General features: G+C 58.5%; 51 protein-coding genes (2 of these 51 cut by a window edge). 29 read left to right on the forward strand and 22 right to left on the reverse strand.

Features of this window, described 5'->3' with window-relative positions:
• The 5 genes from NP603_RS10050 to NP603_RS22015 form a co-directional block, all read left to right on the forward strand.
• Positions 1–157, forward strand: the 3' portion of a protein-coding gene (locus NP603_RS10050; RefSeq protein ID WP_256610736.1) for a cryptochrome/deoxyribodipyrimidine photo-lyase family protein. It extends 1,367 nt beyond the left edge of the window; the window shows 157 of its 1,524 coding nt (coding positions 1,368–1,524); its start codon lies off the left edge, out of view; it ends in the stop codon at positions 155–157.
• The gene (locus NP603_RS22010) at positions 157–306 is read left to right on the forward strand and encodes a DUF2256 domain-containing protein (RefSeq protein ID WP_371928821.1); all 150 of its coding nucleotides are present in this window, start codon (positions 157–159) and stop codon (positions 304–306) included. Before NP603_RS10050 ends, NP603_RS22010 begins: the two co-directional genes overlap by 1 nt.
• Positions 303–1,832, forward strand: a complete 1,530-nt coding sequence (locus NP603_RS10055) for a cryptochrome/photolyase family protein (protein WP_256610737.1) — start codon at positions 303–305, stop codon at positions 1,830–1,832. The genes NP603_RS22010 and NP603_RS10055 overlap by 4 nt, the downstream gene beginning before the upstream one ends.
• An 81-nt stretch (positions 1,833–1,913) precedes the next feature.
• The gene (locus NP603_RS10060; RefSeq protein WP_256610738.1) at positions 1,914–2,486 is read left to right on the forward strand and encodes a DUF2452 domain-containing protein; all 573 of its coding nucleotides are present in this window, start codon (positions 1,914–1,916) and stop codon (positions 2,484–2,486) included.
• 183 nt (positions 2,487–2,669) lie between these two features.
• The gene (locus NP603_RS22015; RefSeq protein ID WP_371928822.1) at positions 2,670–2,984 is read left to right on the forward strand and encodes a hypothetical protein; all 315 of its coding nucleotides are present in this window, start codon (positions 2,670–2,672) and stop codon (positions 2,982–2,984) included.
• 38 nt (positions 2,985–3,022) lie between these two features.
• Here NP603_RS22015 and NP603_RS10070 read toward each other — a convergent pair whose 3' ends face one another.
• Positions 3,023–4,018 (reverse strand): AraC-like ligand-binding domain-containing protein, encoded by a 996-nt coding sequence (locus NP603_RS10070; RefSeq protein WP_256610739.1) that lies wholly within the window; start codon positions 4,016–4,018, stop codon positions 3,023–3,025.
• Between the two features lie 113 nt (positions 4,019–4,131).
• Here NP603_RS10070 and NP603_RS10075 point away from each other — a divergent pair, with 113 nt between their 5' ends.
• Entirely contained in the window at positions 4,132–4,587 is a 456-nt protein-coding gene (locus tag NP603_RS10075) for a hypothetical protein (RefSeq protein ID WP_256610740.1), read from the forward strand.
• On the opposite strand, the gene NP603_RS10080 is transcribed toward NP603_RS10075, so the two are convergent.
• The 6 genes from NP603_RS10080 to NP603_RS10105 form a co-directional block, all read right to left on the reverse strand.
• Positions 4,584–5,834: an amidohydrolase family protein gene (locus tag NP603_RS10080; RefSeq protein WP_256610741.1), complete on the reverse strand. Its 1,251-nt coding sequence runs from the start codon at positions 5,832–5,834 to the stop codon at positions 4,584–4,586. The two genes, NP603_RS10075 and NP603_RS10080, sit on opposite strands and share 4 nt — an antisense overlap.
• A 133-nt stretch (positions 5,835–5,967) precedes the next feature.
• Positions 5,968–6,468: a hydrogenase maturation protease gene (locus NP603_RS10085; protein WP_256610742.1), complete on the reverse strand. Its 501-nt coding sequence runs from the start codon at positions 6,466–6,468 to the stop codon at positions 5,968–5,970.
• Complete coding sequence (locus tag NP603_RS10090) at positions 6,468–7,973, reverse strand: Ni/Fe hydrogenase subunit alpha (RefSeq protein ID WP_256610743.1); 1,506 nt, start codon at positions 7,971–7,973, stop codon at positions 6,468–6,470. The genes NP603_RS10085 and NP603_RS10090 overlap by 1 nt, the downstream gene beginning before the upstream one ends.
• A 12-nt stretch (positions 7,974–7,985) precedes the next feature.
• Complete coding sequence (locus tag NP603_RS10095; RefSeq protein ID WP_256610744.1) at positions 7,986–8,525, reverse strand: NADH-quinone oxidoreductase subunit B family protein; 540 nt, start codon at positions 8,523–8,525, stop codon at positions 7,986–7,988.
• Positions 8,515–9,231 carry a 2Fe-2S iron-sulfur cluster-binding protein gene (locus NP603_RS10100; protein WP_256610745.1) on the reverse strand — a complete coding sequence of 239 codons (717 nt, stop codon included), beginning with the start codon at positions 9,229–9,231 and terminating at the stop codon, positions 8,515–8,517. Before NP603_RS10100 ends, NP603_RS10095 begins: the two co-directional genes overlap by 11 nt.
• A 1-nt stretch (position 9,232) precedes the next feature.
• Positions 9,233–11,014, reverse strand: a complete 1,782-nt coding sequence (locus tag NP603_RS10105) for an NAD(P)H-dependent oxidoreductase subunit E (protein ID WP_256610746.1) — start codon at positions 11,012–11,014, stop codon at positions 9,233–9,235.
• A 296-nt stretch (positions 11,015–11,310) separates the two neighbouring features.
• Here NP603_RS10105 and NP603_RS10110 point away from each other — a divergent pair, with 296 nt between their 5' ends.
• The gene (locus NP603_RS10110) at positions 11,311–11,643 is read left to right on the forward strand and encodes an SMR family transporter (RefSeq protein WP_256610747.1); all 333 of its coding nucleotides are present in this window, start codon (positions 11,311–11,313) and stop codon (positions 11,641–11,643) included.
• Positions 11,644–11,669: 26 nt separating this feature from the next.
• On the opposite strand, the gene NP603_RS10115 is transcribed toward NP603_RS10110, so the two are convergent.
• The 7 genes from NP603_RS10115 to NP603_RS10145 all read right to left on the reverse strand — a co-directional run bounded on the left by NP603_RS10115 (position 11,670) and on the right by NP603_RS10145 (position 23,101).
• Positions 11,670–12,293: an inorganic pyrophosphatase gene (locus NP603_RS10115; RefSeq protein WP_256610748.1), complete on the reverse strand. Its 624-nt coding sequence runs from the start codon at positions 12,291–12,293 to the stop codon at positions 11,670–11,672.
• 115 nt (positions 12,294–12,408) lie between these two features.
• The gene (locus tag NP603_RS10120) at positions 12,409–13,461 is read right to left on the reverse strand and encodes a hypothetical protein (RefSeq protein WP_256610749.1); all 1,053 of its coding nucleotides are present in this window, start codon (positions 13,459–13,461) and stop codon (positions 12,409–12,411) included.
• 81 nt (positions 13,462–13,542) lie between these two features.
• On the reverse strand, positions 13,543–17,667 hold the full coding sequence (locus NP603_RS10125; RefSeq protein WP_256610750.1) for an EAL domain-containing protein: 4,125 nt from the start codon (positions 17,665–17,667) through the stop codon (positions 13,543–13,545).
• 245 nt (positions 17,668–17,912) lie between these two features.
• Positions 17,913–18,794: a transglutaminase family protein gene (locus NP603_RS10130; protein WP_256610751.1), complete on the reverse strand. Its 882-nt coding sequence runs from the start codon at positions 18,792–18,794 to the stop codon at positions 17,913–17,915.
• Between the two features lie 9 nt (positions 18,795–18,803).
• Positions 18,804–21,335 carry a circularly permuted type 2 ATP-grasp protein gene (locus NP603_RS10135; protein WP_256610753.1) on the reverse strand — a complete coding sequence of 844 codons (2,532 nt, stop codon included), beginning with the start codon at positions 21,333–21,335 and terminating at the stop codon, positions 18,804–18,806.
• Positions 21,336–21,720: 385 nt separating this feature from the next.
• Positions 21,721–22,059: a hypothetical protein gene (locus NP603_RS10140; RefSeq protein WP_256610754.1), complete on the reverse strand. Its 339-nt coding sequence runs from the start codon at positions 22,057–22,059 to the stop codon at positions 21,721–21,723.
• 289 nt (positions 22,060–22,348) lie between these two features.
• Complete coding sequence (locus tag NP603_RS10145) at positions 22,349–23,101, reverse strand: proteasome-type protease (protein ID WP_256610755.1); 753 nt, start codon at positions 23,099–23,101, stop codon at positions 22,349–22,351.
• A gap of 246 nt (positions 23,102–23,347) precedes the next feature.
• Here NP603_RS10145 and NP603_RS10150 point away from each other — a divergent pair, with 246 nt between their 5' ends.
• Together NP603_RS10150 and NP603_RS10155 are read left to right on the forward strand one after the other, a co-directional pair.
• Complete coding sequence (locus NP603_RS10150; RefSeq protein ID WP_256610756.1) at positions 23,348–23,980, forward strand: DUF502 domain-containing protein; 633 nt, start codon at positions 23,348–23,350, stop codon at positions 23,978–23,980.
• Positions 23,981–24,084: 104 nt separating this feature from the next.
• The gene (locus tag NP603_RS10155; RefSeq protein ID WP_256610757.1) at positions 24,085–24,720 is read left to right on the forward strand and encodes a DUF2459 domain-containing protein; all 636 of its coding nucleotides are present in this window, start codon (positions 24,085–24,087) and stop codon (positions 24,718–24,720) included.
• Between the two features lie 39 nt (positions 24,721–24,759).
• On the opposite strand, the gene NP603_RS10160 is transcribed toward NP603_RS10155, so the two are convergent.
• Complete coding sequence (locus NP603_RS10160; protein WP_256610758.1) at positions 24,760–25,980, reverse strand: toxic anion resistance protein; 1,221 nt, start codon at positions 25,978–25,980, stop codon at positions 24,760–24,762.
• Between the two features lie 225 nt (positions 25,981–26,205).
• On the opposite strand from NP603_RS10160, the gene NP603_RS10165 reads away from it, so the two are divergent.
• Both NP603_RS10165 and NP603_RS10170 read left to right on the forward strand, forming a co-directional pair.
• A complete protein-coding gene (locus NP603_RS10165; protein ID WP_256610759.1) occupies positions 26,206–27,258 on the forward strand; it encodes a PspC domain-containing protein in 1,053 nt (350 codons plus the stop codon).
• A 61-nt stretch (positions 27,259–27,319) separates the two neighbouring features.
• Positions 27,320–27,706, forward strand: a complete 387-nt coding sequence (locus tag NP603_RS10170) for a diacylglycerol kinase (RefSeq protein WP_256610760.1) — start codon at positions 27,320–27,322, stop codon at positions 27,704–27,706.
• A 679-nt stretch (positions 27,707–28,385) separates the two neighbouring features.
• Here the strand turns inward: NP603_RS10170 and NP603_RS10175 are convergent.
• Complete coding sequence (locus NP603_RS10175; RefSeq protein WP_256610761.1) at positions 28,386–30,242, reverse strand: ATP-binding response regulator; 1,857 nt, start codon at positions 30,240–30,242, stop codon at positions 28,386–28,388.
• The gene (locus tag NP603_RS10180; protein WP_256610762.1) at positions 30,239–30,883 is read right to left on the reverse strand and encodes a LuxR C-terminal-related transcriptional regulator; all 645 of its coding nucleotides are present in this window, start codon (positions 30,881–30,883) and stop codon (positions 30,239–30,241) included. Before NP603_RS10180 ends, NP603_RS10175 begins: the two co-directional genes overlap by 4 nt.
• 186 nt (positions 30,884–31,069) lie before the next feature.
• Between NP603_RS10180 and NP603_RS10185 the strand changes: the two genes are divergently transcribed.
• Genes NP603_RS10185 through NP603_RS10195 form a run of 3 tightly spaced genes read left to right on the forward strand, consistent with a single transcriptional unit; the run spans position 31,070 to position 32,892 of the window.
• The gene (locus tag NP603_RS10185) at positions 31,070–31,837 is read left to right on the forward strand and encodes an Lcl domain-containing protein (RefSeq protein WP_256610763.1); all 768 of its coding nucleotides are present in this window, start codon (positions 31,070–31,072) and stop codon (positions 31,835–31,837) included.
• Positions 31,834–32,553, forward strand: a complete 720-nt coding sequence (locus NP603_RS10190) for an Lcl domain-containing protein (RefSeq protein ID WP_256610764.1) — start codon at positions 31,834–31,836, stop codon at positions 32,551–32,553. Before NP603_RS10185 ends, NP603_RS10190 begins: the two co-directional genes overlap by 4 nt.
• 30 nt (positions 32,554–32,583) lie before the next feature.
• A complete protein-coding gene (locus NP603_RS10195) occupies positions 32,584–32,892 on the forward strand; it encodes a hypothetical protein (protein ID WP_256610765.1) in 309 nt (102 codons plus the stop codon).
• A gap of 272 nt (positions 32,893–33,164) precedes the next feature.
• Here the strand turns inward: NP603_RS10195 and pgi are convergent, their stop codons facing one another.
• Positions 33,165–34,802, reverse strand: coding sequence for a glucose-6-phosphate isomerase (gene pgi / locus NP603_RS10200; protein ID WP_256610766.1), 1,638 nt, complete (start codon positions 34,800–34,802; stop codon positions 33,165–33,167).
• Between the two features lie 311 nt (positions 34,803–35,113).
• On the opposite strand from pgi, the gene NP603_RS10205 reads away from it, so the two are divergent.
• The 4 genes from NP603_RS10205 to NP603_RS10220 all read left to right on the forward strand — a co-directional run bounded on the left by NP603_RS10205 (position 35,114) and on the right by NP603_RS10220 (position 37,992).
• Positions 35,114–35,707 carry a hypothetical protein gene (locus NP603_RS10205; RefSeq protein WP_256610767.1) on the forward strand — a complete coding sequence of 198 codons (594 nt, stop codon included), beginning with the start codon at positions 35,114–35,116 and terminating at the stop codon, positions 35,705–35,707.
• 117 nt (positions 35,708–35,824) lie between these two features.
• On the forward strand, positions 35,825–36,724 hold the full coding sequence (locus tag NP603_RS10210) for a cupredoxin domain-containing protein (RefSeq protein ID WP_256610768.1): 900 nt from the start codon (positions 35,825–35,827) through the stop codon (positions 36,722–36,724).
• A gap of 60 nt (positions 36,725–36,784) precedes the next feature.
• Positions 36,785–37,210 carry a YqaA family protein gene (locus tag NP603_RS10215; protein ID WP_256610769.1) on the forward strand — a complete coding sequence of 142 codons (426 nt, stop codon included), beginning with the start codon at positions 36,785–36,787 and terminating at the stop codon, positions 37,208–37,210.
• A 20-nt stretch (positions 37,211–37,230) separates the two neighbouring features.
• Positions 37,231–37,992 (forward strand): hypothetical protein, encoded by a 762-nt coding sequence (locus tag NP603_RS10220; RefSeq protein ID WP_256610770.1) that lies wholly within the window; start codon positions 37,231–37,233, stop codon positions 37,990–37,992.
• Here NP603_RS10220 and NP603_RS10225 read toward each other — a convergent pair whose 3' ends face one another.
• Both NP603_RS10225 and NP603_RS10230 read right to left on the reverse strand, forming a co-directional pair.
• On the reverse strand, positions 37,993–38,544 hold the full coding sequence (locus tag NP603_RS10225; protein WP_256610771.1) for an MOSC domain-containing protein: 552 nt from the start codon (positions 38,542–38,544) through the stop codon (positions 37,993–37,995). It abuts the gene before it with no gap.
• A 54-nt stretch (positions 38,545–38,598) separates the two neighbouring features.
• Positions 38,599–38,952: a hypothetical protein gene (locus NP603_RS10230; RefSeq protein ID WP_256610772.1), complete on the reverse strand. Its 354-nt coding sequence runs from the start codon at positions 38,950–38,952 to the stop codon at positions 38,599–38,601.
• Between the two features lie 501 nt (positions 38,953–39,453).
• Here NP603_RS10230 and NP603_RS10235 point away from each other — a divergent pair.
• From NP603_RS10235 to NP603_RS10260, 6 genes are all read left to right on the forward strand, one after another.
• Complete coding sequence (locus tag NP603_RS10235) at positions 39,454–39,882, forward strand: host attachment protein (RefSeq protein WP_256610773.1); 429 nt, start codon at positions 39,454–39,456, stop codon at positions 39,880–39,882.
• Between the two features lie 234 nt (positions 39,883–40,116).
• Positions 40,117–42,924 (forward strand): valine--tRNA ligase, encoded by a 2,808-nt coding sequence (locus tag NP603_RS10240; protein ID WP_256610774.1) that lies wholly within the window; start codon positions 40,117–40,119, stop codon positions 42,922–42,924.
• A 4-nt stretch (positions 42,925–42,928) separates the two neighbouring features.
• Positions 42,929–44,356 carry an HDOD domain-containing protein gene (locus NP603_RS10245; protein ID WP_256610775.1) on the forward strand — a complete coding sequence of 476 codons (1,428 nt, stop codon included), beginning with the start codon at positions 42,929–42,931 and terminating at the stop codon, positions 44,354–44,356.
• Positions 44,357–44,359: 3 nt separating this feature from the next.
• Positions 44,360–45,154, forward strand: coding sequence for a response regulator (locus tag NP603_RS10250; RefSeq protein ID WP_256610776.1), 795 nt, complete (start codon positions 44,360–44,362; stop codon positions 45,152–45,154).
• A 138-nt stretch (positions 45,155–45,292) separates the two neighbouring features.
• Positions 45,293–45,832, forward strand: a complete 540-nt coding sequence (locus NP603_RS10255; protein WP_256610777.1) for a PAS domain-containing protein — start codon at positions 45,293–45,295, stop codon at positions 45,830–45,832.
• 3 nt (positions 45,833–45,835) lie between these two features.
• Positions 45,836–47,305, forward strand: a complete 1,470-nt coding sequence (locus NP603_RS10260) for a methyl-accepting chemotaxis protein (protein WP_256610778.1) — start codon at positions 45,836–45,838, stop codon at positions 47,303–47,305.
• Positions 47,306–47,329: 24 nt separating this feature from the next.
• On the opposite strand, the gene NP603_RS10265 is transcribed toward NP603_RS10260, so the two are convergent.
• Positions 47,330–51,331 carry a hypothetical protein gene (locus NP603_RS10265; RefSeq protein ID WP_256610779.1) on the reverse strand — a complete coding sequence of 1,334 codons (4,002 nt, stop codon included), beginning with the start codon at positions 51,329–51,331 and terminating at the stop codon, positions 47,330–47,332.
• Positions 51,332–51,494: 163 nt separating this feature from the next.
• Here NP603_RS10265 and gltA point away from each other — a divergent pair, with 163 nt between their 5' ends.
• From gltA to yccX, 3 genes are all read left to right on the forward strand, one after another.
• Entirely contained in the window at positions 51,495–52,790 is a 1,296-nt protein-coding gene (gltA, locus tag NP603_RS10270) for a citrate synthase (protein WP_256610780.1), read from the forward strand.
• A gap of 115 nt (positions 52,791–52,905) precedes the next feature.
• Entirely contained in the window at positions 52,906–55,149 is a 2,244-nt protein-coding gene (rlmKL, locus tag NP603_RS10275; RefSeq protein WP_256610781.1) for a bifunctional 23S rRNA (guanine(2069)-N(7))-methyltransferase RlmK/23S rRNA (guanine(2445)-N(2))-methyltransferase RlmL, read from the forward strand.
• Positions 55,146–55,418 (forward strand): acylphosphatase, encoded by a 273-nt coding sequence (gene yccX, locus NP603_RS10280; RefSeq protein WP_256610782.1) that lies wholly within the window; start codon positions 55,146–55,148, stop codon positions 55,416–55,418. The genes rlmKL and yccX overlap by 4 nt, the downstream gene beginning before the upstream one ends.
• Before the next feature lie 40 nt (positions 55,419–55,458).
• Here yccX and NP603_RS10285 read toward each other — a convergent pair whose 3' ends face one another.
• A complete protein-coding gene (locus tag NP603_RS10285) occupies positions 55,459–55,728 on the reverse strand; it encodes a hypothetical protein (protein ID WP_256610783.1) in 270 nt (89 codons plus the stop codon).
• A gap of 214 nt (positions 55,729–55,942) precedes the next feature.
• Between NP603_RS10285 and hemC the strand changes: the two genes are divergently transcribed.
• Complete coding sequence (hemC, locus tag NP603_RS10290) at positions 55,943–56,869, forward strand: hydroxymethylbilane synthase (protein WP_256610784.1); 927 nt, start codon at positions 55,943–55,945, stop codon at positions 56,867–56,869.
• Positions 56,870–56,877: 8 nt separating this feature from the next.
• On the forward strand, positions 56,878–56,944 hold the 5' end (the start) of the coding sequence (locus NP603_RS10295) for a uroporphyrinogen-III synthase (protein ID WP_256610785.1). Its footprint extends 704 nt past the window's final position; the window shows 67 of its 771 coding nt (coding positions 1–67); it begins with the start codon at positions 56,878–56,880; its stop codon lies beyond the right edge, outside the window.

A 56,944-nucleotide genomic window follows, 5' to 3' on the forward strand; every position in this document is an offset into this window, starting at 1 on the left:
GCAAGCCAAAGCCAGACTTTATGCCGTGCGTGGCAAGGCCGAAGTCAAAGCCGCCAAGGCCGCCATCGTCGCCAAACACGGTTCGCGCCAGCGGCCGGCGCCGCGTCGAAAAGCTCGATCCGCCAGCGGCTGGATTCAAACCGAATTGGAGTTTTGATGCATCGCAAGGCTTCGCTGCCGTCGAAAGTCTGCCCGGTCTGTAACCGGCCGTTTGCCTGGCGCAAGAAATGGGCAAAAGACTGGGATGCCGTGAAATATTGCTCGGAACGCTGCCGCCGGCAACGGCCTGCGGTAACCGCGACATGACTACATTGCGCCTGATCCTCGGCGACCAGCTCAATCCGTTACACAGCTGGTTCGCCACGAGCGACCCTGACGTGATCTACACGCTGATGGAAATCCGTCAGGAAACCGATTACGTGCTGCACCATGCCCAAAAAATCATCGGTATTTTTGCGGCGATGCGCGACTTTGCCGGGCAATTGGCCGCTCGAGGCCATCGCGTGCACTACCTGAAAATCGACGATGCCGGCAACCGGCAAGCGCTGACCGCCAATCTGGATTGTTTGATCGACCGCTTTCAAGCGCAGCGTTTCGAATACCAGTTACCCGACGAATGGCGGCTGGATCGGCAGTTACGGGAGTACTGCCAAAACCTGGCTATCGCCAGCCGGGCCTGCGACAGCGAACATTTCTACACCGAGCGCGACGAAGCCGCCCAATGGTTCGGCGAACAGCCGCATTGGTTGCTGGAAAAATTCTACCGGCGGATGCGGGTCAAACACGGCGTATTGCTCGACGACAGGCAACGGCCGCTGGGCGGACAATGGAATTTCGACCATGACAACCGCAAGGCCTGGCCCGGCGCGTCGGCGCTGCCTTACGACAACCGGCCGCGCCATGACCATAGCGCGCTGTGGCAAAGTATCCTCGCCGGCGGCGTTAACAGTTTCGGTGCGGCTGAGGCCGAAGACTTTCGCTGGCCGCTGAATCGAGCGGAAGCGTTACAGCAACTCGACGCGTTCATCAGCGATGGCTTGGCGCAGTTCGGCGATTTTCAGGATGCGATGAGCCGGCGCAGCTGGCGGCTGTTTCATTCGCTATTGTCGTTTGCGTTGAATACTAAAATGCTCAACCCGCGCGAAGTGGTCGAGCGAGCCGAAGCAGCCTATCGCCAGGGCCAAGCGCCGCTGGCGGCCGTCGAAGGTTTCATTCGGCAAATCATCGGCTGGCGCGAATACGTGCGCGGCGTGTACTGGGCCAAGATGCCGGATTATGCGCAACTCAATCATTTCGGCCACACCCGGCTGCTGCCGTCCTGGTTTTGGAGCGGCGAAACCCAGATGAATTGCCTGACGGCCTGCATCGGCCAGTCGCTGCAATACGCTTATGCCCACCACATCCAACGGCTGATGGTGATCGGCAATTTCGCATTGCTGGCCGGCTTGGCGCCCGAGGCGGTGCATCGCTGGTATCTGGGTGTGTATATCGACGCCTTCGAATGGGTGGAATTGCCCAACACGCTGGGCATGAGCCAATTCGCCGACGGCGGCTTGCTGGCCACCAAGCCTTACGTCTCCAGCGCGGCCTACATCGACCGGATGAGTGACTATTGCAAGGGTTGTCATTACGATAAAAAAGCCCGCAGCGGCGAGCGCGCCTGCCCATTCAACACACTTTACTGGTATTTTTTCATCCGGCACCGCGACCAGTTGCACGGCAATCCGCGGGTGACTATGGTCTACCGCAATCTGGAGCGGTTTGCGCTGGCCGAACGCGATGCTATCGTTAGCCGAGCCGAAACCGTTTTAGCGGATTTGGAGCGACTCTGAAGAAATTTGCTATAGCCGATCTTCACCCCTCAGAGCGTTCTGCCGGAAGCGGATTTTGCCAACTTAGCGGATACTTGGACTATGAATTTAACGATTAAACCCGCCAATCCGCAGGGCAAGGGCGCGGTTGCGATACTGGACAGTTTGCAGGAAGCCAAGAGGCAACTGGTCGCACCCGCCAAAAACGTTCAGCAGATCGGTAGCGATTTGTTTACTTCGCTGTTTATTTTGAACAGTCAAATTCGCTTCAAACCGACTGCCGGGCAAACCTACTGGCTGTATTGCAAAGACGCTCAGTACCGGCTGTCGTTGATCGCGCCGGAACAATGGTCGCCTGCCCAATCGGGACGCTATATCGGCGCTTGCCAATTACAATCCGATTTAACCTGGACCTTGGCGTTATCCGCCGATTGCGCCGCTGACCGAACGTTCCTCCAGGAAATCGCCGACCGCCGCCGCCAACTCGAGCAGAAACTGCAACAGGCCGAAACCCTCGACGACGCCCTGCCGGTCTACCTGGAAACCCTGCCTTACTACTCCCGCGTCCTCGCTTCGGCATTGGCTTATTCGCTGAAACAATCGATGCAAAAATCGGGAATTTCCGGCTTGAGTTACCGGCAGGCGCAACAGCGATTGCTCGAAGCAAACGATTGAGCGACATGTCTCAGTGGCGGATCGCCGGGATGGGTGTAAAGAGTTAAATGCTGCCCACGACCGAGGCTGTGAAAAAACGCAAAAATAATATTCAACAATTAAATTTTCTCTCGCTTCTGGAAGCCTCTAAAACTACGTCGCTGGCTGAGACAAACCCAACCGATCGCCAACACAGGCAAAACCATGTCCGGCAACGAAGCGGAGCGCATCAAAGCATTGGAGCGCGAAGTCCGCGAGTTACGCCAGAACAGTTGCGGAAAAAACCGCGAAGCCGTCGAATTCGCCGCCTTGACCCTGGGCGATTGGTTCAATCATCGCCGGCTGTTGGGATCGAATAACGGCCGAAACCGAAGCAAAGTACCATCGACACTTTTCCGAGTCGGCCCTGGTGGCGCGACTCAACCGATAGCCTTCCAATTTCCGAGCATTGCAACGGAATTTAAATCGATTTCAATAAAGCTTAATTTGAACGGATATGGCCGCTTCATCGAGTCTTGAGGTCATTTCCAACCGAAGAATGCGCATGGCCGAAAAAACTAACGCGGCATGTGCCGGTAGTCGCTGGGCGTACAGCCGTAGTGGCGTTTGAAGGCACGGCTGAAGTGGGACATGTCGTTAAATCCCCAGCGCAGGGCAATTTCGGTCAAACTGCGGCCGGCATGTTGTTCGGCCCGCAGTTCTTCGGCGCAATGTTGCAGACGGCGCAGCCAGACGTAGCGCATCAGCGAGGTGTTTTCGCCGTTGAACAGCGCGTTGAGGTAGCGCGGCGACAGGTGCGCAGCGCGGGCTATTGTTGCGCTGTCCAGCTCAGGGTCGGCCAGGCGGGATTCGATCAGACGTTTGCTGCGGTTCAGTGCCAGGGTGCGCTGGTCGGCCAATTCGAATCGGCCGGGCCGTAGCGTGTTCAATGTCAACGCCAGCAAATCCATAGCCTGGCCGGCCAGCGGCGCAAACCGGGCGGTGTCGATGCAATCGGCTTGGCGTGCAGTGCTGCGCAGGAAATCGGCGGTTACCGCGCCGAGGCCGTCGCCGCCGGGAATCCGCAACGCCGAACAGTGCTCGACGCCTGGCAAGCGTTGTTTCAACAGTTGGCGCGGAATCGATACCAAGAGTTTGGCAAACGGCTCCGGGCAGTCGATCCGGTGCGGCCGGGTGGCGTCGTATAGCGCGATATCTCCGGCCTGCAGTTCCGCCTCGCGGCCGTCCTGCTGCAACCGGTAGCGGCCGCTGAGCAAGACCACCGCGAAATAAGCATCCTGGCTGGCGGTTTCAGGCTCGCTCGGCGGGCAGTGCAAGCCGATGCTGTTGGAGCGGATCGCCGACAGCCGCAGTTCCCGCCACGGGTAAATCGTCATCTCGTTGAACAGCTCGGCTTGCTTCGGCGGCGTGATCCGGACCTTGGCGTACTCGCGGCCGATCACCTCGTGTAACCAGTCCCGCCGCTGTGCCGGCGGCAGGTCGGCGGTCGATAGGCGTAACGCCGGATTGGCGGATGGATTCACGGTATAGCTCCATAAATTCGATGTGCCCATGATAGCCGCGCCGGCACCGTTGCAGTCAAGCGATAGCGCCGTCCCGGTCAAGCCGGCCGCGCGCCTGGCGGCTAGGATAACCGCATCGATTGATAGAACCGATGGAGGAGAAGATGGCTACGAACAAGTCGGCATCCACCGACATATTGTTGTTGAGAGGCGCGGCGTTATGGCTGTTGGCGGCGTTGCTGCTGGCCTGGTGTCTGGTTGGCTTGAACCTGGAACTGGCACCGCTGCAGGCGTTGTTCCCCGGCAAGCCTGCACGCTTGTTGCAGGCGCATTTGGACTATTTGCTGATGAGCGCGTTGCTGTTCGGCTTCGCGGCGGCCGGCATCGGCTTGCCCCGGTTGGTGGCGTGGGCGATGGTGGTCGGTGCCTGCACCAATTCCAGCCTGTTCTTGTTGATGGCGCTGTTTCCGCACCTGGACGGCCCACAGCCGCAAGCGGACGGCTGGTTGCTGCTATTCAAATTCTATACCTTTGCCAGCATTGTCACGACCAGTTACGGCTTCGGCCGCGCCGCCTGCTGCTTGCTGGCCTGGACCCGGCAGCGGCCGGGCGCGGCTTAAGCGGCGCTTGGTCGGCCGGCAGCGAAAAACGGCCGAGTCGCGAAGATACGGTCGGCAAAGCGTTTGCCTTGCCAGGATAACGTACGTTTCAACACGAAATCGAAGCGAAACGGATGGTAGTCCTGCAGTGTTTCCAGCGGTGCTATCGCCGTTTCCGGCAACAGGCCGGCCTCGGCTAAGGCCGGCACCGAAATCAACGGCAAGATGCCGGTGAGCGGGTAATCGGAGCCGAACAGTAGCCGGTCATGCCAGCCGGATTCGCTGAGCAGGGTTTTGATGACCTCCGGGTCGCGGTTGCGCAGCACGATTGCGGAAATGTCGCCGAGCAGTTGGCCCTGCCATTGGCGCTCGCTCATCAGCTGAGCGAACAAATCGAAACTTCTGACTTCACGGCCGTCCGCATCGACATCCTGGCCGATTGTGGCGCAATGGGCGATCACGACTCGTACTCCGGCGTCCAACGCCCGCCGCAAACGCAACGGATTGCCGAATAGCGGTTGGTCGGCGCCGTGCAAGGCCTTCTCTTCGCCGCCGTGGGTGATGATCGGCAGGTTCAATGCCGCCGCAGCTTTATAAAACCGGTCGCACAGCGGCGAGGCCGGATCGATGCCCATCACCGGCGGTAGCCATTTCACCGCTCGCGCACCGTTGGCGGCGGCTTGCTGCAGGGCTTCGACGCAATCGGCGCGGTAGGGATGGATGCTGGCGACCCACTCGAAGCGATCCGGACAGGCCTTGGCCAGGCGTTGCGCGTATTCGTTCGGCACGAAAAACGCCGTATTGGCGTGGTCCGGGTCGCCGGTGGCGCCGTGGGCGCGGTCGAAGGCGTATAACATGGCCTTGGCGCCTTTGGGCATTGTGTCCATCAGGGCTCGCAGCCGATCGACGAAGGCCTGGTCTTGATTGGTGTCCGGAATGCAGGCGGCATTGGCGTAAGCCCAATGCTGCAGGGTTTGAATCGGATGTCGCAGCGGCGCATGCATGTCCGGCGTTTGGGTAATGCCGCTGCCGCCGTCGCCGGAGCCGACGATATGGGTATGGCAATCCCACCAATCGGCCGGATCGATACCTTGCCAGGCGGTTTTTTCCAACTCCAGCATCGGCGTTTCACTCGGATTCAGACAAGAGTTATTTAGACGGAACAGAGCATTTGCCGCCGGGCTCAGCGCCGCCAGACCGGTCGCGGCGATTTGCAGGAAACGGCGCCGGCTTGGGTGGTGTAGGACGAAAAGCGAATCGATAGTCATGTCGGATGTTGACGGTTGCAAGGCTGACGGTGAATGAACGCAACGGTTAGGGGCCGCACACGGCAAATATAGTCCGGCTTACAAATTCCGTTGCGTTTACGCAAGCTGATTTGCTGTCGAAGGATTTTCCGCGCTATCCGTTGACGCTTGGCGTAACGGCAAGCTTTGCGGCGCAAGCGGCCATCTCAGTCGGCGAGCCCTGCAGCAGGTCCAGTGCAAAGCGGGTGGCCTGGGCCAGATTGGCCTGAGCGGCCGGGCTCAAGGCTTCGCCCAGTTCGAAACTATGGCCGCCGATGCTGAGCAGGTAAGCTGGCGGCGGTAGGCCGTGGAGCGAGCGGTAAACGCCGAGCAATGCCGCCGGACTCAGCGCGTGGGTGGTATGGCTCAGGGCCGGTGCCGGCGTCAGCATGGTGAATTCGAAACTCGGCTCCCGAACCGACGCGTCGATGAAAATCACCAGCTGCCGGTCCTGCAAGTCCAGCGAGTGTTCGATCTGCAGTTGAAAATCCGTGACCGATTCGACCAGGTCCGGATCGACATGCTCAGCCAGCGCGTCGAGCAATAGCGGCCCCAAGGCGTCGTCGCCCCGGCTCGGATTGCCGCAGGCCAGCAGCAAAACCGGTTTGGCCGCCATCAAACCGCGTCGCCGCGGGCGAATTCGCCGTTGCTGTGTCGAATCAAGCGATCGATGACTTGGCCGTCGGCATCGACCAATTCCACTTGCAGCGGCATCTTGCCGACCGCGTGCGTCGCGCAGGATAGGCAGGGGTCGTAAGCGCGAATCGCCACTTCCAACTGGTTCAGCAGCGGTTCGGTCAACTCGCGGCCGGATAGATATTCGGCGGCGACCTGGCGTACCGATTCGTTCATGCCGGTGTTGTTGCTGGTGGTGGAGACGATCAGATTGGCCTTGGTGACGATGTCGTTGTCGTCGACTTGATAATGGTGGAACAAGGTGCCGCGCGGCGCTTCGATCACGCCGATGCCTTCGTAACGCTTACTGCCTTGGGCGACCAGATCGCTGCTCAGCAAATCCGGATCGGCCAGCAGTTGCTCGATGCGTTCGGCGCAGTGCAGCAGCTCGATCATCCGCGCCCAGTGGAATGCCAGCGTGCTATGCACCAAGGCCGGATCTGCCAGGTGTTGCTTGAATTCGACTCGGGCCGCCTCGGCCAACGGCGTGTCGATGAAGTCGCAGTTGTTGACTCGGGCCAGCGGCCCGACCCGGTACCAACCTTCGGCTTTGCCCAGTGCGCTCAGGTAGGGGAATTTCATATAAGTCCACGACCGCACTTCCTCGCGAATCAAATCCTGGTAGTCGCAGTAATCGTAATGGTCGAACAGCGTCGCGCCGTCGGCGTTTTTGGCGCGAATGCCGCCGTGGTAAAGCTCCAGTGCGCCGTCGGCGTTGACCAGGCTCAGGTAATTGCTGCGGATCGTCGCGAATTGGTCGTTAAACGGCCGATTGGCGCCATGCAAATGCTTGACCAATGCCACTGCCGCCTGCGCCCAATCCATAATCTGGCCGATGTCCTGCAACAAATAATCGCGCTCCTCGCAGCTCAGCGGCTTGTTCATGCCGCCCGGAATCGCGCCGGTGCCGTGCACGCGTTTGCCGGACACCATGCGGATCACTTCCTGGCCGTATTTGCGCAACTTGACGCCCTGCAAGCCGATGTCGGGATGGTCGGCCAGCACCGCGACGACGCTGCGCTGGCCGATCTCGCTGTCGAAGCCGAACAGCAAGTCCGGACTGGACAGGTAAAAAAAATGCAGCGCATGCGATTGCAGCACTTGGCCGAAATGCAGCAGCCGGCGTAGTTTGTCGGCGGCCGGCGGCAGATCGGCCGGATCGACGCCGACCAGTTGGTCGATGGCTTTGGCCGCCGCCAAGTGGTGGCTGACCGGGCAAATGCCGCACAGCCGTTGTACCAGTACCGGCAGTTCCCAATAGGGCCGGCCCTGAATGAATTTCTCGAAGCCGCGAAACTCGACGATATGCAGCCGGGCCTGTTGCACCCGGTTCTGGTCATCCAGCAACAAGGTGACTTTGCCGTGGCCCTCGACCCGGGAGACCGGATCGACCGCGACCCGCTTTAGGCCGGCGGGATTGGCGGCAGTTTCCAAATGTTCGTACATAACGGTTCCTTATCAGTCGTAATGGACTAATTCATAAGGCAAGCTCGGTTCGCGGCCTTCGATCAGCGCGCTCAGGAAAGTCCAGAACACGTCGGCGGACGGCGGGCAGCCGGGCATGAAGTAATCGACCTTGACGATCTCGTGGATCGGATGCACCTTGTCCAGCAACAACGGCAACTCCGGATCGTTGGGGATTTGCGGGTTGTCCACGCCGATGCCGTCGCGGTAGGCTTCCAGCAAACAGGCCTCGACCGAAACGAAATTTCTTAACGCGGGCAGACCGCCGTTGATCGCGCAGGCGCCGACCGCGACCAACACCTTGCAATTCTTGCGGAATTCGCGCAGCACGTGCACGTTCTCCGAATTACAGACGCCGCCTTCGATCAGGCCGATGTCGCACGGCCCGCAGTGTTCGATGTCGGTCAGCGGCGAGCGGTCGAATTCGACCACTTCCGCCAACGCGGTAATCCGCTCGTCGATATCCAGAAACGACATGTGGCAGCCGAAGCAGCCAGCCAGCGAGGTGGTCGCGATTTTGATTTTATTGCTCATGGTCATCCTGCATCGACAGCGCGACTTCGCTGATTTGGTGCTGGTCGTACAGGCGTTGGCCGATCGGCAACTGGTAGCCGCTACGCTTGATCAGAATCGCGCCGGTCGGGCAGACCCGGGTGGCTTCGTCTTCGACGCTGATTGCGCTATCTTTCAGCTTGCCGCTGGCCGAATTGACGATCAAGCGCTTGTTGATGCCGCGCCCGGCGATGGCGAACACGTTTTTGCCGTCTTTATCCCGGCTGGCCCGGACACAGAGATTGCAGAAAATGCAGCGGTTGTGGTCCAGCAAAATATCCGGATGCGAGGCATCCACTTCCCGCTGCGGGTAGAAATGCGGGTAGTGGTTGTCCAGCATGCGTAAATGGTAGGCCACGCCTTGTAGTTGGCAATTGCCGGACTTTTCGCAGGACGGGCAGAAATGGTTACCTTCGACGAACAGCATCTGGGTTAGCCGCAACCGGTCCTGTTTCAGCTCGGGAGTGTCGCTGACCACGTTCTGGTTGGCTGCCGCCGGAAAGGTGCAGGCCGACGTTTTGCGGCCGTTGACGAACACCGTACACAACTTGCAGCTGCCGTGCGGCGCGTAGCCTGGTCTGTGGCACAGGTGAGGAATGTAGATGCCGGCACAACGCGCGGCTTCGATCACGCTTTGCCCTTCCGCGAACGGAATGGTCTTGCCGTCTATGGTCAGCGTGCCGCTCATGTCAATTCTCCACTTGGTTCAAATGCGCAGCGGCATCGTCGCGCTGCGCCAGGCGCCGTGCCGCCGCCAACGTCGCATCCAGATCGAAGCCCGGCGCGAATTCCTTGGCTTTCAATTGTTGCAGGTAGAGCTCCGGATAACTCAGCAGCGTGGTCAAGATCGGATTGGCGGCCGATTCGCCCAAGCCGCAATGGCTATTGTTTTTGACCACTTCGCATAAGGCGCTGAGCTGTTCCAGGTCTTCGGCGGCGCCGTGGCCGTCGGCAATTTTTGCCAACTGGTTTCTCAGCAACGCAGTGCCGACCCGGCATGGCGTACAAAAGCCGCAGCTCTCGTGGGCGAAAAAGTCGATAAAGTTTTGGGCGATGGCGAAAAGGTTGCGGGTACGGTTGAACACCATGAACGAACCTGCCGTCGACAGATCTTCGAACGCCACGACCCGATCCAGTTCCCGATTCGAAATAAAGGTGCCGGACGGACCGCCGACTTGCACGCCCATCACCTCGTCGGCGCCGCAATCCTGCAGAATCTGGCGCACCGTGGTGCCGAACGGGTATTCGTAAATCCCCGGCCGCCGGCAGTCGCCGCTGATGCTGAGTAATTTGGTGCCGGTCGACTGCGGCGTGCCGATATCGGCGAACCATTGTCCGCCTTGAATAGCGATGTGGGTGGCGGCGAAAAAGGTTTCTACGTTGTCGACCACGGTCGGTTTGCGCTGGTAGCCGCATACCACCGAATTGGGTGGCTTGGTGCGCGGGATGCCGGGCTTGCCTTCCAGCGATTCGATTTGGGCCGAGGCCTCGCCGCAGATGTAGGCGCCGGCGCCCATGCGGATTTCGATGTCGAAATCGAAGCCTTCCCGGCCCAGGATCGCCTTGCCGAGCAAGCCTTGCTCGCGCCGGGCTTGCAGCACGGCCAGCAGTTTATCGCGCAGGAATAGGTATTCCGCCCGCAGGTAGACCAGGCCGTGGCTGGAGCCGATGATCGCGGCGCAGACCGTCATGCCTTCGAAGACTTGGTCGGCGTAAAGGTCGAGCAACATGCGGTCTTTGAAGGTGCCCGGCTCGCCCTCGTCGGCATTGCAAATCACATAGCGCGGCGTGGCCGTTTGCTGCGAGCAAGTGCGCCACTTCAACGCGGTTTTAAAGCCGGCGCCGCCGCGGCCGCGCAAATGGGACAGGTCGACTTCGGCCAGAGTTTCGGCCAGGCCGCGCGCGAAAGCGGTCTGGAGCGCCTCGCCGTTGCTGAACGGCTGTTTCAACAGCAAGTCCGCGCGGTAAATCGGTTCGTCGACCTGGAACATCTCGGCAGGCCAGTCCGCCAGCGGCACTTGCTTTTCGATCAACTCCGCTACCGCAGCGATTTTTGCCGGGATCAGGCGCGGCAGCGGGTAGCCGTTAACCAGACCGGCCGGGCCCTGGTCGCACATGCCGGTGCAGGAGGTGCGGTTCAGGCTGACCAGACCGTCGCCGCGCACGCCGCCGACCTCGACCTGCAAGCGCGCGGCCAGCGCGTCCAGAACTTGCTGGTTGCCGAGCATGCGGTCGGTAATCGAGTCGGAAATCAGCAAATCGTAGCGGCCTTGCGGCGTCAGATGCAGGAAACTGTAGAATTCGGCTACCGCGATAATCTGCGTGCGCGGAATTTGCAAGCCTGCCGCGATCAGTGCGATGGCCGATTCCGGAATGTGGCGGAACTCGGCCTGCACCGCGCGTAATATTTCCAGCAACCTGGCCGGCTGAAATTCGGCCTGCTCCAGAACCTTGTCTACAAAAGTCTTCATGGTCTGTTTTTACTTCCCGTTAACGGCAATCGCGGTTTAAATGAGATTGCCAAATCATGGCCGGATCCGGCGTCGCTAAAAACGGGCGTTAACCCAAGCCGGCCCAGCCGACAATTTATCGAAATTGGCGACATTAATAAACCTCCGAAATCGGCAATAGACTGTATGCCGGTTTTGAGCGGCTGCGGCCTTTGCCGTCCGGAGTGCTGCGTGTCGTGCCGGCCGATTCGGCGTTGACCGGACAACGCAAGTCGGGCTAATAATGTCCGGATCGTTCGATAAACAGGCAGGTGAATATGAATCCGTGGTTGTTATTAGCCGTGGCAATCGGCAGCGAGGTGGTTGCGACTTCGGCGCTGAAAGCCAGCGACGGCTTTACCCGGTTGTGGCCGGCGCTGATCGTGGTCGCCGGTTACGCGGTGTCGTTTTTCTTTATGGCGCTGGCTTTGCGCTACATTCCGATCGGCATCGTCTATGCGGTCTGGGCCGGAGTCGGCATCGTTTTGATCGCGTCGGTGGGTTGGCTGTTGTTCGGCCAGCAACTGGATTTACCGGCACTGGCCGGTATGCTTCTGATCGTGTCCGGCGTGGTCGTGATCCGGGTGTTTTCCAAAGCCGCCGACCTGTAGTCGCCAAAAAAACGTGCCGGTCCGGTTTACTCGTCGTCCTGGCAGCCGAAATGGTATTGATAATCGGCCATGGCCCGTTTGATTACTTCGTGTGCTTCTTCGCGATTGTAGACGTGGGTGATTTCGCAGACGTTCTGCTCGCTGGGCAGGTGTTTGTAGGTCAGAAAATAATGTTTCAGCCGGTTGATGTAGGACTCCGGGCAGTCGGACACGTCGCGCCATTGCCGGTAAAACTCGTCGCCTTTCATCACGGCGATGATCTTGTCGTCGGCCTCGCCGCCGTCCAGCAGACGGAAACCGCCGATCGGAATCGCCTGCAGCAGGATGTCGCCGTGGGTCACGCTACGTTCGCTCAATACGCAAATATCCAGCGGGTCGCCGTCGCCCTTGGTGACGTCGCGTCCGGAACGGCTGGCGGCAAATTCGGCGATGCGTTCCGCACAATAACTGCGCGGAATGAAACCGTATAAAGTCGGAATCATGTTGGAAAATTTCTGCGGCCGATCGATCTTCAAATAACCGCTGTCCTTGTCGATTTCGTATTTGACCGTGTCCGACGGCACGATTTCGATGAAGGCCGTGACGATGTCCGGCGCATTGTCGCCGGGATGGATGCCGTGCCAAGGGTGTGCTTTGTGTTTAATGTTCATCAGGATTGTCTGGCTGGGGAGGAAATTGGTAGCCGGCTAGGTTTACCAGGTCGGTGCTAATGCGCAAGCAGGTCGAGGCTGAGCGGGACTGGGCATGCGCGTGGTGCAGCCGGGCCTATTCGGCGGCGACGGTGGCTGGCTTGCGTTTCAAATCCTTATTGAGTCGCTGCAGGCGCTTGACCATCTCCTTTTTCATTTGCTCGCGGCCGATGGAATGCTTCAGGCTGCTGCCGATACCGGCCACCTGATCGGTGGAACTGCGGATCGAGTAGAACACCAGCGTACCGTCTTGGTAGGGCAGGCCGCCGGCTACGACGTGGCTGGAGTTATAGGAATGGCCGACGTAAAACTGGCGGGAAACGATGATGCCGCCGGTTTCGCCCACGACGACGACGCGATGGTTCAAAATCGGCGTCGGCCGGTCTTCGACTCGACGGTTCAACCAGATGAATTGCTCTGATGCGTTGCCGGGTAACGCGGCCGGATAGTTCAGCCAGGCTTGTTGCAGTTCCGGAAAATAACGGGCCCAGGCCTTGCTGTTGATTGCATCGGTGCGCAATTCGGCGGCCGGGTCGGCACTGCCGCCGTCGCGGGCATAAGGGGCAATGCCGTTCAGGCCGTTTTTCTTATACGCCAGCAAACGCTGCAGCAAGAATTCGCGATAGGTCTGGTTCGCCGTTTTCAGCAGCGTTTTGTCGTCGGCGTCTTCCAGTCCGGCTTGCAGGTTTTTCAGGGTTGCCAATTCGGTTTTGGACAGATTGAATTCGTCGCCGGCTTCGGCTGCCAGAAAGGCTTTGGCTTCTTCCAGTTGTTTGTCGGTGAAGGCGAATTTTTTAAAGCTCTCGCTGCTCGGGTTGGCGCCGATCGCGGCACTGGCGATGATGTCGCTTTCGATCGCATTCAAATTGCCCTTCTTGATGTAGTCGGCAATCTGCGCCAACGGCACCGGCAGCAGCATCGCCACGCCTATCGCCAATTCTTTCTGGCTGGTTTCGCTGACGTCGTAACCGACGATTTCGCCGCGTTCCAATTGGGCGATCTGTTCGGCACCGATGCCGAAATTCTGCAAGGCTTGTTGCGGGGACGGCGCGTCCTGGGCCGTCGCCGGCGTAACAGCGAGAAAGCTGCCCAACAGCACTGCGGCAGCGAGTCGTGTTTTGGTCGGCATAAAAACTCCTGGGTGGTCGGGTGCGCGGTTTGCGCCCGTTTCAGCGTTAAGTGTCGGCCATCGGCCGCCGTTTGACAACCGTCAATCGCGGCGTTGTTCGCCGCCGAACAGTTTTGCGATGCTGGAGTCGCTGCGGGCGGTTGCCGGCAATTGCGGCGCAATCAGGTTGGTACCGAACAAGTCCGCGAACTTTTCGGCCGGCAATGGTTTGGAGAACAGGTAACCCTGGCCGAAATCGCAACCGGCTGCGCGCAACAGCTCCAACTGTTGTGGGGTTTCAATACCCTCGGCGACCACTTTTAGGCCCAGTTTGTGGGCCATTACGATGATGGCTTCGCACAGAATCAGGTCGCTGGCGTCCGAAGCCAGATTGCATACGAAACTTTGGTCGATTTTCAGATAATCGATGTCGAATTTTTTCAGGTAAGACAACGACGAATAGCCGGTCCCGAAATCGTCGATCGCTACCTGCACCCCGGCATCGCGGTAGGCGTACAAATGGTCGCGGACCACGTTGTCGGCGTCCAGCAGCAAACCTTCGGTAATTTCGATCACCAACGCCTGGCCGGCCAACCCCAGTGCTTGCAGGTATGCCAGCCATTCGCTGTCGCCGCGGTTATGGCGGGCGAATTGCACCGGCGATTTGTTGACGCTGATTTTGAAATCCGGTGCGTAACTGGCACGCCAGTGGGCGATTTGTTGGGCGGCGACCCGGAATACCCAGTCGCCGATGTCGATGATTAAGCCGGTCTCTTCGGCTAACGGGATGAACTCGGCCGGACTGACCATGCCGCGCTTGGGGTGGCGCCAGCGCAACAGCGCCTCGGCTTTGTGCATGAAACCGGTGGCCAGGTCCACGACCGGTTGGTAGTTCAGTTCGAATTCGCCGTTGACTAAGGCTTGGCGCAAATCGTTGGTCAGCCGCATCCGGTTTTGCGCGACTTGTTCCATTTCGGCGGTAAAGTAGCTGTAGCGGTTGCGCCCTTGCTGTTTGGCGCTATACATGGCCTGGTCGGCGTTTTTTATCAGTTGTTCAGCCGTGGCGGCATCCTGCGGATACAGTGTGATACCGATGCTGACCGAGATATAGGCCAGTTCGTCACCCAAGCGGAACGGCTCGCTGAGGCTGTGCAGAATGGCACGCGCCACCCGGTCGGTGTCTGATTGCGATTCCAGCTCGCCGAGGATGATGGTGAACTCGTCGCCGCCGAGGCGGGCCACCGTATCGACTTCGCGGACGCAGCCGAGCAGGCGTTTGGCGGCTTCCTTCAACAATACGTCGCCCATGCCGTGGCCCAACGTGTCGTTGACTTCCTTGAACCGATCCAGGTCCAGCAGCATCACCGCCAGGCTGTTGCGGTCGCGCGCCGCCTTTTTGATTTCCTGGTTCAGCCGGTCCTGGAACATGCGCCGGTTGGCCAGATCGGTCAGCGGATCGAAATTCGCCTGGCGCCAGATGGCTTGCTCGACGTGTTTTTGCTCGGTGATTTCCGAGAACATCGCTACCCGCCGTTCCAGCTCACCGTTTTCGTTATAGATGCTATTGATGACCAGCCACTCGTGGTAAATCTCGCCGTTCTTGCGTTTGTTCCAGATTTCGCCCTGCCAATGGCCGGTTTGCAACAGCGAATGCCACATATGCTGGTAGAAATCCGGGCCGTGGCGGCCCGATTTCAGGATGTCGGTGGATTGGCCGACCACCTCCGCTTCGCTGTAGCCTGTCAGCCGGGTGAAGGCGTCGTTGATCGCGATAATCCGGTTATTGGCGTCGGCCACCATCACCGCTTCGCCGATCGCCTTATGGATCATCGCCATCAATTGCATTTCCCGTTCCAAACGTTTGCGTTCGCTGACATCGAGTACCGAGACAAACACCGCACGTTGGTTATTGATCTCGATCGGATTCAGGCTGATCTCAACCGGAAACTGGCTGCCGTCCGCGCGCAGCGCCGACAGCGAGCGGTTGGCGCTCATCGGCCGCGCCTTGTCTTCTTGCATGAAGCGCTCGCGCAACGCGGCATGGTTCAGGCTGGCCGGAAACGGCACCAAATCGTCGACGTTACGGCCGATCAAATTGTCGCGGGAATAGCCGAATACCGTTGCCGCCGGCTGGTTGGCGAGCATAATGGTGCCGTTGGCCGCAACCAACAGTGCCGCTTCCGGCGAACCGGCGACGATTTTTTCCAATTGCAGCCATTGCAATTGCTTGCGTTCGGAAATATCGGTCTGAGTGCCGATCATGCGCAATGCCTTGCCGTTGGCGTCGCGTTCGATAACCAGACCGCGGGTCAGGATCCAGCGCCAGCCGTCGCCGAAACGAACCCGGTGCTCGTTGCTGAAGCGTTCGCTCAGATTGTTCAGATGCGCCTGCAAATCGGCCATCAGTTTCGGGCTGTCTTCCGGATGGATCGTGGTTTCCCAATCGCGGAAGTTATTGCGGCTGTCCTGCTCGCTGAAGTTCAGAATCTCCATGCAGCGCGGCGACAAAAACACTTTGCCGGCGGCCAGATCCCAGTCCCAGACCCCGTCGCCGCCGCTTTCCAACGCGAATTTCCAGCGCCGCTCGCTCTCTTGCAGCATCTTCTCGGCGGACTTGCGCTCGCTGATGTCGGTACAAATCCCGCAAATCGCGTAAATATTGCCGTCGGGGGTGCGCAACGGAAATTTGTGGCTCAGGTAAATGTGCGGCGTGCCGTCGCGGTGCGGGATGATTTCTTCGAAAACCAGTGGGTGCCGAGCCTGCAGCACCATCTCGTCGTTGCGGCGCAGGGTGGCGGCGACGTCGGCCGGTAGCAGGTCGCTGTCGAAACGGCCGCGAATCTCGTCCTCGTTCAGGTCGAATATCGCACTAAATTGGCGATTGGCCATTTGGTAGGCGCCGTCCAGCCCCTTCGTGAAAATCACGGTCGGGGTGTTGTCCAGAATGCTTTTGAAACGGGCTTCCGTCGCCGATAGGGATTGGCCGAACTGGATTTGGGAGGAATCGTCCTTGACTAGCTCGATTGCGCCGACGATGCGTTGGTCCGGGTCGTGCAGCGGCGTCTGCACCGAACTGAGCCAGCGGCCGCCTGGGGCCTGGAATGGTGCGTGGCAGACGGTTTCGCCTTGCAGCGCGCGCGCGATCCCGGCCGGAATTTCGGTTCGCGCCAGCCAGGGGAATTTTTCCAGCGGATTTTGGCCCAGACAGTCCGCTTCGCCGACGCCGGTCAGAGTTTGCATGAAACGGTTCCACAGTTTGAAGCGGCCTTGCTCGTCGTAGACGATCACACCTTCGTGCAGCGATTCCAGAATCTGCCGGTTGAACTCGCTGAGCAATTTCGCGGCCCGTTCGGCGCGTTGGTGATTTTCGACGGTTAGAGCCAACAGGATGCCGAGAACGGCGGTGATCAGTAGATAAGACCATTCCAGGTACAGGCCGCTGTCTTGATCGGTACCGGCGAAATAGCCGAGTCCCAACGCGACGCTGAAGACGCCTTGCAGCGCCATGGCCGCGACCAACGGCAACACGCCGGGCAGGCCGAACTTCAACGCACCGTAGCCGATGAAGGCAAACAGGTAGAACGCTTTGCCGAAATCGCCGGGGTGCAGCGGCCAATGCAGAAAAATAATTTGGCCGGCCAAAACGGCTGCGGCCAGATAAGCCGTGCCGTGGCCTAAGCGCCATATGTTCCAGCGGACGACGGGTTGGTAATGCCGCAGCAGCATAATCGGGGTGGCGATTGCGATGCCGAGTATGTCCGCCATCCACCAATGCAACCAATTATCCGGCCATTGTGCCGGGGAGATCAGCCCGAAAAAGCGTAGTGCGGTCGAACCGCAGAAGGCCGAGATCACAGCGGCCAGGCCGCCGCAAAGCAATAAACGCAGGTAATCCTGCGGAGTTTGCAACCACGTCGCCGGATTGCGCAGCAAGGCGCGGCCGGCGACTGCGGATAATGCCGCGCCGGCGGCGATGAACAATGCCGCCGCCGGCGGGCCGCCCGCCCAGACGTTGCCGGCCAGCGCGCCGGCGAAGACGGCAGGCCACCATTTTTTGCCGCCCAGCAACAAGCCGCCCAGGGCAATACCGCTAGCCGGCCAGATGATGGCAACCGCGCGGTGGACCGTGAAAAAATCCAGAGCCAGTTTTGCCGCCAGCGCGTACGCCAGCGCCAGTCCGGTTGCTGCGGCCAGATGGCCGTTGAATGAGAGGGTTAGACGTTGCAAACAATTACCTTGGGTTAAATCGAGAAGCTGCAGCCCGGATGGGCGAAGCCAGTTGTTTATCTCATAAACCGCAAGGTTTTGCCATCGGCCGCGGCGGTAAATCTTGATGAGGTTCCGGCTGCAAATGGGCGGATGCTAAGGCCGGTGCGGCGCGCGGCAGCGGCGTGCCGTCGGCGGAAAGTATCGAAACACTAAGGTTCGACCGGTTTACTGCGCATTCGGCCTGCCCCCTGTCGGCGGCGAGTTCAGAGGCCGAGATTTTCCACTTCGACGCTGACGCTCAATTCGTGGTCCTGGCCGCCGAATATGACGCCTTTCAACGGCGTGACGTCGCTGTAGTCGCGGCCCCAGGCGACGACGATGTGGCGGTCTCCCGGCGTCTGGTTGTTGGTCGGGTCGAAGTCCATCCAGCCCAGGTCCGGCAAATACACCGAAAACCAGGCGTGCGAGGCGTCGGCGCCGACCAGTTTCGCTTGGCCCGGCGGCGGTAGCGTCTCGATGTAACCGCTGACGTAACGCGCCGCCAGCCCTTGCGAGCGGATGCAACCGATGGCCAGATGGGCGAAATCCTGGCAGACGCCGCGCCGATGCTCCAGCACCGTTGCCAGCGGCGTACTCAAATTGGTGAATTCCGGATCGAAGGTGAAATCGCGGTGGATGCGCTGCATCAAATCGTGTATCGCCTCCGGCAGCGGCCTGCCAGCTGCGAACGACGCCTGCGCGTAGGCAGCCAAGTCGGGATCGGCATTGACCAGCGGCGAATCCAACGTGTATTGGCGGGCGTCCAGCGTCGATTCGCCGGTTTCGCTGCGCAGTATCTCCCTGGCCGCCTCCCAGCCGATGCCGTGGCCGAGGTCGGTCTGCCCCGGTTGACGGATGACCCGGACTTCGCTGACCGCCGTGACTTGCAGCGTCAGGTGCGGTTCGCGGATCGAAAACCAGGCCACCTGGTTGCCGAAAAAATCGGTGCGCACCCGGTAGTCGCACGGCGCCGGCGAAATCTGCAATTTGCTGTCGATCACCTGTTGGTTCGGACTCGGCCGCGGCAGCATCCGTACTTCGTTGTAGGACAAGCCTACCGTTTGCTGGTAGTTGTAAGCGGTCGTGTGGGTGATCCTATAGCGCATGGCGAGCCCTCAAGATAGCGATTGCGGTGCGTCGCCGTGGCGAAAATAGGTTGCCGTCAGCGTTTCCGACAGGTTGGCCAACAGCCCGTATATTTTACCGAGTTGGCTGTCCAGCGCTTCGCGTTTGCCGTTTTCGGCGACGCTCTGCAATTCTTCGATGTTGGCGATGTGCAGGATGCAACTGGCTTCCAGCAACAAGCGCTCCTCGGCGTTGATGCGGCGGTTGCCGGCCTCGCGCGGCAGCTTGCCGACGTGTTCCTGCAGCCGGGCAATCTGATAGGCCAGGGAGCGCGGATTGTTCGGGTCCAGCAACAGCAATTCCAAAAAGGGCGTCAGCTCCAGGTTGGCGCGGTAGTGCTGGCGGTAGCAGATCAGGTTGTCGCTGCTGTCCAGCAAGGATTCGATCAGGCGGGTTTCGGCGGCTTCGCTTTGCGGTTCGGCGAATGCAGTGCGCAACAGCGACACCAGTTGCAGGCCGCGTTCCAGGCGGCGGCCGATGTCCAGAAACAGCCAGCCGTCGCCGCGGGTCATACTTTCCATCGCCAGGCCGCTGAAGGCGGACAAGGTCGTCACCAATTGGTCCATTTGCTCCTGCATCGACCACAGCCCCGACTTGCGTAGGCGTTGTGCGGCGGCAATCTGTTCTTCGATTTCGTCGACCACCCGCCAGGTATCCGACGACCACAAGTCGCGCACGGCGTAGGCTGACTGCGCCATGCGGTTGATGGTATCGGGCAGGCTGCCGATGCGGTCGGCATCGGTGGCCAATACCAGCAACTCCGCTTCCGGCGCCTTCAGCAATTCCTCGGCATCTTCGCCGAAGAAACCGGGGTAGGAACCGGTGGTGCCGGTCACGCAACGCAGCAAGGTATGCATGCTTTCTTGGTAATCCGGGTTGTCGCGTTCCGGATTGATGAATAATTTTTTGATCGTGGCCCGGATCAGCCTAATTCCGCCCTCGGCGCGCTCGGCATTGCGGCCGACCCAGAAAATATTGTCGGCGGCGCGGCTCGGTAGTGCGTTGGCGTGGCCGCTGAGGCCGTTATCGCCGGCTTGGGCTACCGAACTAAGCTGCGGTTCGCTGGCGATGACCCAGGTATCCTTGCTGATGCTGCCCATCTGGTTCGTGATCAACATTTCGCCGTAGCTGTGGGCGCTGCGGGTCAAACCGCCCGGCATCAAGGTATAGCCGTCGGCTCTGGCCACCATGAAACAGCGCAACAACGATTGCCGCGGCTGATAACAGCCGTCGGCCAAGCTGGGCGCGGTGGAAAAACTTTCGTATTCCTGGCCGACGTAAAAGGCCGGGCGGGCCTGAATCCGTTGGCGCCAGGCGGCGAGTTCCGCCCGGCTCAGTTTGTGGCCGAACACGGCGTGCTCGCCGGGTTTGCGGTAAATCGGCTTGATCACCAGCCGCGGCAGATTGGCCAACACATAGCTCAGTTCGCGGCTTTGCCCGCACCACCAGGTCGCGATCGAATTCAGCTTCAGCGGCTGGCCCAGGAAGTATTCGGCGATGCCGGGCAGGAAGGCCATCAGGCCGGGGTTCTCCAGCACGCCGCTACCTAAGGGGTTGGCGATGGCGACATTGCCGCGGCGCACCACGTCCAGTAAACCGGGCACGCCCAGTCGAGAGTCCTCACGCAGTTCCAGTGGATCGCAGTAATTGTCGTCGACCCGGCGCAGTATCACGTCGACCCGTTGCAAGCCGGTCAGGGATTTCAGCCAGACGCAACCGTCGCGTACGGTCAGATCGTCGCCCTGTACCAGCGCGTAGCCCAAGTAGGCGGCCAGATAGGCATGTTCGAAAAAGGTTTCGTTCAACGGCCCCGGCGTCAACACCACGACCCGCGGCAATTCGCTGCGCTTCGGCGCCACCGCGTTCAGGCCGGCGCGCAGGGATTGGAAGAATCGCGCCAGCCGGTGCACCTGGTTGTCGCGGAACAGGCTGGGCAGTACCCGCGACATCGCCAGCCGGTTTTCCAGCGCGTAGCCGGCGCCCGACGGAGCCTGGGTGCGGTCGCCCAATACCCACATCTTGCGGTCCGGGCCGCGCGCCAGGTCGGCGGCGTACAAAATCAACTGGTGCTGGCCGGCCAGGCGTACCTGGTCGCAGACTCGCAAAAAGCCGCCGTGGTTGTAGACCAGTTCCAGCGGCAACAGATTTTTTTTGATCAACTGCCTAGGGCCGTAAAGATCGGCCAGGATCAGATTCAGCAATTCGGCGCGTTGCAGCAGGCCGGCTTCGATGTCGAACCATTCGTCGCTGGAGACCAGGAGCGGGACCGGGTCCAGCCGCCAGGGCCGGTTGGCGCCGTCCGGATCGCCGTAAACGTTGTAGGTGACGCCGTTTTCCCGCAGCAGGCGCAGCGCCTCGCGGTGGCGCTGGGAGACTTCCTCGGGGCCGAGCTGGATCAGGGCTTGCATCAGATGCTGCCAATGGGCGCGAATCCGGCCGGTTTCGTCCAGCATTTCGTCGTAGCCGTCGGGCTCTTGGCGGTATGCGGATGCGAAAGATTCGGGCAGGCTGAAAGTGGTCATGGTTCGGAGTTTGCCGGGTTGGCGCAATTTACGCAATCGCTAGTCGCGGTCTCGGCATGCTGGCCGATATGGCAAAAAACGCGAGCAAGAGGCGTGCCGCGCGCCGGTATCCTATCTGCTTTCCGTGCCGGGCTTGGTGCGCGAATCCGCTGGCGGCGCGGTGCGCGGGCGGCATAAAAAGTTTTAGCCGGGCGAGGCGGGTGTCGGCAACATTAACGGATTTTGCACGGGTTTGGCGCGAGGCGCACCATAAACGGCAAGCCGGGTATCACAATGGCCGCCGCTCCGGCTATCCGCGGCCCGAAGCGATGCGCCAATGCGGACCGCGTTGCTCGATATCGGCGCGACAATGCGGCTGCCGTTGCCTGATAGGATTATTCCGGTTTCAGTAACGGTAGCCGAATTCGCAATTGCCGCCGAGGCGCTCGCTGAGCGGGGCTTCGCCGACGGTATTTTGGTTTAAATCCATATTGCAGGCCACGTCGACCTTGGATTTGCGGTTTTTGCCGGTGCCGATCAGGTTCTGTTCGCGGTTATCGGCCAGTGTCGGGCCGCTTTGCGGCGGTTGTTCGTCCAGCCACTGGTCCGACGGCATGCTCAGAATCAATTCCGGGCGCGGTTGCGGCGCCGATTTGGGAGCGGCGTCGGCAGCTAAGGGGCAGGCTGCGGCCAATAGTATGGCGGCCAACAGTCCGGCGGGGCGGGAAACAGGTAGTGTGTTCATGATACCCTCCTCAAGCCCAATGGGCCTGGATCACGAGTTCTACGATGTAAAAGGCTTTAAAAACGGCCTGTAACGCACAGAAAAGTGTAGGCAAATTTTTCGATTTGCGTAGGGCTTCTCGGAAATTTTTTGGGACGTAGCGATGGCGGTCGGGCTGGTCCAAGCGCGGGTTGGACAGGGTGGGGCGGGCAAATATCCGGCTTGGCAGAGAAATCGCGGCAGGGAGGTATATACCGGCCACGGCGGGCGGCTTTTACCCGTCGCAGCCCGCTACGGCCGGATTTACCGGTCAGCAGCTCACCGGTAGCGGCCGGGAATCGGCCTTGCTGAATTGCGGCAACGTGGCGAATGCCTCTTTCAATTTTTCGTGCCACATGCGCCTTAACTGAATCAAATATTCGTTGTCTTCCTGGAAGCAGTAGTACTCGTCCAAGGTCAGGCTGTCCTTGTGGTAAATCAGCAATTCCACCGGTGCGCCGACACTGGCGTTGCTGCGCATGGTCGAGTCCATCGAAATCAGGCAGCAGCGGCCGGCCTCGTGCAGCGAGGTGTCGATTTTCAAGAACCGGTCCAGTACCGGTTTGCCGTATTTGTTTTCGCCGATTTGCAAATAGGGGGTTTGCCGGGAGGTGGTGATGCAATTGCCTTCCGGATAGACCAGATAGGCGCCGTGCGGCTCCTGGCCGATCTGGCCGGCCAGAATAAAGGTGGCCGAAGGATTGAAGCTGCTTTGGCCGGAGTCGGCATGGCGGCGTTGCTTTTCGACGCTGATATGGCCGACGTAGTCGGCCGCCTCGGATAAATAGCTGACGCTGTCCAAATTGATTTCCGCCTGTTCCTTGATGTCCCGCTTCAATTGGTCGATCACCGCCTGCGTGGTGGCCAGATTGCCGGCGCTGAGCAACACGATCTTGCGGTCGCTGGCCGTGGTAAAGGCATGCATTTTGCCGTACGTGCTGACGTTGTCGATGCCGGCGTTGGTTCTGGAATCCGAGGTTAACACCAATCCGTCCTTCAGAGAGACGGCGATACAGTAAGTCATAAGCGCAGAGTCTGAAACATTAGGTTAACCGCAGTGTACTAGAGATAAACCGCAAAGGCCAACGCCGGCCGCGGCCGACTGAAGCCGAGAGCTTGGCCGGATCGGAACGGGCGGTAACGGAACGTTTATGGTTTCCAACGCCCTAATGTTGGCGAGCATGCTTCATGCCCCAAAAAAGTAGTTATCCGGGAACCGGCCGCGAGCCCGGCCGGTTTGTGTTTACAGTCAATTGAGGAGAGTCGCACTATGTCGCAACAACCTAACCCACAGACCTTGGTGCGCCAAAGCCTGGCTTTCGTTAAAACTTCGTTCAACCATGTCCTGATTGGGATTCTGGCGCTATTGCCGGTTTACATCGTGGTGCAGATCTTCGTCTGGCTGGTTGATTTCGTGCTGCAGACCGTCTTCGACATCAGGGGATGGATAGGGCACTACTGGCTGGCTGCGGTCGTTTTCGCCGCGGTCTACGCGTTGTTGGCATACATCGGCAATGAGATTGCCAAGCACAGGCAGTCGTTGGTTATCTCGCTGTTCGATATGCTGATCGAGCGGGTGCCGTTCCTGCGCGGCGTTTACCGGGTCAGCAAGAAAGTGATCGAAATGTTTCGCGGCCAGGGCGAGCAGCGGATACGCGAAGTGGTGTATGTGGAATATCCCAAGGACGGCGTCTGGGTGCCGGCCTACGTCACCAATCGCGAGGGCAACCGTTATGTACTTTATATTCCGACTTCGCCCAATCCGACCAACGGCTTCACCGTGATTGTCCACGAATCGAAGGTGGTGAAATCGGCACTGAATTTGGAGGACGTCACCAGTTTCGTGGTCAGCGTCGGTTCGGATTTTCCGAAGTCCTACGAATCGCTGACTTTACCTCGGTAAGCGCAGGAAAATCCCGCGGTCTCAGGGCTATGCTTTACCGCCGACCGGCGTATGGGAACAGGCGTGAAGTCAGGCCGGGGCACTGCCGGCAGCCGTTTGCGAAGATGCTGCGCCGTATCGCCTGCCTGTTCGGTGCGCTGCTGCTCGGCGCGGCGTGCTCGGCGCCGCAGAAACCGTTGCCCGCGGCCGCTGAACCGACGCTGCCGGTTTATCTGGTCGGCCACGGCTGGCATGCCGGTATTGCCGTGCCACGCACCGATTTGCTGCCCGAGGCCGCCGATTTTCCCGGCGCGGATTATCTGGAATTCGGTTGGGGCGACCGGGAGTATTACCAGGCCGGCGATCCCGGTGTCGGGCTGTTACTGCAGGCCGCATGCTGTTCCGCGGGCGGCGTGCTGCATGTCGCCGGTGTGCAGGGCGACATCGGCCGGCGTTTCGCCGGATTGGAGACGGTCAGGCTGGAAATTCCGCGTAGCGGTTTCGTAGCGCTGGTGGCCTTCATTCGCGCCAGTTTCCAACGCGATGCGGGGGCGGCCAAAGCCTTGCCGCTGCGGCGCGGCTCGACTGCGGCCAGTTGGTTTTATCCGGCCGCCGGCGGCTTTCATCTGTTCAACAACTGCAATACCTGGGTGGCCCGCGGCCTGGAAGCCGCGGGATATTCCCTGGGTTGGCCGTTGCCGTTCACGACCGGCCAGTTGCTGGCGCGGGCACGGCGGCTGGAAGCGGCCGCGCCGCCTTAGCTGCGCCCGTTTGCGGCGGTCGGGTCCGAAGTCCGGCCGTCAAAACACGATGTCGTCATCGGCCGCGATTTGTAAGGTCTGCTTGGTTTCCTGCACGGTGCTCTCGCGGGTTTTGTCCAGGTAGCTTTTGGCCTTGTCGATTTCCGTGCTCAGCGAGGCCACGGTTTGTTTCATGTTGGCGAGGGCTTCCAGTTTGTAATTGGCCACCATGTCCATCGTGTCGTAGATGTTTTTGAAGGCCACGGCCAGTTGGTCCAGGCTGACCGCCGCCGCGCCGGCTTGGTGCTGAATCTGCCCGGCTTGCTGCTTGAGCAGCGCCGAGGTGGATTCGATCAGATTGCCGGTGGTGGCACGCAGCGCGCCGATCTGATCCAACACCAGCTTTTGGTTAGCCAGCGCTTGCGCCACGATCACGGCGGTGCGCAAGGCGGAGATGGTGGTGGTCGTGGCCCGGTCGACGCCCTTGATCAATTCCAGATTGTTCTTGCGGATCAGATCCATCGCCAGATAACCCTGGATGGTCACGGCGAGCTGGGTCATCAAATCCTGCACCTTCTGCCGCAAGTAAAACAGCAGTTCTTCGCGAATGATACGCGCCTTTTCCGGGTCGGCCGGCTCGATCTCGGCCAGCTTGGCTTCCAGCGCCGCGTCGATGCTGCGGCCGACGTGGATGTATTGCTCCAGCTTTTCCATGGTGTGCCAGGCGTTGACTTTCTCTTCTTCGATGGCGGCGTTGTCCTTGCGCAGTTCGTCCTGGCCGCCGTAAAGGGCGACGATGATGGCATCGATATGCTGCTGCGCCGATTGGTATTGCTGGAAATAGTCGTGCAGCCGGTTGCCCCACGGAATCAAGCCCAGCAATTTGCGCGGTTGCAGCAAGTCGCCTTGGCGAGTGGGATCGAGCGCTTCCACCTGATTGCGCAGATCGACCAGCGAACGCGAAATTTTCGAGCCCTCGTTGAACACGCCGGCATCCAGCGCTTGCGCCGGACGCGCCAGCAGGCGGTTGGAAATGGCGGCGGCTTCCTTAATTTCGCCGGCGCCAAGCTGGTGAACGCTGTCCACCTTGGCCTTGAAGGCCGGGCTTTGGCTGGACTCGGCCAACACCGTATCGATGAATTCGGCGACGCGCTGGTCCAGCTTGGCCACGGTTTCGGCCGGCAGCTTGACCATGGAAACCGCTTGCTCCTTGGCGATCGGCAACACCGGGCCCGCTGCGGTCAGCGTTTCCGGCGGGGTCAATTCGGGGGTATTGCTCATCGTGGGTCTCCCTGGTGCTGTCGTTAATTGTGGGCGGGTTCGGAACCGGATTGCTAATGCCGATCTGCGTCGGGAACGAGAACCCGGCGGCGCGAACTATCATAACTCGGATTGGAGTAGCGCCAGATTGCGCGCGCTATCGGGGCCAGTTCGGATCGGCTGGCGAATTGGGGTATGATCGGCTTTCCACCCGTCTCGCTAACATCCAACTTTATTGAGGGCGCCATGCCATTATTCCCGGAAGCTTCCGCAACCCGCAAACTCGAGCGCGATCTCGACCGGCGCAGGTTGGGCGGCGTCTGCAGCGGTTTGGCGCGTTATACCGGTTTTAGCGTCAGCGCCGTGCGTTTTATTTTTCTCGGTTCGGTGTTTTTCAGTTTCAGTCTGACGTTCTGGCTTTACCTGGCGTTATGGATCGTATTGCCGGGGCGACGGTCGTCGGTATCGGAACTGTCCTGGCGCCTCCAGCGCAAGGCCCGGCGCCTGGAAAAACTGATCGAGACGACCCAGGCCCGCTTGCGTCGACCAGCGGTGCGGTCCGCGCTGGAGCGTACCCATCAGTTGGTCCTTAGCCTGCTGCCGGATTTCGACGGCCTGTCCAATCGCAACCGTGCTGAACTGGCCGCGGCAAAACACGCGGTATTGGAACAGTTGCCGACTATGCTAGAACACTACCTGCGTCTGTCGCCGTCCTATCCGGAACAGGCGGGTGGGGCCGCGGCTGAAGAGCGGTTGGGCCAGGAGTTGCAACGCCTGGAAACGCAGTTGCGCGGGGCGGCGGAAACGCTTTATTACCGGCGGATCGAGGAAGCCGCGGCAAATTCCACTGCCGACCATTCCGCAGAACAGCATGTCGTTCCGTTGCCGATCCGTCAGCAACTGGAATCCTTGCAGCGCCGCGTCGCCGGCAGGGTCGACGACGAGGTGGAGCGCAAAATCGCCGGCATCGTCGATACCTTGCTGACGCTATTGTCGCGCCTGCCGCAAACCGCCGCCGCCACCGATCCGGACCATTACAACCTGCAGCAAATCGCCCACGACTATCTGCCCGGCGCGATCGAACGCTACCTGGCCCTGCCGCCCGAGCTGGCTCGCACCGAACCGGTGAACCAGGGCATGACCGCGCATGCCTTATTGGCGGAACAACTGGACTTGCTCGACCGCTCGCTGCATAGCATGCTGACCAGCCTGTATCGGCGCGACGCCCAAGGCCTGTCGATCCACGGCCGCTTCCTGCGCGACAAATTTGTGGAACATCCCGACGATTGGTCGACATAAATTCGCAGTCGCCACGGTTTATCGCAAATCTCATCAACGTTTCAGGTGACTCGGAAAACGCATGCGCAATAAATTTTTAAACACCGGCCAACCGGGCTACCACCCGCTACGCAAAATCAAGGTGTGTCTGTCCGGCTTGCGTTACGCCGTTGTTTATGACTTTAGCGTTGCCTACAAATGCGTGCTGTCGGTGCCGGTATTGGCCGCATGTTTTTACTACCGGCAATGGCTCGATTTTTTGTCGGTGTTTGCCGCGACCGGATTGATGCTGATCGCGGAAATGTTCAACACCACAATCGAAGCGCTGTGCGATTTCGTCGAATCCGGCCATAACGACAAAATTGGTATCATCAAGGACATCTCCGCCGCCGCCACCGGCATTGCCATATTGATCTGGATTGCGGTTATCGGCGTGGAATTGAACAGGCTATGGCAGGCGTTGACCTGAGCCGCGCTTAGTTTGCGCATGCAGGCCGACGCTTCACCTACCGGTTTTCCAATCGGTACCGGCTTCGTTTAGCATAGCGCCGACTTTGCTTGAGCGGTTCAAGCAGAAACCCAGGAATCTTCACGCGGCAAAATTCTACGCAACATTGCAGCGAGACAAAGCGCGGATTCTGGCGATTGCACGGCATTGCCATGCCCACAATGCTCGCGTCTTCGGTTCGGTCGTGCGAGGTGAAGGACGTGACGCCAGCGACTGTTGGATCAGGTTGGGCTGATAGCGGCGCTTTCAAACGAACTGGGCCGTAAGGTCGATGTGATTAGCGAGCGCTCAATGGTTCGCGACTAGGTCGGCTCTTAAATTCATCACACCAATCCACCGCAACTCAACATTGGCAGACGGCTTATGACTTCCGGTCGCCATTTCCTGAAATACTTACAGGCCGCAACATGGCCGACAATAACCGCAAATTTCAAAACAACCGCAACCCGGGCCTTTTATCGAACCAGCCGGCTCCGCTGGGCATTGCTGCACATTCCTTACTGTCCTGGTGTACGGCGCTTCGAAAACCGGCCATTGTTAGCTTAACCCGCAACGAACCCAGGCGGCGGCTGTTAGGTCAGCCGGATTTTTATTCATTCGTTTTGGGGGGACTCAGATGTAGGCGTCACTTATTCACAAACTACGCGCGGTTGGCCGAGCTTTCTGGACAGCATTTTTTAATATAGCTCATCTCGGCGGATGCCGGCAGCAGTCGGCTGAGGAGGATATACAGGGCTTCCGGCTCGAGCGGTTTATGTAAAACCAGATAACCTTCCTGTTCGGCTTGGGCTAGGGCCGGGGAATCGAACTCGCCGCTGATCATGGCTCCGGCGGCTTCCGGGCAACGCTCCAGCAGGGCTTGCAATAATTCAAAGCCGCTCTCGCCGGAGCGCAGGCGCTGGTCGCAGAAAACGGCGTCCGGTGTGAATCCCGCCTCCACTGCCGCGAAAGCTTCGTTGGCCGAAGCAACGCATACGGCGCTGATGCCCCAGGCGCAGAGTAAAGATTCCCAGGCGCTGCGCACTTGCGGCTCGTCGTCGATTACCAGGCAGCAGCCTTGCAACAGGGTATCGCCGCCCACGGGGAAGAGGGAGCGGTCGCGCACCGATGCGCGGCGCTCGTTTACTTCGGCTGCCGGCAATCGCAACCAAAAGCGGGAGCCCAAGCCTTCCCGCGAATTCAGTCCCTGGCTGGCGCCCATCAGGTCGGCGCAGCGGGCCACCACCGCCAATCCCAGGCCATGGCCGGCATTGTCGATGCGCCAGGCGTGTTCCGGGCGGAAAAACGGCGAGTACACCCGCTGCCGATCGGCTTCGGCGATACCGACCCCGGTATCCCAAACTTCGAATTGCCATTGTCCGGCGCGGCGGCGCACCGCCATCAGCACGCCTCCGCGCTGGGTGTAGCGCAAGGCGTTCTGCATCAGGTTGATCATCGATTGCCGCAGCAGCAGCGGGTCGGCGTTGACTAGGGCCTTGCCACGGCTGGTTCTTAGCCGCAACTGGATATTGCGGGCCAGGGCTTCTTCCCTAAATAAGGTAGCGATGTCGGCCATTAGCGGGTCCATGGCTACCGGTTGCAATTGCACCGGTTGGGCGCCGAGTTCGATCCTGGACAAGTCGAGCAAGGAATTGAACATCTGGGTCACGGACTGCACGCTTTGCCGCAAATCCAGCAGGGCCGGGCGCAAGGCCGGGTCGCGGTTACGCCGCGAGATCGACTCAATCAAAAAACTCATCGCGTGCACCGGCTGGCGCAGGTCGTGGGCGGCCGTGGTCAGGAACCGGTTTTTGGCATACAGGGCTGCCTCCGCTTGTTCTTTGGCTCGTCGGTAATCCTCGGCCAGGCGCTTGCTGTCTTCCTCCAGTTTGATCTGTTGCAGGAAGAAGCGGTGGGCAATCGACGAGTGGCGGTGAATGGAGATGATGTAGCTGATACACAGCGGCATGATCAAATGCCAGTGCTCGGGAAAGGCCCACGGCGTCAGCAGCGTGCAGCCGCCCCAACCGGCATAAAAAAATCGTTTGAACGCGCTGAATACCGGCGATTGGTGGGTGGCGTTGGCAGCCATGACCGCCGCCAGGCTCATGTACAGCAGCAAGGTAAACTCGAACGGCACCCGGCCGGCGATCACGGCCACCAATGCTGCCAGACCCAGGCCGTGGATTAGGGCCATGCGCAAGATCACCGGCAGCCATTTGGCGATCGCTGCGGCAGGCTCGGAACGGTCCCGGTCGTGCCGATAGTTGCGATATTGCAGCCGTACCGCCGTCAAGCCCACGAAATAGGATAGCGTCCAGACCAGCAGGCCCCAGGCGTTTTGGTCCAACTGGTGTTTCCAATAGACGAAGGGCATGCCGACGAAAGGAATGATGCTAATACCGAACACCAGCCGGTTGTGGGTCATATCCAGCAGGCGGGCTTGGCCTTCCGCTGCCAATTCCTCGAAACGTAAGCTGGCATGCCCTGCTGGTTTGCGCTGTGTTGCGGCGGTCATGGGTTTTCCAGGCTGCGGCCGCGCATTTTGGTAATGACCTCGATCCGGTTCTTCGCGCCAAGCCGTTCCAGGATGCCGGTGACGTGTTCCTTGACCGTGTGTTCTGACAACGACAGATTCAGCGCGATGCGCTTATTCGGCAGTCCTTTCAACATCATCGCCAGTACTTGACCCTGGCGCGGGGTCAGGCCCAGTTCGGCGGCGGTGACCGGCAACTCTCGAGTCGAAGCCAACGCCGGGGCAGGCTGGCCCGGGAACCAGGCCTCGCCGGCCATGATCGCCGCCACCGCTTTGGCGAACAGCTCCGGCGCCGCCTGCTTGTGGATGAAGCCGTTGGCGCCGGCAGCGGCGACTTTTTCGGCGATGGCGCGGTCGTCGTCGGCACTGATGGCGAGCAGGCGCGTGCCGGGTTGCCGCAGTTTGATCTGCGACAGCAGCGGCAACGAGACGCCGTCCGGCAGCCAGAAATCGACTACGGCGAGTGCCGGCGGGTTGCGGCTTTCCAGCAACGGCGAAAATTCGGCGATCGTGGTGACCGGTTGGGCGCGGGCAAAGCTGCAATGCGTCACCAAGAAGTCGGCGATGCCGTGCGCCACCAGCGGATGGTCGTCCACGACCGCCGCCCAAGGCAAATTCTTCACGTTAATGCCCCCCTTTACGGTGCGATGATGGGTGCAGTCATATACATGCAAATGATTTGCATCTTAACAGATTCCAACGCCTATCCTACCCCCACTACGGTGGGGTTCCACCGCCGGAACCGGCTACCGATAATGCCGGCAGACCGAAGCGATTTCCATGAATTTTTATTTGATCGGGAGCGATTGGTGAGCCCTAAATCGATTTGCTTGTGCCTCGCTACCATTGCCATTACGGCAGCGTCCGGCGCCCAAGCCCAATTGTTCGACCGCGGCGGCGGATTGATTTACGACAGTGCGTTGAACGTAACCTGGCTCGCCGATGCCAACTATGCCAAAACCAGCGGATTCGACGCCGACGGCAAAATGAGCTGGCCTCATGCGATGGCATGGGTGGCGGGACTCAGTTATTACGACAGTCTGCGCGGTGTCAGTTACGACGACTGGCGCCTGCCGCGCGTCACCGATTTGGGGCAGGTCGGTTGCGATTACGCCTACAGCGGCAGCGACTGTGGCTACAACGTTGCGACTACGAGTTCGGAACTGGCTCATCTGTTCTACGGCGATTTTGCCAACAAAGCTTTCGCCGATTCCCGCGGTTTGCAACAACCCGGTTACGGTCTGGTCGACGATCCGGCCGATTCCGATGACGAAAGTTTGTTTCGAAATATCGAGTCTTACTATTACTGGACCGCTACTCCCTACCAAGGCGGCGCCGGTAATTCGCAGGATTCTGTTTGGTATCTGCATACCGCCACCGGCATGCAGAACTACAGTTCTAAGGGCTTACAGTCTTATGTCTGGGCGGTGCGCGACGGCGATGTGGCCGCGGTTCCCGATCCTGACAGCTACATTCTGTTCTTATCCGGTCTGGGTTTGGTGTTCTGGCAGCTCCGTCGCCGTAACGCCATCGCCAGTCTGAAGTTTTTCAACCACTCTGCAAGGAAAATCTTATGAAATTTAAACGTAGCTTGATCGTTGCCGCGACGGCCGTCGCCGCGAATCTGCCTAACGCACAAGCGGCACTACTCGACCGCGGCGGCGGCATGTTATACGACACGGTACTGAACGTAACCTGGTTGCAAGACGCCAATTACGCCAAGACCAGCGGCTACGACTCCGACGGCAAGATGGACTGGAACCAGGCAGTAGCCTGGGCCGAGCAACTGGAATTCGGCGGCTTCAGCGATTGGCGGTTGGCCAGCATCAAACCGGTCAACGGCATTGCCTACAACGAGAACTTTTCCAACGATGGCTCTACCGATTACGCCTGGAATGTCAGCAGTCCGAATTCCGAATTGGGTTACATGTATTTCATCAATCTGGGCTTGACCGCATACCAATTCCCGGACGGGAGCGACAATCCTCATTTCGGAATTTTCGGAGACGGTCGAACCGGCGGTCAAGCCGACGTCGGCTTGGTCAGGAATCTGCGGTCCTTTAGCTATTGGTCAGGCAATACCGTGCCTGACCGCGCCGGCGAGGCTTGGTTTTTCGATACTGCGTTGGGCAGCCAACAGTCTTGGTACAAGACCGGGCTGGCTTCCGATCTTTATGCTTGGGCGGTGCGCGACGGCGATGTGGCGGCAGTACCGCTGCCCAGTGCGTTCTGGTTGTTCGGTGCCGGATTGGCGGGGCTGCTGCGCTACGGAAGTCAGCGCAAAATCGGCTGAGCACTTAAAATCGTTAACCAAGGAAATCCAATGAAATCCCGCAAATGCTGGCTGCCGGCCGGCTTAGTTTTGCTGCTCGGCGGCTGCGCCGCCTGGGCTGTGACCCAAGACGCGTTGGTAGATCGAACCGCCCACGCCCTAGGCCTGGAAAAAAGCCAGTTCAGGATCGAAAACCGAGTCGACGATGGCGTTACCACCCGCTACTCGGTAAAAACCGAGAGCGGTCAGCAATACAATTGCTACGTCGGCGGTTCTTTCTCGGTGCTGGGGCGGATGGTTTCGGAGGCGATTTGTAGCAAAAAAGGCGAGCCGGCCAGAAATCCGTTGTTGGGCCAATGAATCGATCCCGGCAATCCGCGGTGTGGCGGGCGGTGTCGAACCGGCGCCGCCGCAACGTCAGTTGCATTGTTATTGTGGCTTTGAGTTCGGTCACAGCATGCCGCTGTCTATCGCTTGGGCAATCCTGAATCGTGTCGCCTCGCGCTTGGGCTTGCGGTGGCCTGGTCGACTCACTGCCAGGAAAGGCATATGGCGGCAATCCGTTTCCGAATTCGGTTCGAATCGCCGAGCCGGCAATTGCCGCCGAGTTGGCGGCAGTTGCCGGTAGCGACTTACTTGCGTAAACGTTTGTAAGCGTTGATCAAGCCGTTGGTCGAACTGTCGTGGTCGGTCACGGTTTCGTCGTTTTTCAATTGCGGCAGAATGGCCTTGGCCAGCACTTTGCCCAATTCCACTCCCATCTGGTCGAAGGAATTGATATTCCAGATCACGCCCTGGACGAAGATTTTATGTTCGTAAAAGGCGATCAAGGTTCCTAACGTGCGCGGGGTCAGTTTCTTGAACAGGAATGCGTTGGACGGCTTGTTGCCTTCGAAAATCTTCGACGCGATCAGCGCATCGTCCAGATTCGGCTCGTGGCTCAAATCCTGGCGTACTTCGGCTTCGGTCTTGCCGCGCATCAACGCTTCGGCTTGGGCCAGGAAATTGGAGATCAAAATATCGTGGTGGTCGGGCAGGTCGTAATGGCTCTGCGCCGCCGCCAGAAAATCGCCCGGGATGAGTTTGGTGCCCTGGTGGATCAATTGGAAAAAGGCGTGCTGGCCGTTGGTGCCGGGTTGGCCCCAGATGATCGGTCCGGTGTTGTAATCCACTTTTTCGCCGTTGATCGTCGCGCTTTTGCCGTTGCTTTCCATGTCGCCTTGCTGGAAATAGTCGGCAAAATACTTCAGCGACTGCGCATAAGGCAGAATCGCGTAAGTTTCGGCTTCGAAGAAGTTGTTGTACCAGATGCCGAGCAGGCCCATGATCACCGGAATATTTTGCTCGAACGGCGCACTGCGGAAGTGTTCGTCGGCCAGATGCGCGCCCATCAGCAGTTCTTCGAAATTATCCATGCCGATGTACAGCGCGATCGACATGCCGATCACCGACCACAAGGAATAGCGGCCGCCGACCCAGTCCCAGAACTCGTACATGTTTTCCAGGTCGATGCCGAATTCCTTGACTTTGGCTTCGTTGGTCGAAATCGCGACAAAGTGTTTGGACATGTGTCCCTGCTCTTGCGCCGCTCTCAGGAACCAGTCGCGGGCCGAGCGGGCGTTGGTCATGGTTTCCTGGGTGGTGAAGGTTTTCGAGGAAATCAAAAACAGCGTGGTTTCCGGGTTCAGCGGTTTTAGAGTTTCGACGATGTCGGTCTGGTCGACGTTGGATACGAAATGCGCTTTCAGGCCTTCCTTGCCGTAAGGAGCTAACGCAGTATCGACCATTTTCGGGCCGAGGTCGGAACCGCCAATACCGATATTGACGATGTCGGTGATGGTCTTGCCGGTGTAACCGGTCCAGGCACCGGAACGGACTTGTTCGGTAAAAACCCGCATTCTAGCCAGCACCTTGTTGATTTCCGGCATGACGTCCTGGCCGCGGAAATAAATCGGCTTGTTGCTGCGGTTGCGCAATGCGGTATGCAACACGGCGCGTTTTTCCGTGGTATTAATGATGGAGCCGGAAAACATGGCCTCGGTTTTTTCCGAGAGTTGGGCCCGGTTGGCCAGTTGGATCAGTAGCGGCAGCGTTTTCTCGGTGATCAGATTTTTCGAGTAATCGAACAACAGGTCGTTGAATGTGACCGAAAATTTGTCGAAGCGATTGGGGTCTTTGTCGAACGCGTCCTTCATGCAAAATTTGCCGGCAATCTCGCGGTGGTGTTGCTTGACGGCGTTCCATTCGGCAGAGTCTACTAATTTGGACATATTATGTTGATTGTTAATTGGCCGATGAGGTTGGTTCGGTGGAAAAGAACGGGCGGAGGCGTTTAGGGGAACGGTTCATAACCCCATTATAAGGATTGTCTTTGGCTGCTGACAAAAAAAATTAAGCAACGAATAGTGCCGGCCAAGTCTGGAACGATAGCCTTTCTTTGCCTAGGGCGATGTGCTAGAGTTAGCCATTGTTTCGATCCAAATCAGGCAGTTACATCAGCCGGCTACGAAAACAGGTTTCATGCATAACCACATGAAAGATAATAAAAACTAAAGCATTTACTAACACGGGAAGGGGATTTATGAAAAGCTCTCGCATAATAAGAAACGGTTTCCTGGGCTTGCTGGGCCTGGTTTTTTCTGCGTCCGTTTGGGCGCACGGCGGTGCGGCCGGTACGGATACCGACCAATGTAAATTCGAACTGGAAAAGGATCACTGGATTCACTATACCGCTTATCAACCCAAAGCGTATCCGGCGGAAGAGTTTTGCGGCAACATTCCCGATACCGGTTCCTTGACCCAGTTGGTGTTCGACTATCAAGATCAACGTTATCGCGGCATGGCCATCGAATTCGAAGTGACCAAAGAGCCGGAGGGCAAACGCGTATTTTTTCAGCCGGCCGAAAAACACAAATCCGGTACTGTGGTGCTGAACCTGCCTGACGGCGTGCCCGAAACCGGTAAATATCTGATCCATATCACGCTGCTGCAAGACAACGGCGAACGTTTGGATGCCCATATGAGCTTCAAAGCCGGTGGCGGCCAGCCGACCAGCAAAGGCAGCTATGGCCTGTACGCATTGGTTGTATTTGCCGGCCTTTACATTTTTTACTTGTCCAACGCCGGGTTCAAACGCAAAGTCGACGGTCTGTTAGGTAAAGCCAAAGAATTTTAGTTTGGTCAGCACCTTGCCTACTCGTAGCGCAAGGTGCTCAATGCTTTATTCCACTAGTAAAATCCGTTGTTTGCGGTAGATTCAAGATTCACCAACGCCTCAAAAGGTATTCTCGCCATGCTCAAACTTTTATCAATTGCCACATTAGTCTGTGCTTTGTCGGTCTCGTCGGCATCCGCTAAGGAGATTCAGGAACATAACCAGATGATGAACCACGGCGACGGGCATCTGATGGACATGGACGGTGCGATGGTGATGGGCCAGAATACCGACACGTTGCCGGGCGGTTGCGACAAAATCGCCGCGACCAAGGAAATTACGGTACGCGCCGGCCACAAGTATTCGGAAAAATTTCCGGGAACCATGTTCGCGTTCGACCAGCAGGAATATCAGTTCGAGCCGTGCACCAAACTTACCGTACACTTCATCAACGAAGACGAAATACGCCACCAGTGGATGATGCACGGTCTGCCCAAGTATCTATATCCAAAAGGCATGTTTCATTTGGAAGTCAGTGGGCCGGGTAAAGTTTCCGGTACCCTGATCTTGCCGCCGGGCGACAAAACCTATTTGGTTCACTGCGATATCGCCCAGCACATGGAAAAAGGCATGAAGGGCCAGTTGAAAGTCGGTAAAGGCGGCGAAGATTTGCCGAGCATTCCGGGCGTCACGGCGAGTATTTTTCCTGACGATTACAGCGGCAAGCCTTACGATCCGAAAGTCGACGCTCCGGTAACTCCAGCGCCGGTAGCGGCGCAACCGGCGGTAGCCAAAGCAGCCCCGGCTCCGGTCCAACCCGATGATTCAATTGTCTCCGGGGTAACTGTGATCGGTCTGGCAATCGGGTTCATCGCCGCTCCCTGGTTGGCGAAGCGTTTTGCCGGCATGAGTGTTGGCGAAATAGTGGCTACCATTCTGGAGCAATCGGCGCATCTGGTAGGTTTGGTGGTGCAATTGCTGGGCAAACTCGTGAAAATGGTGACCGGTAAAAGCGCGATCGCCTTGCCAGACAAATAAATCGATTCGGCAAAAGCCCCTGAAGCTTCGGTTTCAGGGGCTTTTTTGTGAGATAAACAAATGCAATTCGAATCCTGGGGCCTGTTGGGCCTGTTCGCCAGCGCGTTTATTTCGTCGACGGTCGCGCCTGGCGGTTCCGAAGCGGTGTTGGCTTATTTGGTCAGTCAGCAGCACATTCCGGTAATCTCGCTGGTGGCCGTCGCAACGCTAGGCAATACTCTGGGAGCGCTGACCACCTGGTGGCTCGGATTGTGGGCGGCCGGTAAGTATCCTGCGGAGAATTTACTGGACGGCGAGCGGCAACGGTCGTTGCGCGCCGTGCGCCGCTGGGGTAGTTGGGCTTTGTTGTTGTCCTGGTTGCCGCTGGTCGGCGACGGCTTGTGTTTCGCGGCGGGATGGTTGCGTTTGTCCTTGTTCTCTTCGCTGCTGGCGATCTTTTTCGGTAAAGTGTTACGTTACATCGCCGTGGCTTACGCCTTTATTTGATCAGCTATGAGTGATCAGCAATGAGTTTTTTTTCGCTACCCCATTTTCCGCCAGCCGATAGCTCAGCCGAGCACCGCCGCCGCGATTACCAAATCGCCGGATTCACCTTTGTGACGACGACGATTTGTTTGACCATGGATGGCTTCGCGCCGCAATTCATGCAATACGTTCTGGCCTTGTTCGGTTGGCTGTTTTTGTTCGCCTGGCTGCGCGGCGAGTGTAAATACGTCCGTACCCAAGTCGCGGTTGCGGTGACGTTTGCGCTAATCGGCGAATATTTTGCCTCGGTGTACATGAAGGGCTATATCTACCGCTTCGGCAACGTACCCGCCTATGTGCCGGCCGGCCATGGGTTGGTATATCTGACCGCCGTGGCGTTGGGACGCTCCGGCTTGTTCCAGCGCTACGCGCGGCGCATCGCTGTTTTCGTCGTCGCTGCTTGCGGCAGTTGGGCAGCCTGGGGGTTGAGCGGTAACACTCGGCTCGATGTGATCGGCGCGGTACTGTTTATCGTGTTCTTGGGCTACCTGTTCAAAGGCCGTTCGCCAATGGTTTATTTAGGTGCGTTTTTCATCACCTCATGGCTGGAAATCGTCGGCACCAGTGCCGGTACCTGGGCTTGGGCCGAGATTGATCCGGCCTCGCACCTACCGCAAGGCAATCCGCCCAGCGGCGTTGCGGCATGGTACTGCCTGGTCGATGCGGTGGCGATTGCCGGTGCAGGCCCCGTTCTGCAACTGTTCAGCAAAACCGCGCTGGTGCTGCAACGGCAACGGGCTTGATCAGTCGGGGCCTGCGGTTTTTCCCGGCAGCGTTCTTGCCGCGTGCAAGTTGACGCTGTCGCCGATTCGGATGACGCCGCCGGTCACGATAGCCGCAGTCATGCCGCCGTGGCCGCGCAAGGCGTTGTAACTGCCGACACCTAATTCCGCCGCCATTTTCGAGCACGGGTCGCAAGGTCCGGTGATCCGAATCCTAACTTCGTTGCCGATGGCCCATTCCAGTTGCATATCCGGAAACGGCGAGCGCATGCCGACCAGATTCAAGCCGGAGATTAGCAGATTACGCCGCAGGCGGAGCGGGTCCAGATAGTCGAGTCCGCACCATTCGGCAACCAGTGGCAGATGTTCGGCTTGAAATAGGGTGATCTCCCGCTTCGGCGACAAGCGGGCGGATTGTTTACCGGCCACACGGCGGTCGCCGAGTAAGCCGCGGCCGGGTTCGGCCAGGGCCTCGCTGACCGAAATTGCCGGTTCGCCGCGCGCCGGACGCAGCACGATGGCTTCGACCCGGCCAGACGTGGCAAAGCGTTGGCAGGTTTGCCGCAGATCCATGGTTCGGTTAACCGAATGCCGCAAAATAGCGATTGCTTCGGGCAAGCAAGTCTGTCATTCCGAAGGCGACTGGTTTTTGTAGCGCCAGGTCAAATACCCCATCAGCGCGCCCCAGACCAGCATGTAAATGCCGTGCAAAATGATCTCGAAGTTGAGCCGATAGGCTTCGACGTAATAATCGTACAGATAGTCGAGAACGACCGCGGCCAGAGTCAACTGGACAGCGTGTTTGAATGTCAATTGTTTGAAGTAAAAACAAACGACGCCGAGTACGAAAAAACCTACCAAAAATCGAGTGCCGGCGTGGATGCTCCACTCCACACTAGGAATTGCCGACTTCAACATCGCCATGTTCATGAAGTAGAGCAGAGCGAGGCCGGTGGTAAATGTGAACAGCAATAGTTTCATGGTGGTTCCCCTGTGTGCGTTTTAGTTATTTTAATGTTGCCGGCAGCAACCTTTGGGACGGTTACACCGCCATCCGCCGCTTGTCGGCCGTATTCGCCGGGTTGGCAGAGGGCGAGAAAAAATTGCTCCATGCAGTAGGGTGACCCTGTTCGGCGCGCTTGGTTCGATGCGGTGTGCCGAATTGTAAGGCTGAAATTCGGTTTTCGCCGAACCCGCTCAGCTCTAAACCGGGCCGCATTCCTTGGCGAGAGTCGCTTCGCAGTTGCCGGGACTAAAGTCGGTGAGACCGGTTCCACGCCGTCGCGAGCCGATCTGCTTCCAGCCTACTTGCAACTCCGGCCGAAGCGGAAGCGCAAATCGCATATTTATTGACTGGGATCAAATTCGCCGGCAATCCCGATTTAGACAGCGCGGCGGCGGAGGCTTACAATCCGTGGTAAAGCCGGAGAATCCACCCGGCTAAAACTCCCGGCAACGTAACGTACTATCGAGGAGGTTGTTATGCCAGTCACCCGAGTCATTGTTGCGGACAGCAGCAGAGCGCGTTTTTTCAACTTAACCAATCGCATCGAGCCGATGCTCGAATTGGACGGTTTGACCCATGCCGAAGGCCGGATGCGCGGCCAGGACGAGGTCAGCGACCGTCAGGGCGGCATTGCCGGCGGACACGGCGAAGGCGACCATACCTTCGAGGCGCCTACCGATTTGAAACACCACGAAGCCGAGGTTTTCGCCAGGCAGATTGCCGACAGGCTGGAGCAAGGCCGGGTCGGCCACGAGTTCGACAAACTGGTGTTGGTGGCGCCGCCAGCGTTTTTAGGGGCGCTCCGCCACGCACTGAACAGCCATTTGCAGGACTTAGTCGCGGATTCGTTGGATAAGAATCTGGTCGCCGCCGACGAAGCGGCCATCCGCGACCACATTTTGTAAAACATTGCCCGCCCTTCGAACCGTGCACGGCCGCGCTTGAGCGAGGCCGTGCGCTTCGCTATCGATCGCCTGAGGTAATCGCCGCAACCGGCGCATCGCCGATTTTGCCGAATAGTGGCGGATCGCGCTACTCGCATCCGCTAAATACTTGGCTATCCACCGAAAATCTGGTCCGGCTACGTTTTACGGGTAAAATATCGTTTCGTATAAACGCAAGCGCTAACGACACAAAACATGGACAAAACCTATTCCCCGCACGCTATCGAACAACGCTGGTATCAACTTTGGGAACAGAGCGGCTATTTCGCCGCCAATCGTGAAGGCGATTCTTACTGCATCATGATTCCTCCTCCCAACGTAACCGGCAGTTTGCACATGGGGCATGCGTTTCAGGACACGATTATGGATGCGCTGACCCGCTATCACCGGATGAAGGGACATAACGCCTTGTGGCAACCGGGTACCGACCATGCCGGCATCGCCACCCAGATGGTGGTCGAGCGCATCATCAACGCCGACGGCAAAACCCGCCACGACTACGGCCGCGACGCCTTCATCGAAAAAGTTTGGGAATGGAAGGAACAATCCGGCGGCACCATCACTCGCCAGTTACGGCGGATGGGTTCGTCGCTGGACTGGGAAAAAGAACGCTTCACGATGGACGACGGCATGTCCGCCGCCGTGCAGGAAGTCTTCATCAAATTGTACGAAGAAGGCCTGATCTACCGCGGCAAGCGCCTAGTGAACTGGGACCCGGTATTGCACACCGCCGTGTCCGACCTGGAAGTGCTGTCGGAAGAAGAAAACGGCTCGATGTGGCACATGCGCTATCCGCTATCCAACGGTACCGGCCATTTGGTGGTCGCCACCACCCGCCCGGAAACCATGCTCGGCGACGCCGCCGTGGCTGTTCACCCGGACGACGAGCGCTACAAACACCTGATCGGCGAATTGCTGGAACTGCCGTTGACCGGCCGTTTGATTCCGATCATCGCCGACGACTATGTCGATCCGGAATTCGGTACCGGCTGCGTCAAGATCACCCCGGCCCACGATTTCAACGACTACGAAGTCTGGTCGCGCCACAAGCAAATGAATGTGATCGCCGACCAGCCCCACGGCGGCTTGATCAACATCTTTACCGTCGATGCGGCGATTCGAGGTAATGATGACGGCTTTAGCATCATTCCCGAAGCCTACATTGGTCTGGACCGCTTCGAAGCCCGCAAACGCATTGTCGCCGATTTGGACGCGCAGGGCCTGCTGGAAAAAATCGCCGACCACAAATTGATGGTGCCGCGCGGCGACCGCACCGGCGCGGTGATCGAACCGTTTTTGACCAACCAGTGGTACGTCAAAATCGCGCCGTTGGCGAAGCCGGCCATCGAAGCCGTCGAAACCGGCGCGATCAAATTCGTGCCGGACAATTGGAAAAACACCTATTTTGAATGGATGCGCAACATTCAGGATTGGTGCATCTCCCGGCAAATCTGGTGGGGCCACCGCATTCCGGCTTGGTACGACGATAAGGGCAATACCTACGTCGGCCATTCCGAAACCGAAATCCGCGCCAAGCACGGTCTCGCTGCCGACTATCCGCTATTCCAGGACGAAGACGTATTGGATACCTGGTTCTCGTCGGCGCTGTGGCCGTTCTCGACCCTGGGCTGGCCGGAGAAAACGCCGGAATTGGCCGCGCATTACCCGACCAGCGTATTGGTCACCGGTTTCGACATCATTTTCTTCTGGGTAGCGCGGATGATCATGATGGGCTTGAAATTCATGGGCGACGTGCCGTTCAAGGAAGTCTACATCCACGGCCTGGTGCGCGACGCCGAAGGCCAGAAGATGTCCAAATCCAAAGGCAACGTGCTGGATCCGATCGACATCATCGACGGCATCGAGCTGGATGCATTGGTGGAAAAACGCATTTCCGGCATGATGCAGCCGCATCTGGCCAAGAAAATCGAGCAAGCCACCCGCAAGCAGTTCCCGGACGGCATACCGTCTTACGGCACCGACGCGTTGCGTTTTACCTTCGCCTCGCTGGCCTCGACCGGCCGCGACATCCGCTTCGATTTGCAGCGTACCGAAGGCTACCGCAACTTCTGCAACAAATTGTGGAACGCTGCGCGTTACGTTTTGATGAATACCGAAGGCCAGGACAACGGCGTCGATTGCGCCGAGTGCCATTACAGTCCGGCCGATCAGTGGATTCTGTCGCGCCTGAACCGCACCATCGCCGAAACCCGCAGCGCCATCGACAGCTATCGTTTCGACTTGGCGGCACAGGCGATTTACGAATTTACCTGGAACGAGTACTGCGACTGGTATCTGGAGTTGGCGAAAATCTCGCTGCAAAGCGACGATGCACTGCTGCAACGCGGTACCCGCCAAACCTTGTTGCGGGTGCTGGAGACCGTGCTGCGCCTGGCGCATCCGATCATGCCGTTCATCACCGAGGAAATCTGGCAACGGGTTGGGCCGCTGGCCGGCGTCACCGCCGCGACCATCATGTTGCAACCTTACCCTGAAAGCGACGAAAGCGCCATCGACGCCGCCGCCGAAACTCAAGTGAAATGGGCGATGGACTTCATCCTCGGCATTCGCCGCATCCGCGGCGAAATGAACATCGCGCCGGGTAAGCCTTTGAACGTGTTGCTGCAAAACGGCTCCGCCACCGACCAAGCCAATCTTAAAGAATTGGAAAGCTATCTTTTAAAGTTGGGCCGGCTGGAAAGCATCGCCTGGCTGAGCGCCGGCGATAATGCGCCGGAATCGGCGATTGCGCTGGTCGGCGACATGAAAATTTTGATCCCGATGGCCGGCTTAATCGACAAAGATGCCGAACTGGCGCGGCTGGACAAGGAAATTCAGCGCATCGAAAAAGAATTGCCGCGCATCGAAGGCAAACTCGGCAATGCGGCCTTCGTCGACAAAGCGCCGGCCGACGTCATCGCTAAGGAACGGGAAAAACTGGCCGGCTTGCAGTCGTCGCTGGCCAATCTGCAGGAACAGTACGCCAAAATCAAAGCCTTGTAAGTCTATGGGCGGACCGCAAAAAGCTCCGGAAACCCTGGACGATTGGACGGAGCTGTTGCGCGCCCAGGAAATGCCGATTTTCTCCAACACCGCACACAGTATTTACGCAGCGTTGGACGACCGCAAAAAAGGCGCGATGGAATTGGCGACGGTGATTCTGCAAGACCCGAATCTGACCGCCAAGGTGCTTAAAGTCGGCAGTAGCCCGTATTACAACCCGTCGAAGCAGAAGATGAGTACGGTTTCACGGGCCATCGTCGTCTTGGGCGCCGAGATCATCCGCGAATTGACGTTGGCGTGTTCGTTTTTCGAAGCGATTTTGTCGTCCAGCGACAAAAACCGGGCCAACCGGGAGATCGCCAAAGCCTTACACGCCGCGGTCCAGGCCAAAAATATCGCGCTGACCGTCGGCGACGTTTCGCCGGAAGAGGTGTTCGTCGCCGCCTTGCTGCATAATCTCGGCCACGTCGCATTCTGGTGTTCCAGCGATCCGCATTCGAAGAAGGCACATGCCGCCATCGAAAAAACCGGTTTGGATGGTGCGGAGGCTGAAAAAAAAATTCTTGGCTTTTCGTTGCGCGATCTGGGCAAAAAGCTCAGCAAGTCCTGGAGTTTGGGAGGGCTGATCGAAGAAGCGATCGCCAAACCGGATTCCGCAGACAAGCGCGTGCAATTGGTCAAATTGGGCCATGAAATTTGCCAGGCGCTGCAGGCCGGGCCCGATTCACCGCAGATGATCGCTTGCCTGGCGAAGTTCAACGAACTTTCCAGGTTGCCGTTGCCGGAAATACAAGCCAGAATCGAGAAGAACACCGAAGAGGCGGCACTGATCGCCCGTCAATTCGGCGCCGACGACGCGTCGCGCTTCATCAAAAACGATGCTGTTGCCGAAGATGCGCCGGCCGAGGAGCCGTTCGACAAGAAAAAGTTGCAGTTTCAAATCCTGCAGGACATTAGCAGTCATATCAGCGGCCAGATCAACCTGAACCAATTGTTCGAAATGGTGTTGGAGGGTATCCACCGTGGCGTGGAAATGGACCGGACCTTATTCATGCTGTTAAGTCCGGATAAACAGGCGCTCAACGAAAAATTTTCTCTCGGTTGGCGCAAGCCGGTTCCGGAACAGAAGCTGCGGATTCTGAATTCGGAAAATTCCGCCAATTTGTTTTTCAATGCCCTGCGTCAAACCGAAGGCGTCTGGCAATTCCCGGACCAGCATTCCGCCTTGTATACCCCGCAAATCGTCCAGCATATCGGTCGGCACGAGTGTTTCATCTTTCCGATTCGGGCCGAGAATAAGGTGGTCGGCCTGATCTATTGCGACCACTCCATTCATGGGCTACCTTTAACCCGCGATGACTTCATCGCAGCCAACCATTTCGCCAAGCAAGCCCATATCGGCTTGACCCTTTATTGCATGAAGAGCCATTAATCCATGACCGATCGCGAGCTGTCGAATCTTCAAGTGTTTCTGGTAGAGCCGTCCCACACCCAACAGCTCATCATCATTCAATATTTGCAAAGCTTCGGCATCAGCGATATCGGCTGCGTCGCTACCGGAAAAGAACTGTTCGAGCGTTTGCAGCACAGCCGGCCCGATCTGGTGGTCAGTGCCATGTATTTGCCGGACATGACCGGCGTCGAACTGGTTCACGCCTTGCGCCAGGACGCCGCTTCTTATGAGATGGCGTTTCTGTTGATTTCCAGCGAAACCAATATCAAATACTTGGAGCCGATCCGCCAAGCCGGTGCGATTGCGATTTTGCCGAAACCGTTCACCCGCGAAGCGATGCACACCGCGTTGCAGTCGACGCTGGAATATGTGTGTCCGGAAAAGTTGGGGCTGGAACATATCGATATCGAGGATTTGCGCGTGCTGCTGGTCGACGACAGCGAGTTCTCGTTGAAGTATTTGACCAAAGTCTTCAACAACATCGGCATCGACCAGTTGGCTATCGCTCGCGACGGTAAGCAAGGCTTGCAGCTATTTAGCCAGCATTACTTCGACCTGGTCGTGACCGATTACAACATGCCGGAAATGGACGGTTTGCAATTGGTCGAACATATCCGCAACCACCCTGAACGCGGTTCCACGCCGGTGCTGATGGTGACCAGCGAACAAAACCAGAGCCGCTTGGCCGCTATCGAAAAATCCGACGTGTCGGCCATTCTAGATAAACCCTTCGAACCGACCTCGATCAAACGCCTGTTGTTAAATCTGCTGAATTAGCGCCGGTTTCGCCGCCGCGCCGCGCCCGCGCTGCGCGCCGATATTTCACGAAATTCGCCGCAAAAGCGTATCCAGGATATGCCAAAAAACCGAAAATTCGGCTAGATTTTGTAATGTTAATTCCCGAATGGTGACCCAATGAAACCCGGCATTACCCCCAACAATAACGAAAAAAAGCTGGATGACGAGGATTTCATCGTTTCCAAAACCGATACTTCCGGGCGAATAACTTACGCCAACCGGATTTTCATGGAGATCGCCGGTTATCCGGAACATGAACTGCTCGGCGTCCAACACAACATCATCCGCCACCCGGACATGCCGCGCGGCGTGTTCCGATTCATGTGGAACACGTTGAAGGCCGGCGAAGAGTTCTTCGGTTTTGCCAAAAACCTGTGCGCCGACGGCGGATATTACTGGGTGTTTGCCAACATCACACCCGATTACGATGGAAACGGCAAGTTGCAAGGCTACTATTCGGTGCGGCGCAATCCGCCCCGCTCCGCGCTGGAAGTATTGATTCCGATTTACCGGGAAATGCTGGCCATCGAGAAGCGCAGCTCCGCCAAGGAAGCCCCGGATAAATCCCTGGAATATTTGCTGGACCAGGTCAGGCAGACCGGCGCCAAGAGCTACAACAGTCTGGTGTTGAGCCTTTATAAACCCAACGGAGTTTAAGCGATGAATTCCAATGCCAATATTCCGTTTTTAAGAACCAAGCTGAATTACGCGGTGGCCACGATACTGATTTCGGTGGCGGCGGCCTTTGTATATTCCGTCGTCGCGTTCGGCTTTTCCTGGGGCATGCTGCTGCTGTTATTGCCGTTGCCATTGGTGGCGCTGGTGTCGTGGCAGACCGGTAAACAAAGCCTGATGGTGTTGGAGCGGATAGAGGACGTTTTGAAATATACCATCAAGGGCGAACTCCACCACCGGGTGACCGGCACCCGCGGGATGGGCGAAATCGGCAAGGTCGCCTGGGAGTTGAACGAGACGCTGGATATTATGGAATGCTATTTCAAGGAAATCAGCACCTGCTTTCGCCATGCCTCGGAGGGCAACCACGAGCGTTACGCCTTGGTCGACGGTTTGCCGGGCTTGTTGAAACAGTCCGCAAAAAATATGAACGCGGCGATCAAGCTAATGGACGACAACGACAAACTGATGATCAAAAACCGGTTGTCGGCCGGCCTGCACGCCTTGAATACCTCCAACTTGCTGGGCAATCTGAAAGGTAACCAGAACGATCTGATCAACATCACCGAGCAGATGCAGAAAGTGGAGAATATCGCCACCGAAACCGGGCGCAATGCCGACGACAGTTTGGCGACTGTGGAGACGATCAGCAATTCCTTGACCGACATTAATTCCAACGTGCATTCGGTATCCGACGTCATCGGCGCCTTGATCAACGACAGCAAAAAAATCACCGAATCCTTATCGATGATTACCGGTATCGCCGACCAAACCAATCTGCTGGCACTGAACGCATCGATTGAGGCGGCCCGGGCCGGCGAACACGGCCGCGGCTTCGCCGTAGTCGCCGACGAGGTGAAAAACCTGTCCGAGCACACCAAGGACGCAGCGATGGAGGTGTCGAAAACGTTGAAGGCCTTTAACAAACGCGTCGAACAAATGCACGAGGAAGCCGAGAATTCGGCGGCGATTTCCCAGGAGATCATGGCGCAAGTCAGTTCGTTCCGGCAGCAGTTTTCCAATCTGTCGCAGTCCGCCAAAGCCTCGTTGGACTTTATCGCCTATGCCAAGGACAAATCGTTCGGTTTGCTGACCAAACTGGACCATATCGTCTACAAGCAAAACGGCTATATCTCGATCGAGACCCCCACCGATTGCCCTCAACGCCACGCCATCATGGTCGACAGCCACAACTGCCGCTTGGGTAAATGGTATTACGAAGGTTTGGGCCACCAAAATTTCCGCAATACCGTCGCCTACGCCAAGTTGAACCGGCCGCATGCCGACGTTCACACCGCGACCCAGCGTGCTTACGAAATCTCGCGCGGCAAATGGGTGGAAGACCAGGCCATGCTCAACGAAATCATCCAGCAGATGCAGTTGGCCGAGAACGCCAGCGCCGATGTCATGCAGATGATCGACGCCATGGTCGAAGAGAAACATAACAAGCTTTGACGTTCCCGGCGGCCGGACCACCGGTCAGGGTTTGGCCGATTTGCGCCAAATGCCGCCGGCCGCAAAACATGTCCACCCCCAGCGCAGCCAGTTCAACAAAGACGACGCCAGCCACAACGCCCAGGCCAGCATCAACGCCCGGTAAGCCGCCAGCGGCAGGCTGGCGACAGCCGCGCTGGGCAATTGCGGCGGATTGCGGTCCTGGTACCAATTCAATTGGTAGGCCGTGGATTGGTTGCCGGCGATTTGCATCTCGGGGCTACCGAGCAGGCCTTGCTCCACCGCCAGCGCCAAAATCAGCAAGGCTAACACCGTGCCCGCCGCCAAGCCGATTTGCAGCAGATTGAAGCGGCGTACGCCGATAACCGGTTGCTTGGCCCGCCACTGCAGCGCAAACAGCCAGCCGACCACGATAATGCCCGCGACCACGTGCAATTGGCTCAGCCCCGACAGCAGTAAAAACCATTCCCAGTGTTTCAGCGGCGTCGCCCCGGTTTTGCCTAGGCCGAACCCGATCGCGGCTAACACCAATAACAAACCCCAGATCAAAGCCGCCGGACCGAAGTCGGGGCCGGAAGTCCAAAGTAACCAGCAATTTTGCGGCATGGTCACGCTGATCCGGCTGTTGACGCTGGCGGTGCCGAGATTGGCGCTGGGCGTTGCCGTGATGAAGCCGAGCGGCAGCGGCGTGTTCCATTTCAAAATCGCTTGCTGGCTGCCGGGTCGCAGCGGCAGGCTGACGCTGGCGCCCTGCTGGCGTATCGGTTGGCTGATGCCGTCTATCGCCACGTCCTGCAATTCCGCGCCGTCCGGCAGAGTGATGGTATGGCGGCCGCCTTTGGAACTACGCATGTCCAGCTTCAGTTCGGAGGATTGATTGCGCGTGCCGGGTTGAACTTTCAGTTCGCTGGCGTCGATCGTCAACGTGGCGCCGGAGACCGCTGCCGGCCGCTCCAGCGTTAACGTCAGGCGCTCGCCTGGCCACGGCCGCCATTCCGGCAACCACGGGCCCTGCGGGTTTTCCCGGTAAATCGGGGGCAAGCCTTGGCTATGCAGTCGCCAGACCGGACTGACCTCGGCTCGCCAGACTTCATGCCATCGACCGGATGCGTCGGCCAGCAAATCGATTTGCCCGGATTTTTCCAGCACCGATTCCCATTCCGCTCCACCCGCGCTGGCGGCGATGTTCACTAATACCTTGCCGTCCTTGACCCGCATTTGCGGTGTAGTTACCGCTTCGCCTTTCAATAAAGGTAACTCGAGCATGATCGCGTTGCCGTTTGCGGCCAACGATTCGACCCGGGTCGTGATGCGCCAATCCAGCCCCAGATGCAGGGTGCGGCTGACTTGCACGAATGCGGGCAGCGCCGTCTGCGATATGGCTCGGCCGGCCGGCGTTTCCTGTTGCAGTCTGGTGAATTCCAACTGCGGACCGACTTTGCCGTCTTCGTAACCGCCGCCGATACGCCAGCCATCGGCGGCGAAACTGGCGTGTTGCGGGATCAGCGGCAGCGGCAGCGTGAATTTAACCGGTTCCCGGTAGCGTCCTTGCATCGTCACACGGTGTACGCCGCGTGCCAACGCCAGCCAGACTTCGCCGAGCTCGCTGCGGAATAGAGCTTGCCCCGGCGCGCCGTCGACTTCAACCGTCTCCGGCAGCCATTGTTCTGCCTGAGCCGGTAAAGGTAGCGCCAAGGTCTGTTGAGCATGGACTTGCAGTTCCAGGCGCAACAGTTCCGGTTTGGCTTGTACTTGCATTTGCGCGATCTGCGCGCAGTCCGGCAGGCAAGCCGGCGCTTGCAGCAGGCGGGCTTTCAGTTCGGCCAACAGTTGCGGATCGGGCAGGTCGGCATAAGCCGGCCGGCCAGGCGTGACTAATAATGGCGCCAGCAGCAGGCCGGCGATATGCGGCGCAAACCGGCGCCAGTCGCCTACGGATATCCCGGCCAGCCGCAATACCAGCGCGACTGTAATCGCCGCTTGCAGGAAATGCAGCAGCATCATCGCCCAGGGCGGCAGGTACCAGAGCCGTAATTGTTGCTGGCTGTCCACGCCGCCGTTCCAAACCAGGTGCACGCTACGCCACTGCCAGCGCGGCAGGCCGGGGCCGGTTTGCAGATTGGCGTCTGGATCGGTCCGTTCCAGGTCGGCGCCACTGCCGGCGCCGGATTCGGACTTCGCCGCATAGCTGCGTTTGAATGCTTTTGCCTCGGGTAGTGCGGTGGCTAATTCCGCCGGCGCCACATCGCTGCGCAATGGTTCCGCTGCGGTGGGAGCGCTGTTATAGGCGGCGCTCGGCTCGATCTGTTCCGGCAGTTCCAATTGCGGATAAATGCCGCTCCGGATTTGTGCGATCACGAACGGAATTGCCAATGCGGCGAGTGCCAGCCAGCACAGGTTGCGGCAAGCGGTTAGCCAGTGCCGGGCTCTGCCTTCCGGTAATATCCGGACTAAGGCCAGCGTTGCCAGGGTCAGCAACCAGATCAGGCGCGGCGCATCGTGCTCGTGCCAGATCAGGCTCAAGCCGAGCAGGGCTGCGCCGCCCCACGGCCAGGACCACAGCCGTCCGGCCGCCAGGCCGCCGATCAGCACCAGAAACAAATCCAGCAAGGTCCAGCGGTTCAGCCAGGTATCAGGGGCGTTGTCGACGCCGCCGACCGCCAGCAGGCGCCAGCCGGGAGGGGTTTTCAGTTCGGCGCGCACCTGTTGAAAACGCTGCTGCCAACCGCTGGCGGACAGTGCGGAGATTCCGGTCTCGATCCGGCTGTCGGCGCTGAGTTGCAGGTTGCCGCTGCGGATTTCGACCCCCTGGCTGCGGTCGGCCGATTCGGTAATGAGTTGGCTTTGGCCGTTCAACTGCACTTGGCCGAGTTGCAACTCCGGTGCCGCGTTTAGCCGCCAGTCGCGGTGCATGCTGCCGCTAATCCGGTCGTTGACCGTGTAACCGGTGCCGGCGAAGTCCAGCCACAGGATGCGGGTCAGTGCCACTTGATTAGGTTCCGGTTCCGGATCGCCGCGGCGGATCACCTTGAAAATCATGCTGTCACCCTGTTGCAAGCGGTAAGTCGGCAAGTGTCGCCATTCTTCGGGCAGATTGGTCTGGCTGCCGTCGATCGCCGCCGGCTTGCCGATTTCGACCAGACGCAGGTTGGGCACCGCTTGAAATGTCCACAGTTCTTCCTGCGGCCAGGCGGTATCTTTTATTGCCAGGTCCAATTGCGTCAAATACTGCGGATGGCGGCCGTGGATGTCGATACGCCAATGCCCGGGGCGAACCTGGACCAACAAGCGGCCGTCACCGTCCAATCTGGCCGGCAATGGGCTATCCAGATTGACCGGGATAAAGCCCGGCAACAGGGCGTGGGGCAATTCGGCTTCGCGTGCCGTGCCGGAGATCTCCAGCTCCAGGCGGGTGACCATTTGCAACGGAGATTCGTCGATAATTTGGCGGAATACTTGCAGCTCCAGCCGATTTTCGCGGTCGCCGGTGTCAGTCGTGGTCCGGTCGGAGAGCCAGACCGCGTTCTGTTCGATGCGCGGATACGCCACCGGCCGGCCGTCGACATTGAGTCGGAGCAAGCCCGATGCCTGCGGTAGGGCCAGTCGTTCCGGAAGTTGCTCCCAAGCGAATTGGCCGCCGATCCGGTAGTGCCCGGTCGGCAGTTCCAACGCCGGTTTGCCGTCCTTCAGCCCGACCGGATAGGCTTGATTGTCTACCGTCACGGCTTGCGGCCAGTGGCGTTCGTCGCCGGGTAGTTCGATCCAGCTCTTGCGGTACAGCGTCCATTCGGTTTCGAAACTGCCGCGGGTGGCCTGCAAATTCAGCACCAATGCGCCGGACCAAGCGCATTGCTTATTCTCAAAGTTGTTGAACCAGAACGGGCAGCCGTGTTGGGGCTGGTCGTGCAGCACCCAGTCCATCCAGGGCTTTAACGCTTCCGGCGCATCAGGCAGTTCCCAGGCTGCCGCGGATTGTCGGCCACCAAATATGGCCAAAAGCAAAACCATGATTAACCAACGCCTCATCGTATCCTCCCCGGAATCAGTCCGGCTCTAGTAAATCGCTAATCCCTAATATCTAAATCATTTTGTAAACAATCCCGATCTTAGGCTGTGTTTATTTGCTGTTTGCAATAGAATAGGTTGCATCCCCCGTCTCAAACGCTAGTTATTACCGGAGAAATTTGACATGACTGATCAAAAAGTGACGTTAAAACGCGATGGCCAGGAACAGGTCGTCGAATTGCCGGTTACTGCTGGCACCATGGGGCCGTCTGTTATCGACATTCGCTCCCTGTACGCGCAAACCGGTTGCTTTACTTACGACCCCGGTTTTACTTCCACCGCCAGTTGTACTTCCAAAATCACCTTTATCGACGGCGATGCCGGCGTGCTGCTCTACCGCGGCTATCCTATCGAACAACTGGCCGAAAAATGCGATTTTCTGGAAGTCTGCTATTTGCTGCTGAACGGCGACTTGCCCAACGGCGCGGAAATGAAGGGTTTCGTCACGACCATCAGCCAGCATGTCATGGTCCACGAGCAGTTGATCAAATTTTATAGCGGATTTCGCCGCGACGCCCATCCGATGGCGGTATTGGTCGGCGTCGTCGGTGCGCTGTCGGCGTTCTACCACGACGTGATGGACATTACCTGCAAGGAAGACCGTTATATCTCGGCGATTCGGCTGATTGCGAAAATGCCGACCATGGTGGCGATGTGCTACAAGTACAGCATCGGCATGCCGTTCATTTATCCCAAACGCAAACTGGGCTACGCCGAAAACTTCATGCGCATGATGCACGGCGATCCGGGCGAGGATTATCTAGCCAATCCGGTACTGATGCGGGCATTGGACCGGATTCTGATCCTGCATGCGGACCACGAACAAAACGCATCGACCTCGACGGTACGTCTGGCCGGCTCCAGCGGCGCCAATCCCTATGCTTGCGTCGCGGCCGGTATCGCTTGCCTGTGGGGTGCGGCGCATGGCGGCGCCAACGAGGCAGTGTTGAATATGCTCGAAGAAATCGGCGACGTATCGCGGATTGGCGAGTATGTGGCCAGGGCCAAGGATAAAAACGATCCGTTCCGCTTGATGGGCTTTGGCCACCGGGTCTACAAAAACTATGATCCGCGCGCCAAGTTGATGAGGCAAACCTGCCACGAAGTTTTGGACGAACTGGATTTGAACGACGACCGTCTGTTCAAGCTGGCGATGGAATTGGAGCGGATTGCGCTGGAAGATCCGTATTTCGTCGAGAAAAAACTGTATCCGAACGTGGATTTCTACTCCGGTATCGTGTTGCGGGCACTGGGGATTCCGACCGAAATGTTCACCGCCATTTTCGCGTTGGCTCGCTCGGTGGGCTGGATCGCGCAATGGGACGAAATGATCTCCGATCCGGAACTGAAAATCGGCCGGCCGCGCCAGCTTTACCGCGGCGTGACCACGCGCGACGTCAAACCGATCTCCGCCCGTTAAGCCCGTTTGCACCACGGCGACTCGCGCGAGGCGAGTCGCCTAACTGCCAAAAAATGCCGCCGCGGCAGCGCCAGTTTTAGTATCCTAGCCGACCCACTTGTTCCGGTCGCCCATCATGACGCAATACCCTCTTTACGCCACCGCGCCCAAAGCGCTGGAAGGCATCCTCGCTAACGAAATCCGCAGTCTCGGCGGGCAAAACGTCAAGGAAAAACTGGCCGGCGTGGCCTTCGACGGCGATTTGGCGCTGGCTTACCGGCTGTGCTTGTGGTCGCGGGTCGCCAATCGGGTATTTCTGCCGCTGAGCAGTTTCGAGGTCAAATCCCAGCAGGACTTGTACGACGGCGTCAAACGCATCAACTGGTTCGAGCATATGAAGCCGGACGACAGTCTGGCGGTGTCGTTCAGCAGTAAGAACAGTCCGGCCATCAACAACACCCATTTCGGCGCGCAAAAGGTCAAAGACGCCATCGTCGACCAGATGCGCGCCAAGTTCAACAAACGGCCCAGCGTCGATACCGAGCGGCCGTCGCTTCGCGTCAACGTTTATCTGCACAACGACTTAGCCCAACTCAGCCTGGATTTGTCCGGCGAGAGTTTACACAAACGCGGTTTCCGCGACGTCAGTATTGCTGCGCCGATCAAGGAAAACCTGGCGGCAGCGATTTTGCTGCGCGCCGGCTGGCCTGCCATTGCCGAGCAGGGCGGCACTTTGTTGGATCCGATGTGCGGTTCGGGGACGATGCTTTTGGAAGGCGCGTTGATTGCTGCCGACATCGCGCCGGGTTTGCAACGCGATTATTTCGGTTTTCTCGGTTGGAAAAAGCACGACTCGGCCCTGTGGCAAAGCTTGTTGGACGAAGCCCGCGCTCGCCGCGATGCCGGGCTGGCAAAACTGCCTACCATCGTCGGTTTCGATCAGGATCGAAGAACCGTCGCCACGGCCTTGCAACACGTCGAGAACGCTGGCTTATCCGGCAAGATTCATATCGAAAAACGCGACATTGCCGACGCTGCGGCGGCGGAAAGTTGGCCCAAAGGTTTGATCGCCTGCAATCCGCCCTACGGCGAACGGCTGGGCGACGAGGCGGAAACCGCCGCGCTGTACCGCCGTTTCGGCGAGGTGTTGAAGCAGCGCTTCGCCGGCTGGCAGGCGGCGATGATCATCAGCGACCCGGAGCTGGGCTTTAGGCTGGGCATCCGCTCGCAGAAACCGATCACGTTGTTCAATGGTGCGTTGGAATGCAAGTTGTTGCGTTTTAACATCGAGGAAAAAGCTTTCTTCGAGCCCAAGGCTAAGTCGCAACAGGAGCGCGCCGAATCGATCTGGCGCCGCGCCCAAGTCGAGCAACCGGACCCGCAAGCGGAAATGTTCGGCAACCGTTTGCGCAAAAACCTGAAGAAGCTGACGAAATGGGCCAAACAAAATCAGGTCTCGTGCTACCGATTATATGATGCCGACCTGCCGGAGTACGCGGTCGCGGTGGACCTTTACCAGGGCGAAGCTTACCGCTCCCAGCTCACGCCCCACGCCAACATCTCTGCAGACGAACAGCTTTGGGTCAACGTTCAGGAATACGAATCGCCGAAAAGCGTCGATCCGGCCAAGGCCAACCAGCGCTTGGCCGGGGCGATGGCCGAGATTCCCAAGGTGCTGGAAATCCCGGCCAACCAAGTGTTTTTGAAAATCCGCCGCAAGCAAAAAGCCAGCGACCAATACGAAAAGCAAGGCGATTCCGGCCGCTTCCATGTCGTTGAGGAAGGCGGTTGCAAGTTCTGGGTCAACTTCGAGGATTATCTGGATACCGGCCTGTTTCTCGACCACCGGCCGATGCGCTTGCGCATTCAACAGGAAGCCAAAGGCAAGCGCTTCTTGAATCTGTTCGCCTACACCGGCAGCGCGACGGTGCATGCGGCGCTGGGCGGCGCAGTAGCGTCGGTCACCGTCGATATGTCCAACACCTATCTGGACTGGGCCAGGCGCAATTTCGAATTGAATAACATCCGCGGCGACCATAAATTGGTGCGGGCAGATTGCCCGAAATGGTTGGCCGAGCAAGCGGCGCTAAAAAATCGGCCGCAATTCGATTTGATCTTTCTCGATCCGCCAACCTTTTCCAATTCCAAGAAGATGGACGAGGCCTTCGACATTCAAAGCGATCATGTCTCGTTGTTGAAAAATGCCGCAGCCTTGCTGGCTTCTGGCGGGGTTTTGTATTTCTCGACCAACTTCCGCCGGTTCAAATTGGACCGTGAGGCGTTGGCCGGTTTGAATTTCGAAGACATTAGCGCGGCGACGATCCCGGAGGATTTCGCCCGCGACCAAAAAATTCATTATTGCTGGAGAATCACCCGATGAAGGATTGCCTGCACATCATCGTCAAGGGTCGGGTGCAGGGCGTTTATTTTCGCGCCTACACCCAAAAGCAAGCGGTCAAACTGAATCTATCCGGCTTCGTTCGCAACCTGGCCGACGGTACGGTCGAAATCGTCGCCAGCGGCCATCCGGAAGATTTGCAAAAACTGGTAGCCTGGTGCCGCAAAGGGCCGGTGCTGGCGAAAGTCAGCGAAGTGTCGGTGACTGCGCACGATACCGATGAACATTTTGCCGGTTTCGAAATTCGCTGAGGCTAAGCACACAATCGGACAGACGGCCGCTTATGCCTTATTAAAAGTTGTGGTTGAACATCAGCGTGGCCGAGGCGAGTAGAAAAAACGCAGCCAGCCCGGCCAGATAAATTTTAGGCGGTTTGGCGCTGCAAGCGGTCAGCAATGCGGCCAACGACAGTAGGGCCGCCGGATAGGCCAACAGGTGCCAAATGCCGAACGCTTCACGGTCGGTGTCGGCTGCCGCCGCGGAATAATAGGTAAAACAGCCTATGCCGGGTATCGCCGCAATCAGCCCGACTATTACCAGCATCCGGATCATTCGCTCCATTCGAAACTCCTATTTGATAGTCAAGGTTAGCCGAAATTGCATTTCTGCGGGTATTGCTTGCCGCTGCCCTTTATGAAGAGGTCGACATTGAAATAGGCGGTTTGGCTGTCGGACAACTTCTAACCCCGTTTCCCGGCGAATCGGATTACAATAGCCGCCATTTATTCTTAACTCAGGGTGCGGGGAGTTCCCGCCCGAATCGGCAGGAGCTATTTTGGCTGACAGAATCATTCGTATTGCCACCCGGCAAAGTCCGCTGGCTTTGTGGCAGGCCGAGCACGTCGCGGAGCGCTTGCGCCAGGCTTTTCCGGGCTTGCAAACCGAGCTGGTCAAAATGGTGACCCGCGGTGACAAAATCCTGGATGCGCCGTTGGCGAAAGTGGGCGGCAAAGGCTTATTCGTTAAAGAGTTAGAGCAGGGCATGCTGGAAGGGGCGGCCGATATTGCCGTGCATTCGATGAAAGACGTGCCGGTCGAATTTCCGGATGGCTTGCATCTGGCGGTGATTCTGGAGCGCGAAGATCCGACCGACGCCTTCGTTTCCAACCGATACCGCGGTCTCGCCGAATTGCCGGCGGATGCCCGAATCGGCACTTCCAGTTTGCGGCGCCAATGCCAGATTAAGGAAAAATTCCCGAGCGCCGAAATTTTGAGTCTGCGCGGCAATGTCAATACCCGTCTCGCCAAGCTCGATGCCGGCGAGTACGACGCGATTATTCTGGCTTCGGCCGGCCTGAAACGGCTCGGCCTGGCCGAGCGCATCACTGCCCGCTTGCGGCCGGAGGAATCCTTGCCGGCCATGGGCCAGGGCGCGATCGGCATCGAATGCCGGATCGACGATGCCGAGATTCATCAGTACCTAAAGGTTTTGCACGACGAAGAGACCAGCATTCGCGTCGGTGCCGAGCGTGCCATGAACGCCAGACTGAACGGCGGTTGCCAGGTGCCGATCGCCGGTTATGCGGAAATTTGCGGCCAGCGCCTGTTACTGCGCGGATTGGTAGGCAGTCCCGATGGGTCTGTTTTGCACCGTGCCGAGGCGGAAAGCAGTTTGGATCAAGCCGAAGCCTTGGGGCAACGCGTGGCCGACCAATTGCTGGCGCAAGGGGCCGATAAAATTCTACGCGAACTCTACCAGTGATATCCGGTTTGAACGGCGCCCGAATTTTGGTGACCCGCCCTGCGGCGCAGGCGGAAAATTTGTGCGGATTGATCG

Origin of the sequence: Methylomonas aurea (genome assembly GCF_024505045.1) — a bacterium.
Taxonomy (GTDB): Bacteria; Pseudomonadota; Gammaproteobacteria; order Methylococcales; family Methylomonadaceae; genus Methylomonas; species Methylomonas aurea.

What these genes read in the sequence shown, in the direction of transcription:
- NP603_RS22010 (WP_371928821.1), top strand. Translation starts at nt 157, where the DNA reads ATGCATCGCAAGGCTTCGCTGCCGTCGAAAGTCTGCCCGGTCTGTAAC.
- NP603_RS10055 (WP_256610737.1), top strand. Translation starts at nt 303, where the DNA reads ATGACTACATTGCGCCTGATCCTCGGCGACCAGCTCAATCCGTTACAC.
- NP603_RS10060 (WP_256610738.1), top strand. Translation starts at nt 1,914, where the DNA reads ATGAATTTAACGATTAAACCCGCCAATCCGCAGGGCAAGGGCGCGGTT.
- NP603_RS22015 (WP_371928822.1), top strand. Translation starts at nt 2,670, where the DNA reads ATGTCCGGCAACGAAGCGGAGCGCATCAAAGCATTGGAGCGCGAAGTC.
- NP603_RS10070 (WP_256610739.1), bottom strand. Translation starts at nt 4,018, where the DNA reads ATGGGCACATCGAATTTATGGAGCTATACCGTGAATCCATCCGCCAAT.
- NP603_RS10075 (WP_256610740.1), top strand. Translation starts at nt 4,132, where the DNA reads ATGGCTACGAACAAGTCGGCATCCACCGACATATTGTTGTTGAGAGGC.
- NP603_RS10080 (WP_256610741.1), bottom strand. Translation starts at nt 5,834, where the DNA reads ATGACTATCGATTCGCTTTTCGTCCTACACCACCCAAGCCGGCGCCGT.
- NP603_RS10085 (WP_256610742.1), bottom strand. Translation starts at nt 6,468, where the DNA reads ATGGCGGCCAAACCGGTTTTGCTGCTGGCCTGCGGCAATCCGAGCCGG.
- NP603_RS10090 (WP_256610743.1), bottom strand. Translation starts at nt 7,973, where the DNA reads ATGTACGAACATTTGGAAACTGCCGCCAATCCCGCCGGCCTAAAGCGG.
- NP603_RS10095 (WP_256610744.1), bottom strand. Translation starts at nt 8,525, where the DNA reads ATGAGCAATAAAATCAAAATCGCGACCACCTCGCTGGCTGGCTGCTTC.
- NP603_RS10100 (WP_256610745.1), bottom strand. Translation starts at nt 9,231, where the DNA reads ATGAGCGGCACGCTGACCATAGACGGCAAGACCATTCCGTTCGCGGAA.
- NP603_RS10105 (WP_256610746.1), bottom strand. Translation starts at nt 11,014, where the DNA reads ATGAAGACTTTTGTAGACAAGGTTCTGGAGCAGGCCGAATTTCAGCCG.
- NP603_RS10110 (WP_256610747.1), top strand. Translation starts at nt 11,311, where the DNA reads ATGAATCCGTGGTTGTTATTAGCCGTGGCAATCGGCAGCGAGGTGGTT.
- NP603_RS10115 (WP_256610748.1), bottom strand. Translation starts at nt 12,293, where the DNA reads ATGAACATTAAACACAAAGCACACCCTTGGCACGGCATCCATCCCGGC.
- NP603_RS10120 (WP_256610749.1), bottom strand. Translation starts at nt 13,461, where the DNA reads ATGCCGACCAAAACACGACTCGCTGCCGCAGTGCTGTTGGGCAGCTTT.
- NP603_RS10130 (WP_256610751.1), bottom strand. Translation starts at nt 18,794, where the DNA reads ATGCGCTATAGGATCACCCACACGACCGCTTACAACTACCAGCAAACG.
- NP603_RS10135 (WP_256610753.1), bottom strand. Translation starts at nt 21,335, where the DNA reads ATGACCACTTTCAGCCTGCCCGAATCTTTCGCATCCGCATACCGCCAA.
- NP603_RS10140 (WP_256610754.1), bottom strand. Translation starts at nt 22,059, where the DNA reads ATGAACACACTACCTGTTTCCCGCCCCGCCGGACTGTTGGCCGCCATA.
- NP603_RS10145 (WP_256610755.1), bottom strand. Translation starts at nt 23,101, where the DNA reads ATGACTTACTGTATCGCCGTCTCTCTGAAGGACGGATTGGTGTTAACC.
- NP603_RS10150 (WP_256610756.1), top strand. Translation starts at nt 23,348, where the DNA reads ATGTCGCAACAACCTAACCCACAGACCTTGGTGCGCCAAAGCCTGGCT.
- NP603_RS10155 (WP_256610757.1), top strand. Translation starts at nt 24,085, where the DNA reads ATGCTGCGCCGTATCGCCTGCCTGTTCGGTGCGCTGCTGCTCGGCGCG.
- NP603_RS10160 (WP_256610758.1), bottom strand. Translation starts at nt 25,980, where the DNA reads ATGAGCAATACCCCCGAATTGACCCCGCCGGAAACGCTGACCGCAGCG.
- NP603_RS10165 (WP_256610759.1), top strand. Translation starts at nt 26,206, where the DNA reads ATGCCATTATTCCCGGAAGCTTCCGCAACCCGCAAACTCGAGCGCGAT.
- NP603_RS10170 (WP_256610760.1), top strand. Translation starts at nt 27,320, where the DNA reads ATGCGCAATAAATTTTTAAACACCGGCCAACCGGGCTACCACCCGCTA.
- NP603_RS10175 (WP_256610761.1), bottom strand. Translation starts at nt 30,242, where the DNA reads ATGACCGCCGCAACACAGCGCAAACCAGCAGGGCATGCCAGCTTACGT.
- NP603_RS10190 (WP_256610764.1), top strand. Translation starts at nt 31,834, where the DNA reads ATGAAATTTAAACGTAGCTTGATCGTTGCCGCGACGGCCGTCGCCGCG.
- NP603_RS10195 (WP_256610765.1), top strand. Translation starts at nt 32,584, where the DNA reads ATGAAATCCCGCAAATGCTGGCTGCCGGCCGGCTTAGTTTTGCTGCTC.
- pgi (WP_256610766.1), bottom strand. Translation starts at nt 34,802, where the DNA reads ATGTCCAAATTAGTAGACTCTGCCGAATGGAACGCCGTCAAGCAACAC.
- NP603_RS10205 (WP_256610767.1), top strand. Translation starts at nt 35,114, where the DNA reads ATGAAAAGCTCTCGCATAATAAGAAACGGTTTCCTGGGCTTGCTGGGC.
- NP603_RS10210 (WP_256610768.1), top strand. Translation starts at nt 35,825, where the DNA reads ATGCTCAAACTTTTATCAATTGCCACATTAGTCTGTGCTTTGTCGGTC.
- NP603_RS10215 (WP_256610769.1), top strand. Translation starts at nt 36,785, where the DNA reads ATGCAATTCGAATCCTGGGGCCTGTTGGGCCTGTTCGCCAGCGCGTTT.
- NP603_RS10220 (WP_256610770.1), top strand. Translation starts at nt 37,231, where the DNA reads ATGAGTTTTTTTTCGCTACCCCATTTTCCGCCAGCCGATAGCTCAGCC.
- NP603_RS10225 (WP_256610771.1), bottom strand. Translation starts at nt 38,544, where the DNA reads ATGGATCTGCGGCAAACCTGCCAACGCTTTGCCACGTCTGGCCGGGTC.
- NP603_RS10230 (WP_256610772.1), bottom strand. Translation starts at nt 38,952, where the DNA reads ATGAAACTATTGCTGTTCACATTTACCACCGGCCTCGCTCTGCTCTAC.
- NP603_RS10235 (WP_256610773.1), top strand. Translation starts at nt 39,454, where the DNA reads ATGCCAGTCACCCGAGTCATTGTTGCGGACAGCAGCAGAGCGCGTTTT.
- NP603_RS10240 (WP_256610774.1), top strand. Translation starts at nt 40,117, where the DNA reads ATGGACAAAACCTATTCCCCGCACGCTATCGAACAACGCTGGTATCAA.
- NP603_RS10245 (WP_256610775.1), top strand. Translation starts at nt 42,929, where the DNA reads ATGGGCGGACCGCAAAAAGCTCCGGAAACCCTGGACGATTGGACGGAG.
- NP603_RS10250 (WP_256610776.1), top strand. Translation starts at nt 44,360, where the DNA reads ATGACCGATCGCGAGCTGTCGAATCTTCAAGTGTTTCTGGTAGAGCCG.
- NP603_RS10255 (WP_256610777.1), top strand. Translation starts at nt 45,293, where the DNA reads ATGAAACCCGGCATTACCCCCAACAATAACGAAAAAAAGCTGGATGAC.
- NP603_RS10260 (WP_256610778.1), top strand. Translation starts at nt 45,836, where the DNA reads ATGAATTCCAATGCCAATATTCCGTTTTTAAGAACCAAGCTGAATTAC.
- NP603_RS10265 (WP_256610779.1), bottom strand. Translation starts at nt 51,331, where the DNA reads ATGAGGCGTTGGTTAATCATGGTTTTGCTTTTGGCCATATTTGGTGGC.
- gltA (WP_256610780.1), top strand. Translation starts at nt 51,495, where the DNA reads ATGACTGATCAAAAAGTGACGTTAAAACGCGATGGCCAGGAACAGGTC.
- rlmKL (WP_256610781.1), top strand. Translation starts at nt 52,906, where the DNA reads ATGACGCAATACCCTCTTTACGCCACCGCGCCCAAAGCGCTGGAAGGC.
- yccX (WP_256610782.1), top strand. Translation starts at nt 55,146, where the DNA reads ATGAAGGATTGCCTGCACATCATCGTCAAGGGTCGGGTGCAGGGCGTT.
- NP603_RS10285 (WP_256610783.1), bottom strand. Translation starts at nt 55,728, where the DNA reads ATGGAGCGAATGATCCGGATGCTGGTAATAGTCGGGCTGATTGCGGCG.